Origin of the sequence: Porphyrobacter sp. AAP82, assembly GCF_000331285.1 — a bacterium.
Lineage (GTDB): Bacteria > Pseudomonadota > Alphaproteobacteria > Sphingomonadales > Sphingomonadaceae > Erythrobacter.
The window spans coordinates 1-50,449 of sequence record NZ_ANFX01000033.1; the positions used below are offsets into that span (position 1 = coordinate 1).

Genomic DNA, 50,449 nt, shown 5'->3' on the forward strand with positions numbered 1-50,449 from the left:
AAAAAAGTGGTGACGCCCGCCGCGAAGCGGGAAGCTGCCGCTCATCTCCAGGCGTGCCATGGGATGTCGTTGCCGCCCTGCCTCGGATCGTCGGGGAAGTGCTCGTAGCCCGACCGCGCGACGACCGCGTCCTCCTCGACGATGGCGAAGGCCCATTCCATGGCGAACTCCACCGTCTCGCCGGGCGCCAAAGCCTTGGGCAGGTCGATGCGCATCAGCGTGCCGACGATGGTGTGCGGCAGGGCTGCGCCGTTCAGCGTCACCGCGGTGATGTCATAGCCGTAGTCGTTGTCGGCCATGGCCTGCTGGCGGCGCAGCTCGTCCGTCGACAGCTTGCTCGGCTCGCCCCCCGTGCCCGCCGTGACCTTGGGCCCGCGCCGCCCGGGGCCGCCGAACACGTCGGTCAGCTCGGCCATCGAATCCCGGCGGAAAATGTTCTGGTCGAGCTGCATCCACAGCCACGGCAGGCTGTCGGGCGAGTTGTTGGTATAGCGCACCGTTCCGCGCGCGCTCAGCCGCCGCCGGGGTTCGTCGAGCGTCGCCTTGATGTCGTAATCGACCTTCTGCTGCCAGTATTCATGCCCGGGCGCGCCGCTCGCGTTGCGGTAGGTGTTGGGAGCGGGCAGCACTTCGTCGAGCTGGCGGAACTTGTCCTGATAGTCGCCCTTGGTCTGCTGGATGCCCTGAGCGCTGAGCGGGGCGGCGAGGAACAGGGCGGCAAAAAGCAGAACGAAACGCAAGGGCGGGGTCTCCGGCGCGAATGGCAGGCCGGCGAGAAAGCGCAAATCGCAGGGCGGTGCAAGCGGCCAGGGGAGGCATTGCGACAAAACGATGTCGCGCATGGCGTTGCGGAGCCTTGTGATCTATCGCTGCCCAGCGATGACCGAGCCCGACTGGCAAGCCCTGCACGAAGCCGCCTGCGCGCGCGGCGAGAGCACCTATCGCGATCCGGCGACCGGCTACACCGTCTTCACCCGCATCGCCCATCTGGCGCGCGGCAAGTGCTGCGGCTCGGCGTGCCGCCATTGCCCTTACGGCCATGAAGCAGTACCGACGCGCCGCTGACTATCCGGAGACCACGCCCCATGAAAACCCGCGCCGCCGTTGCCTTTGCCGCCAAGCAGCCGCTCGAAATCGTCGAGCTCGATCTCGAGGGGCCCAAAGCCGGCGAAGTGCTGGTCGAGATCATGGCGACCGGCATCTGCCACACCGATGCCTATACCCTGGACGGGTTCGACAGCGAGGGCATCTTTCCGAGCGTTCTGGGCCATGAAGGCGCCGGCATCGTGCGCGAGGTCGGCGCGGGCGTCACCAGCGTGAAGCCGGGCGATCACGTGATCCCGCTCTACACCCCCGAATGCCGCCAGTGTAAGTCGTGCCTCAGCGGCAAGACCAACCTGTGCACCGCGATCCGCGCCACCCAGGGCAAGGGCCTGATGCCCGACGGCACCACGCGCTTCAGCTACAAGGGGCAGCCGATCTACCACTACATGGGCTGCTCGACCTTCTCGAACTTCACGGTGCTGCCCGAGATTGCCGTCGCCAAGATCCGCGAGGACGCACCGTTCCAGAGCGCCTGCTACATCGGCTGCGGGGTCACCACCGGGGTCGGCGCGGTGACCAACACCGCCAAGGTGCAGGTCGGCGACAATGTCGTGGTGTTCGGCCTCGGAGGCATCGGTTTGAACGTCATCCAGGGCGCGCGGCTGGCCGGGGCGAACCTGATCGTGGGCGTCGACATCAACCCGGCGCGCGAGGAATGGGGCAAGCGCTTCGGCATGACCCACTTCCTCAATTCCAAGGGCATGAGCCGCGAGGAGATCGTCGCCAGGATCGTCGAGCTGACCGACGGCGGGGCGGATTACACCTTCGATGCCACCGGCAACACCGAAGTGATGCGCACCGCATTGGAAGCCTGCCACCGCGGCTGGGGCACCAGCATCATCATCGGGGTCGCCGAAGCGGGCAAGGAAATCGCCACCCGCCCGTTCCAGCTGGTCACGGGGCGCAACTGGCGCGGCACGGCGTTCGGCGGGGCCAAGGGCCGCACCGACGTGCCCAAGATCGTCGACATGTACATGACCGGCAAGATCGCAATCGACCCGATGATCACCCACGTCATGGGCCTCGAAGAGATCAACACCGCCTTCGATCTGATGCACGAAGGCAAGTCGATCCGCAGCGTCGTGGTGTTCTGACAAAGCCGCTTCCCTTTGCCTTCAACCTTCTGAATATTTGAAGAAATCACGTTTCTTGCGGTGAATGGGGCGGTTGGTTAACCCGGTGGTTACGCGCACGGCGTAAGGCGGGTTCTGGCGCTCCGCGACAGGCAGGCAACGAGATGTACGAAACCAGGATTGCAGCCGGCCACCTGACGGTCGCGGCAAGGACGGGCGCCGCGCCCGCGCTTGACGTGCTGGCCCGGCGCAATCTGGCAGGTCACGGTTTCCTGCGCAGCGCATGGTTTGCCGAGGGCGCCGTGACCGGCCTGCGCACGCTGGTGGTCGAAGACGCAGCCGGCACGCCGCTCGCCGCGATCCCGACAGCGCCCTTCGGCCCCGCGATTGCAGGCCTGCGCAAGGTGCCGGGCAGCTACTGGCCGCTGCGCGCTGCGCTGGTCGCGCCCGAATGCACCAGCTTCGAACTCGCCCAGGCGCTCGGCGATCCGGCCGCTGCCGCCAGCCTTGGCGCGGTGTGGCGCTTGGGCCCCGCCCGCGCCGATGATCCCGCCACCTTGCGCCTTGTCGAGGCCGCACAGGCCGCGCGCTGGAGCATTCTTTCGCGCCCTGCGGGGACCGGCTGGGTGATCGACCTTAATGCCGCGCGCAGGCAGGGCGGCTGGCCGCGCGGATCGACCGCGGCGCGCCTCGCCCGCATCGAGCGCCGCCTTGCCAGCCATGGCCGCGTCGCATGGCGGGTCGTGCGCGGTGCCGACTGGGATGACGGCGTGCTCGAAACCCTCGCCGACATCGAGGCCGCCAGCTGGATCGCGGCGAAGACCGATGCCAGCGGCGCGAAGTTCATGACCTCCCACCGCCGCGCCGCCTGGCGCGCGGTGCTCGCCGATCCGGTGCTGGCCGGGATGCTGAGCGCCACGATCCTCACCGTCGCCGGCCGCGCGGCCGCGTTCAGCTTCGATCTCGACGACGGGCCGGTGCGCTACGGCATCGCCGGCAGTTTCCGCAGCGATTTCGCGAGGAGCGAGGTCGGCAAGCTCGCCAACCACCGCGCGGTTACCGACGCGCTGGAGGCAGGGCAATCGCGCGTCGATCTGGGTGCGGGCGACAGCGGCTACAAGCGCGCGATGGGGGCCGAGGCGGGCTATGAGCTCGCCGACCTGCTGTTCGTCCGAAACGCCGCCCCCGCCCGCCTGCTGGCACGGGTCTGGGGCGCGCCGCTCGCACCGCCGCAAAGCCGTGCCCATGGGTGAGCGCCGTGCCCCCTCCCTCGCCGCGCAGGTGCGCAGCGCGGTGATCTGGCGCTCGGGCAGCCAGATCGGGACGCAGATCGTGTCCTGGGCCTCGACCCTCGTTGTCATCCGCCTGCTTGCCCCGCAGGACTATGGCCTGTTCGCCATGGCGCAGGTCATGCTGGTGCTGCTCAACACCATGAACGGCTATGGCCTCGCCTCGGCGCTGATCCGCGAGGAGGAGGTCACCGAGGAACGCCTGCGCCAGACGCTGGGCATGCTGATGCTCTTGAACGGCGGCCTCGCGCTGGTGCAGTTCCTCGCCGCGCCGCTGGTTGCCTTGTGGTTCGAACAGCCGCTGGTCGCGAACCTTTTGCGGGTGCAGTCGCTGCTCTATCTCGCGATCCCCTTCACCGCGCTGCCGCACGCGATCATGTCGCGGAGGATGGATTTCCGCCGCCCGGCACAGGTGCGCCTCGTTGCCGCGATCGCGGGCGCGGCGACCGCGCTGACCGGCGCGCTGTCGGGCTGGGGGGTGTGGACGCTGGTGAGCGCCCCGCTGGTGATGATCGTCACCGAGGCGATCGGCATGACCCGCGCCGCGCGCGCGCCGATCCGCCCCTCGTTCCGCTTTGCCGGCGCGGGCCATATCGCCGGCTTCGGCGGGGTGATGACCGCGACGCAGCTGTTCTGGTTCGTCCAGAGCCAGGCCGACGTGATGATCGCCGGGCGCGTGCTCGATCCGCACTCCCTGGGCGTCTACAGCACCGGGCTGTTCCTCGCGCAGCTGCTCGCCGCCAAGTTCGTGCCGCCGATCAACGAGGTCGCCTACGCCGCCTATGCCCGCCAGCCCGAATTGGGCGCGACCGCGCTGCTGGCGACGATCCGTCTCGTCATGCTGGTAGCGCTCCCGGCCTATGCGGGGCTTGCGGTGGTCTCCCCCGTGCTGGTGCCGGTGCTGCTGGGCCGGCAATGGCTCGAGATCGTGCCGCTGCTGCCGATCCTTGCGGGCGCGATGGCGATGATGACGCTCCAGATCCTGTTCGCGCCCGCCACCAACGCGCGCGGCGTGCCGCTCGCGGCGCTGCGCATCACGATGATCGGCAGCGTGGTGATGCCGGTCGCCTACTACATCGGTTCCCATTGGGGAGTGATGGGCTTTGCATGGGGCTGGGTCGGCGGGATGGCGGTGCTGACCACGGCCACGGTGACGCTTTCGGGCCCGATCATCGGGCTGCGCGCCGATGGCCTGCTGCGCGCGCTGCTCCCGCCGCTGGCCGCGTCGCTGGCGATGGCGGGCGGGGTGTGGCTGGGCTTGCGCAGCCTGCCCGCCATGGCCGACTGGCTGGCACTCGGGATCGCGGTGCCGATCGGCGTCGCGCTCTATCTGGGCGCGCTCAACATCATCGCGCCCGAGCGCCTCGCCGAAGCGCTGAAATTCGCCCGCAACCGCAGCGGGAGCGAGCCCGCGCCCGCGCCCGCGCCCGCACCCGCCGAGTGAGGCGAAGGTCGACATTGGCAAAAGCGTCCAATTGACTTGGGGGCGGCGATGCTCTTGGGCGGGAGGCATGACCATGCCGCGACCCGCTCCGAAGACCCGCTACTACCCCGTCAATGGCATCGACCTTGCCGTCCACGAATGGACCTCCGAAGGTGGCGGCGCGCCGCTGGTCTTCGCCCATGCGACCGGCTTTCATGGCCGGGTGTGGGACGCGATTGCCGAGCGGTTTCCCGCGCATCCCGTCCACGCCATCGACCTGCGCGGCCACGGATTGTCGCGCGCGGCGCCGATTGACGACTGGCGGTTGCTCTCCAGCGATGTATCTGAATTTCTTGACCAATCCGGCATAAGGGGCGCCGTCGGCATCGGCCATTCGATGGGGGCGCACACGCTGCTCCAGGCTGCTGCCGATGCGCCGGGGCGCTTTGCACGGCTGGTGCTGTTCGACCCCGTGATCCTCGCCCCCGAATTCTATGCGCCGGCAGAGGCGCTCTATACCGCGGACAACCCCCACCCCGCGATCCGCCGCAAGCGCGACTTCGCGAGCGCCGAGGCGATGATCGAGCGCTTCGGCGCGCGGGACCCCTATGATCTCTTCGATGCGAGGGTGTTCGTGGATTACTGCCGCCACGGCCTCGTCCCCGCCGCGGACGGAGAGGGCATGGAACTCGCCTGCGCGCCCGAGGTCGAAGCGAGCATCTATGCCTCGAGCCGCAGCAATCCCGGTATCCTTGATGCGGCCCGCAAGGTCGACATTCCGGTGCTGGTGGTGCGCGCGCAATACACCACATTGAACGACTTCAAGAGCTCGCCGACCTGGCCCGAACTGGCGGCTATCCTGCCGCAGGGGACCGATCTCCACCGCCCCGACATGACCCACTTCCACCCCTTCCAGGACCCGGCCGATGCGGCGCGGATCATTGCGGAGTTTATCGGGCAGGCGTGATGTTCTGCAAATGTTCCACGTGAAACATTTGCACCAGCCTAACCCGCAGCCTCCAGCACATCGCTGATATCCTTGCGGATTGCCTCCAGCTCCCGCGCGTCCGCCTGTAGGATTTGCGCGGCCAGCTGACGACGCTGCCGGCCTCGCGATCGTCAACTCGATGACCTCGCAGATCAAGGGCATGCAGCAGGGCATCCGCAACGCCAACGACGGCATCAGCCTCGCCCAGACGGCGGAAGGCGCGCTGAACGAAGTGACCAAAATGCTCCAGCGCATCCGCGAGCTGGCCGTGCAGGCCGGTTCGGACACCTACGCCGACACCGACCGCGACAACATCCAGGTCGAAGTCGACGAACTGACCGCACAGATCGGCCAGGTCGTCAGCAACACCGAGTTCAACGGCGTCCAGCTGTTCGACGGTTCGGTTGCCACCGTCACCGTGCTGGCCGGTGCCAATGATGCCGACACCGTCGACATCACGCTCGATGACCTCGCCACCGGCCTGACCTCGGGCGGCGGTGCGGCCGGTTCGTTCGACGTCACCGGCACCGACGGCACCGCGGCCCGCGCGGCGCTGGTCGACATCGACGCCGACGTCGAGTTCGTTTCGACCACCCGTGCGACGCTCGGTGCCAGCCAGAACCGGTTGCAGTCGGCGGTGAACAACCTCACCAACGTCTCGACCAACCTGACCGACGCGCGTTCGCGGATCCAGGACACCGACTACTCGGCTGAAACCACCGCGCTCGCCAAGGCCCAGATCCTCGGCCAGGCCTCGACCGCGATGCTCGCCCAGGCGAACCAGTCGCAGCAGAACGTGCTGTCGCTGCTGCGCTAATCGCACCTCCCCCGCGCGCCGCCTGCTTTTCCCCTGAGGGGCGGCGCACGAGAGCCCGGAGCCGCATGGCTCCGGGCTTTTTCGTCGCTCAGGGCCTTGCGCACATCGCAAATCATTCGCAGCGAATATTTGCAATGCGTTCTCATTAGCAGTAGGGCCGGCAGCCAACAGACCCTGCCAAAGGCCCCCCCGATGAAAAGAATGTTGCTCCTGTCCGTCGCCGTCTTCGCCGTCCCCGGCGTGGCGCACGCGTCGGAGGCCGAGAGCGTGGACGGCGGCACGATCATCGTCACCGGCAAGGCCGACGGCTACCTCGCCAGCGATTCGGTGACCGCCACCAAGACCGATACGCCCCTGATCGACGTGCCGCAGACTGTCACCGTGGTCACCCGCGAGCAGCTTGACGACCAGGCCTCGCGCAGCATCGCCGACGTGCTGCGCTACGTGCCGGGCACCACCATCGGGCAGGGCGAAGGCAACCGCGACCAGATCACCCTGCGCGGCCAGAACACCACCGCCGACTTCTTCCTCGATGGCGTGCGCGACGACGTCCAGTATTTCCGCAGCCTCTACAACATCGAACGGGTAGAGGTGCTCAAGGGGCCCTTCGCGCTGATCTTCGGCCGCGGCGGCAGCGGCGGGATCATCAACCGGGTGCAAAAGACACCCTCGGCCGGGGATCTGGCGTTCGGTGCCACCGGCAGCGTCAACACCTTCGGGTCCTGGGACATCTCCGCCGACATCAACGCGCCGCTTTCAGAAACGGCCGCCTTCCGGCTCAACGCCTATTACGAAAGCCTCGACAACCACCGCGACGTCTTCGGGGGCGAGCGCTACGCGGTTAATCCCTATCTCGCGGTCGAGTTCGGCAGCGGCTGGCAGGCCGGGCTGTCCTATGAATATGTCAGCGACAAGCGCGTCACCGATCGCGGCGTGCCCTCGATTGCCACGGCCCCGGGGCAGCCCAACCGCCCGATCGCAGGCTACCGCGACACCTTTTTCGGCGCGCCGGACGTGAACCGCGCCGGCCTTGAAGCGCATATCGTCAAGGCGCGGCTCGACGGGGAGCTGGCCGAAAACCTGCAATGGTCGACCACGCTGCTCTACGGCGATTACGACAAGTTCTACACCAACGTTTTCGCCAATGGCGCGGCAACGGGCCAGACCGGCACGGTGGTGCTATCGGACTATACCGATCCCACCGCCCGCCAGAACTTCATCGTCCAGTCCAATCTCGTGTGGGATGTCGATCTGGGCAATGTCACCAACAAGGTCCTGGTGGGCCTCGAGTATGCCGATCAGAATTCGACCAACCAGCGCCGCGACCTGATCCTTTCGCGCACCACGCTCGATCTGGCCAACATCGTCTATCCGACCGCAACGTCTGGTGCGCTGCTGCGCGATACCCTGTCAGAAGTGAAGGTGTTCTCGGCCTATGCGCAGGACCAGATCGGCTTTGGCGAGCATGTCGATCTAGTCGTGGGCCTGCGTTACGATCGCTTCGAAATCGACGGGACCGACCGGATCGGCACCCCGCGTCCCTTTGCCCGGACCGACGACAGGGTCTCCCCGCGCATCGGCGTGATCGTCAAGCCGCAGGACAACATCTCGCTCTACACCAGCTACAGCCAGTCGTTCTTGCCGCGTTCGGGCGACCAGTTCCTGACCCTCAGCGCCGCCCAGGAAAACCTCGCACCGGAACGTTTCACCAATTACGAGATCGGCGCCAAGTGGGACATCCGCCCCGATCTCAACGCGACGCTGGCCGTGTTCCGGCTTGACCGGACCAACGCGACCACGCCCGATCCCAACAATGTCGCAGCGACGATCAATATCGGCGCGACGCGCACCGAAGGGGTGGAGCTGGCGCTGACCGGGCGGATCACGCCCGATTGGCAGGTGAGCGCGGGCTATACCTATCAGGATGCGCGGCTGGACGGGAACGAAGCGGTGCGCCTTGCGCAGGTGCCCGAGCACCAGTTCGCGCTGTGGAACCGCTACCAGGCGACGCGCCGGATCGGGCTTGGCCTTGGCGTGATCCACCAGTCGAGCCAATTCGCCGCGATCCGCACCGCGCCGACCACCACGCGCCTTGCGGCCTTCACCCGGCTCGATGCGGCGGTGTTCTTCAAGGCCACCGACAGGCTCGAGTTCCAGCTCAACGTCGAGAACCTTCTGGACGAGCGCTATTTCTCGGACGCGCACAACAACAACAACATCTCGACTGGCGCTCCGATCAACGCGCGCTTGACCGCAAGGGTGGCGTTCTAGCGGCACAAAGGCGCTACTTGGCGCCCTTGTCCTTCACGGCAGGCGGAGCCGGTCGCTGCGGCCCGCCCGAGGCCGCGCCGCGGCCCTCGAGCAGCAGCAGCGAGATGCGGCGGTTCCGCGGGTCGGCGGGGTCGTCGGTGACGAGCGGTTCGGTCTCGGCCACGCCCTCGATCCGCGCGAAGCGGTTCTGCGGCACACCGCCCAGCACCAGCGCCTGACGGGTCGCCTCGGCGCGGCCGGCGGAAAGCGACCAGTTGTTGGTCTTCACCCCGCCGCGCCACGGCAGCGAATCGGTGTGGCCGCGCACGATCAGCGGGGCCATCTCGTCCTTCAAGGTCTCGCTCATCACCGCGAGCAGCGCGCGCGCGGGCTTGGTGAGTATGGTCGTGCCCAGCTCGAACATCGAGAAGTTGGCGTCGTCCATCAGACCGATGCGGATGCCTTCGGGCGCGCGCATCACCCTGATCTGCCGCGCAAGCTGCCTCGTCTGGCGGCGCTGGGCGAGCTTCTTCTGGATCTTCTCCTGAATTTCCTGAAGTTTGCGCGCTTCCGAATCGCTGCCCTTGCCGGTCGAGGTCGGCCCGCCGGTGGCATCGCGCGGGATGGTGATGGTGCGCGATCCGGTCTGGCCCTGGCGGTTGGGGTAGTTGTCGGGATCGGTCAGCGAGGAACCGCCCAAGAGGCCGTTTGACCCGGCGCTTTCCTTGCGCAGCTTGACCAGCGTCGGGGTGAAATAGTCGGCGATCCCCTTGCGTTGCTTTTCTTCCGTTGCGCCAAGCAGCCACAGCAGCAGGAAAAAGGCCATCATCGCGGTCACGAAGTCGGCATAGGCAACCTTCCACGCGCCGCCGTGGTGACCGCCTTCGATGATGGTCACCTTCTTGACGATGATGGGTGCCGGAATGGCGCCGCCTGCGTCTGCCATCTCAGCGCCCGCGCATCATGTCGAGCAGATCGGTGAGCTTCGGGCGATGCGCCGGCGGCAGGCCCGAGCGCGCCGCTTCGAGCACCAGCGGCTGCGGATAGCCGTGCAGGCTGGCGATGATCACCTGCTTGATCGAATGGAAGATCTGCTGGTCGTGGGTGTTGATCTGCTTGAGCCGCGCGCCCAGCGGCCCGGCAAGGCCATAAGCGAGCAGCACGCCGAGGAACGTCCCCACCAGCGCCGAGCCGATCATCTTGCCGAGCACCGCCGGGGGCTGGTCGATCGCGCCCATGGTCTTGATGATCCCGAGCACCGCCGCGACGATCCCCAGGGCGGGCAGCGCGTCGGCAAGCGACTGGATCATGTGCTGCGGCTCGTCCATCTCGTGCAGCTGGGTCTTGATCGCGCTGTCAATGATGTCCTCGACCGCGTGGGTATCGAGCGTGCCCGAGGAGACCACCATCAGCGTCAACGGATCGCAGATCATCGCGGTCACCACCGGATCGGCCTGGAGGCGCGGATATTCGGAAAACAGGGTCGAGGAACCGGGTTCGGTGACATGGCTTTCGAGCGCCACCGCGCCTTCGGAACGCAGCAGCTTCATCAGCTTGGATGTCAGCGCGATCGCATCGATATGGTCCTGGTCGTTGTATTTGGGGCCCTTGAACACCCGCCCGAACCCGCCGCCCAGGAGCTTGATCTCGTGCATCGAGTTGCCGATCAGGGTCGCGCCGGTGGCAGCGCCGCCGATCATCATGAATTCGAGCGGGAGCGCGGCGAGCACCGGGCCCATGGCGCCCCCGGCGAGCATGAACCCGCCAAACACCATGGCCAGCAGAACGACGATGCCGATGGCAGCAAACACGGGCCGGTCTCCTCAGCGCAGCGCGTCGAACAGGGTCAGCGAACTGACGCGGGCAAAGGCGGACTGGCTCGCCTCCAGCGCGGTCAGCGATTGCTGGAGCCGGGCGATGGCATCAGCGATGTCGGTATCGCCGACACGGCTGCGGCGCTCGGCCAGCGCGACGCGGCGGTCAGCCTGCTGGGTCTCGACCTGCTCAACCCACGCCATGCGCGTGCCGAGGATCGTCGTGGCGCGGTTGGTGCTGTCGAGCGCAGCGTCGATCCCGGCAAGGCTCGCATTGGCCGCCGCGACCGGATCGCCCGTCCCGCTCTGGAGCGCGGTGGTGCGCGGCGCGATGCTCGACGAGGTGCGCCGCCTCGCCCACGACAGCCGGACCGCGCGTGCCAGGAGGGGCGTTTACAAGCGGGCGCTCGCTTCGCTTCGCGGGTCACTGGGGCGCGAGCCGAGCCGTGCGGAACTGGCCCGCGCAATGGAAGTGAGCGATTCCGAACTGCTCGCCATCGAGGCCTCGGGCGTGAAGCTGACCCCGATCGAGGACGCCTATGACGAGACCAGCCTCGCTTTCGCCTCGGACGATCCCGACCCCTTCGAAGCCCTGTGCGCAATCGAGGACCGCGAGCGACTGATCGCCGCGATGGGCAAGCTGCCCGACCGGCTGAAACTGGTGCTCCAGCTGTTTTTCGTCGAGGAGCTGAACCTCACCGAAATCGCCGCCGTGCTCGAAGTCAGCGTGCCGCGCGTCCACCAGCTGCGCGCCAAGGCGCTGAAGGATCTGCGCGGGCTGCTGGAGGGGGATTGAGCCCTCCAGCGCATTCCCGCCAGCTTCAGCCCGCATCCCCGTCAGAATGGCCGCGCCCTTCATTGGTCGTGCGCTGCGAGCCGGGCGCGCCGCCCTCGCCTTCGCCTTCCCACCAGTAGGGGCGGCGTCTGACATCGCCGGTGCCGACCTCGTTCATGGTCCTGGCATCATAAAGCCGCCCGCCGATCATCACCTGTTCGATATTGTCGGAATTGGCGATGTCCTGCGACGGGTCGTCGGACAGGATCACGAGGTCGGCAAGCTTGCCGGGCTCGATGCTGCCGATGTCCTTGGCCATGCCGAGCGACTGGGCCGGCACGATGGTGCCCGCCTTCAACGCCTCGACTGGGCTCATCCCGCCGCGCACGAAGCTCCACAGCTCCCAATGCGCGCCGACACCGGCCTGCTGGCCGTGGGCGCCGATGCTGACCTTCACCCCGCGCCGGGCGAGCTTCCTCGCCTCGCGGGCGTTGTTGTCGTCGACGAAGGCCCATTCGGGCGCCTTGGTGCGGCGCGCGGTTTCGGCAAGCAGCATCTTGGGCGGCGTGTGAACCATCAGCGGGTTCTCCCACACGTTGGTGGCCTGCCGCCAATAGGGATCGCCCGCAAGGCCGCCATAGGTGACGACGAGCGTCGGGGTGTAATTGGTCGCCGACTGGCTGTAGAATTGCAGCACGTCTTCATAGAACACATCGACGGGCACATTGTGCTCGAGCGTCGAGTTGCCATCGGCCGCGATGTTCATGTCCATGCCGAACAGCGAACCGCCCTCGGCGACCACCAGCAGGTTCTCGGCAGCAGCCGCGCGCACCACCATCTGGCGCTGTTCGCGGCGGGGCTGGTTGTAGTTCTTGACCGAGATCCCGCCCTGCGCCTTGATCCGCCGCACATGGGCGAGCGCGTCCTCGTAGCTGTCGATCCGCGCATAGACGTCCGCCGCCTTGGCGCCGTAGATGATCTCGCCGGTCGAGAAGATGCGCGGGCCGAGCGTGAGGCCGGCGCGCTGGCGTTCAGCGGCAGCGAAGACGGTGCTCGCCTGCGAAGAGGGGTTGTGGACCGTGGTCACCCCCATGGCGAGATCCTGGAGCAGCGCCCAGTTCTGCTGCGGGATGAGGTCGCCGACCCCGTAGGCGCCGTGGGCGTGGGCATCGACGAGGCCGGGCATGATGGTCTTGCCGGTGGCGTCGATCATCCTTGCATCGCCGGGCAGTTTGATCTTCACCACGGTCGCATCATAGACCCCGGTGATGCGGTCACCCTCGATCACGATGAGGCCGTTTGCGATCACCCCGGCATCGTCAGTGCCAAGGCCGGGCCGCATCGTCAGCACCCGCGCGCCGGTGATGACCGTGGTGCCTGAGGGCTTGGCTTTCTGCACGCTCACCTGAAGCGGGATGCCGGTGGTGGGCGGGGTGAAGGCCGGCGTCCTGTCGCCTTCCGCCTTGGGCGCGGCGGCGAACAGAGCGGGGATGCTGGCGCTCTCCAGCACCGGCCCGATCGACCAGAACAGCGTCTCGCCGCCATTCGCCCAGCCGAGATAGTCCGCGCCCCCGGTGCTGACCTTGGTCACGGGGAGCGATCCGCCCTTCTCGCTGACATCGACCGGCTTGCCGCCGGGCACCAGCGGCATGGCGAAGACTTCGTAGTTCTGGCGGAAGGCGATCGTGCGGCCATCAGGCGCGATGCGCAGGTCGTTGGCAAGGTCGCCCTTGGCGTGGGTGCGCTTGGCTTCGCCGGCAAGGTCGGTCGAGACCAGCGCGAGGTTGCCGCCATCGCGCGCGACCATGAACAGGCGGTCATTGGCCGCGCCCCATTGCGGGTTCGCCCCGTCACGGGTGACGAGCTTCGCCTCCCCTCCGGCGACCGGCATGACATAGATGCCCAGGCTTTCGGAGAAATCGGGCGAAGTCAGATAGCCGCCCTCGCGCTTTTCGAAGGCGATCATGCTGCCATCGGGCGAAAAGGCGATGTTGCCGTAATGGCCCGGGCCGGCAAGAACGCGGCGGTTCTGGCCCTGCGCGTCGGCGACGATGATCTCGCCCAGCTTGGCATCGCTCCAGCGCACATAGGCGAGCCGGCTCCCGTCGCGGCTGAAGGCGGGGAAGGCTTCGAGCACATCGGCAGGATCGCCGGTCAGCGGCGCGGGCGCGTCCTTGCCCTTGGCGGACTTGGAATAAAGCCGCCCGAGGCTCTCGAACACCACGCGGCTGCCATCGGGCGAGAGCGTGGCGAAGCGCGGCATGGTGGTGGCAAAGCTGTCGGGCGCGACGGCGATCACCGGATGCGGCGCATCGGCGACGCCGCGCGTGTCGTTGACGCGGAAGGGGATCACGGCATGGCCGCTGCCGTCACGGGTCACGCGGTTCAATTTCCCGCCCGCCCAGAACACGATGGCCGAACTATCGGGCAGCCAGTCGATGTTGGGATAGACGCCGGTCACCGCCCAAGTCTCCTGCACGTCCATGTCGAGCTTGCCGTAGACCATCCGCTCCCGGCCGCTGGCAAGGTCCTTCACCCACAGCTGCGTCTGGTCCTTGTCGCGGCGGACGAAGGCGAGCTCCTTGCCGTCAGGCGAGGGCGCGGGGCGCACCGCGCCGCCATAGCCGCCGGCCACCTGGGTGACCTCGCCCGTCGCCAGATCATGGCGCTCGATGGCGAAGATGCCGCTCTGGCTGTCCTGCGCATATTCGAAGATCGGGCCGGGCGTGGTGTTGCGGGTATAGTAGATCGCGGTGCCATCGGGCGCGAAGGTCGGCTCGCCGAGCTCCTTCTGGAGGCGTTCGCTGGCGCGCTCGACGACCTGCACCCCGCCGCCGCCGCTGACGTGATAGAGCCACACCTCGCCCGTCCCGGCGCTGCGTTCGGTGGTGTAGTGCTTCTTGGCTGCGATGAACCGCCCGTCCGGCGACCAGCTGGGCTGGTTCAGGAGGCGGAAGTCCTCCTTGGTCACCTGCCGCTTGTCGCTGCCGTCGGCGTTCATCACCCAGATATTGTCCCCGCCGCCGCGATCCGAAGTGAAGGCGATGCGCGCGCCATCGGGCGAGAAGCGCGGCTGCACGTCCCACGAGAGGCCTTCCGAAATGCGCTTGGGCGTGCCGCCCTCGATCGGCAGGGTGTAGATATCGCCGAGCAGCGTGAAGGCGAGTGTCTTTCCGTCGGGCGCGACGTCGACATCCATCCAGGTGCCTTCATCGGTATTGATTGCGACCTGCTTGATGGTCGCGCCCTTGGGCGCATCGACGCTCCACTTCTCCTCGGCCTTGGCGTCCTTCTTGGCGGGGGCGGCGGCGAGCGGCGTGGCGATAAATGCGGCGCCTGCAAGCAGGGCGGCGGCGAAAATGCGCATGGAAAGTCTCCCTCTGTCGGCGCGGAAGACTAGCGGGGCGCAAGGATATTGCTAGGGGCAGCAATGCCGTTGGTCGATTACAGTCGGCGGCTCAGGGGGACACGCGGATGCTGCAACGGATCACCAACAATTTCGCCGCGCTGACGATTGCGGGCGTGGCGCTCGCGTGGTTCTACCCGCCGGCCTTCACCTGGATGACCGACGGGCGGATGACCTTCGCGGGCCAGCCACTGCTGAGCCTCGCGCTCGGCCTGATCATGCTGGCGATGGGTCTGACGCTGACCTTCAAGGATTATCGCGGCCTCCTCAACATGCCGCGCGCCTTCGTTGCCGGCGTGGCGCTGCAATATACGATCATGCCGCTGTCGGGCCTTGCGGTGGCGAAGGCACTGGGGCTCGAGCCGGGGCTGGCGGTAGGCCTGATCCTCGTCGCCTGCTGCCCCGGAGGCACGGCATCCAACATCGTTACCTACATCGCGCGCGGGCACGTGGCGCTGTCGGTGGCGATGACCATGGCCTCGACGCTGGCCGCAGTCGTGCTGACCCCGCTGCTGACGGGCTGGCTGGCTGGGGCCTATGTGGAGATCGACCGGCTCAACCTGCTCCTCAACATGATCGCGGTGGTGCTGGTGCCGGTAGTGCTCGGCACCCTGCTCAACCGCCTGTTCCCGCGTGCGGCCGAGGCGGTGAACGGGGTGCTGCCGCTGGTCGCCATCGTGCTGGTGGTGCTGATCGTGGGCGGGATCGTCGGCGGGTCGAAGGCGCAGATCATGGAGCATGCGGGCGTGCTTTTGCTGGCGACCTTCTTGCTCCATGCGCTGGGTTTCGGGCTGGGCTACCTGCTGGCCCGCATGCTGGGGCTGGGCGAGATCGAAGCGCGCACGATCTCCATCGAGGTGGGGATGCAGAATTCAGGGCTCGGCTCGGGCCTCGCCAAAACCCCCGCCTTTGCCGCGCAATTCGCCAATGCCACACAGGCCGCCCTCGCCCCGGTGCCCGCGGCGATCTCGGCGGTGTGGCACGTGCTGATCGGGAGCCTTCTGGCGGGCTGCTGGCGGCGGGGTTAAGCGAACATCCCCCGCTTCGGCCCCAGATATCCGAACAGGTAGGCCCCCACCTTGCGCATCTGGATCTCCTCGCTGCCTTCGGTGATCCGGTAGCGGCGGTGGTGGCGATAGATGTGCTCGAAGGGCTTGTGGCGCGAATAGCCGATCCCGCCGTGGACCTGCATGGCGCGGTCGGCCGCCTCGCACACCAGCCGGTTCGCCCAGTAATTGCACATCGAGACCTTGTCGCTGATGGTCTTCTCGATCGCCTCGTGGGGCAGATGATCCATCTCCCACGCGGTCTTGAAGATCAGGAGGCGCAGCATTTCCGCCTGCGTCGCCAGTTCCACCAAGGGGAACTGGATCGCCTGATTGCGCGCCAGTTCCTCGCCGAAAGGTTTGCGTTCCCGCGCGTATTTCACGCTCTCGTCAATGCAATAGAGCGCCGCGCCACAGGAACTCGCCGCCTGCCGGATACGGTTCTGGTGGACGAAGCTCTGCGCCAGCGCGAGCCCGCGGCCTTCGACGCCGAGGATCGCGCTGTCGGGCACCCATACGTCGGTAACGCTGAGGCGCGGGTGGTCGGTGGGCATGTTGAAGGTCCACATCCACTCCTCGATTGCGAGGCCGGGGGTGGGGTTGGGGACGAGGAAGCAGGTGATCCCGCTCGCGTCGCCCGCCTTGCCCGACGTGCGCGCGAACATCGCGCAGTGGGTGGCAACGTGCATGCCCGTAATCCACATCTTCTCGCCGTTGATCAGCCAGCCGTCGACCCCGTCGCGGGCCTCTCGGACGGCGTGGGTTTCCATGTGGGTGGCGTCCGAGCCGTGATGCGGTTCGGTCAGGCCAAAGGCCACGCGCCGCGTGCGCTCAAACCCGCCGAAGATGAATTCTTGGCGTTGCTCTTCCGTCCCCCACTGGTCGAACATGGCGACGAAGGGGAAGTTGCCGACGATGGAGTGCTCGTTCTGCAAGTCGTTGTGGAGGCCGAGGCCCATTCGGGCAAAATGCTCGCGGATCACCGCCATCCACAGGTTGCTGCCGTCCTTGCCGCCATAGCGCTTGGGCGCGGAGAAGCGCCAATGACCGGCCTTGTCGGCGCGGGCAGTGGCTTCCTTGAGCAGTTCCTCCCACTCGTGCCGGGGGAGGCCGCCCGCCTCGAAGTCCGTGCGCGCATATTCGCGGCGGTGGTCGAAGAAGCGGATGTTGTCGTCCTGCTGCTCCAAGGGCTTGATCTCGGCGGCGATAAAGGCGTCGAGTTCACCCAGATAGGCCTGAAGGTCGGCGGGAATGGCGAAATCCATGCGGGTCAGTCCTCTCCGGTCCATTTTTTCCGTGCATATCCAAGCGCGGGATATCTGGGCGAATCCACTGCCACTTTGCCCAAGACCGCGTGGCGCAGCAGCGCAAGGAGGCCCGGCGATGCCAAGGTGCTGCGTCCCTTCAGAACATCCTCGGCGAGGAAAGGGTGGACAAGGCGCGGCAGCACCGTGGCATTGCGGGCGATGATGCCGAGCGCATTGCGCGCCACCGCCAGCTGGAAGCGGTCATGGCCCTCCATCCGCTCCTTGACCGCGCCAAGCCACTCGCTGATCGCTTCGGCGACTTCGGCCATGCTCGCCTCGCCGGCCTGCTGATCGAGAGCGGCGGGGGCGTGGACGGGGGCGGCGCGTTCGGCCTCGGGCGCGTCTTCCTCGAGGAGCAGCAAGAGGTCCAGTTCCTGCTCGCTGGTCCGGCGCGAGATCACCACGCGTTCGAGCATCCGGTCCGCGCCCGAACGCCACTGCGCTGCCATCTTGAGGCAGCCCATCGCCCACCACACCGTCCGGTAAATCGTCCAGAAGCGGAAGCGCGCGGCGTCGATGGTCACCCCCGCTTCGGCCTCGTAGGCGGCGATGTAGTCTTCGATGCTCCCCAGCCCCAGCGCCGGACGGTCGTAGCAGGCGAAGCGCCACACCGCCATGCAGCCGAAGGCGAGGTCTTCGTGGGCATCGCCGAAATGGGCGATCTCCCAGTCGAGCACGCCGGTCAGGTGCGAGCCTTCGACCAGCAGATTGCCCATCCGGTAATCGCCATGGTTGAGCACGGGCACCACCTCGGGCGGGCAATTGTCTTCCAGCCACTTCAGGCCCAGCGCGATGATCGGGCGATCCCCGCCCGCGTCCATGAACTGCTGTTTCAAGTCCGCGATCGCGGCGCGGTAATCCATCACCGGCACGCCTGCGGGCACATCGGACTGCCGCAGCGAATGAATGCGCGCGAGGTCGCGGGCGGCCTGCCGCAGCAGCCCGGCAGGATCATCGCATGCCAGAATGACCTTGGGATCGGCCGTGCCTGGCAGTGCGCGCATGACGAAGCCGGAGCCCAGTCCGTCCGCCTCCTCCAGCACCGCCACGACGTCGGGCGCGGTCACACCCTTCGCACGTGCCGCCTCGATCAGCGCCGCCTCGACCGCGTGCCCGTAAGGCCGCCCCTCCATGAAGGCGGGGCTTGGCGCGCGGCGCAGAACGTAATCGCAGCCGCCGGACGAAAACCGCCAGCTTTCCATCACCGCTCCGCCCGTCAGGCGCTGCGGCTCCGGGGACAGGGCGCCGAGGCCGGCGCGGGCACAGACCCGCGCCAGCCCGGCATTCAGGTCACTTGCGGCAATCCCCACTGGCGCTTCACGCGGGCACGTTGTCCTTCTTGACGGTGATCACCTGCGCGTAGGTGAACTCCTTCAGGCCTTCCTTGCCGTATTCGGCGCCGAAGCCCGACTGCTTGTGCCCGCCGAACGGCGCGAAGGGCGAGAGGTGGAGGTATTCGTTGACCCACACCGTGCCGGTTTCGAGCTGCTCGGCGATCTCGACACCCTTCTCGGGGTTGCCTGTCCACACCGCACCCGCAAGGCCGTAGTCGGAGTTGTTGGCACGGCTGATGACCTCTTCCTCGGTCGAGAACTTCATCAGCGGCATCACCGGGCCGAACTGCTCCTCGGCGACGATGCGCGCATCTTCGGGGGGGTTGTCGAGGATGGTCAGCGGCACGAAGTAGCCGGTGCCCGAGGGATCGACATTGCCGCCGAGCAGGAACTTGTAGCCGTTGTCCTTGGCGTCCTCGATCAGCTCGATCACGCGCTCGTACTGCTTCTTGTTCTGGATCGGCCCGACGCCGGTGCCCTGCTGTGCGCCGTCACCCACGGTGACGGTCTTGGCATATTCGACGATCGCCGCCGACAGCTCGTCATAGATATCCTCGTGGATATAGACGCGCTTGGCCGCCACGCAGATCTGGCCCGCGTTCGAGAAGCTCGACCAGAACAGCTGTTCGGCGACCTTCTTGGGATCGGCATCGGGGAGCACGATCGAAGCATCGTTGCCGCCAAGCTCCAGCGTGATGCGCTTGAGGTCGGCCGAGGCGCCTTCCATGATCTTCTTGCCCGTCGCGGTCGAACCGGTGAAGGTGATCTTGTCGATATCGGGGTGGCTGGTCATCAGCGGGCCGAGATCGTCCTCGCCGGTGATGATGTTGACGACACCGGCCGGCACCTTGTCGGCGATCAGCTCGGCGATGCGCAGGGTGGTGAGCGGGGTGAAGGGCGAGGGCTTCAACACGATGGTGCAGCCCGAAAGCATCGCGGGCGCGATCTTCTGGATCGCCATCATCACCGGGAAGTTCCACGGCACGATCCCCGCGACCACGCCCACCGGCACGCGGCGGGTGCGGCTGAGGCGGGTGTCGGTGTCCTCGTTGATCTCGTCATCGAGGCTTAGGGTCGATTGCGCCGCGCTCATCCCGGCCGCGCCGTAGATTTCACCGCGCGCCTGATCGTGGGGCTTGCCCTGTTCGCTGGTCAGCAGACGGTAGAGCTCCTCGGCGTTGGCCTTGATCGCGCCCGAGATCGCCATGATCGCGGCGCGGCGTTCTTCGATGGGAGTGTTCTTCCAGGTCTTGAACGCGGCGCGCGCCGCGGCGACAGCCCGGTCGAGCTCGGCCTTGCCGCAGGCGGGGACCTGGCCGATCACCTGCTCGTTCGCCGGGTTGACGACGTCGAGCCAGCGGTCGGTCGCGACCATCTCTCCGCCGATCAGGTTCTTGTACTGGGTGACCATGTGTGTGTCCTCTCTTCGCGAATGGGGAGTCGTCTCTCTCTGGGCCCAAGGTTGGCGCGTTGCATCCGAAAACGCAATCCTTGCTTGCGAGGCAAGGCTAGCGCGGCAGGGGGCCGCGATCACCTGACGATTGCGCTACGCCCGCGCGCGGCTATGTGGGGCCTGCCGACCCGACAACGACAGGAGAGAGATGATGACCGAGCCCCGCCCCGATCTGGTGATCTATGGCAGTCCGGTCTCGCCCTTCGTGCGCAAGGTGGCGAGCCTGTGCCTGCTGAAAGGCGTCCCCCACGAGGTCGAGGCGGTCAATGTCTTCGCGCCCCCGCAATGGTTCACCGACATCTCGCCGATGAAGCGCATTCCGGTGCTGCGCGACCGCTCGGTCGCAGAACAGGGAACGGCCGGGACGATCCCGGATTCCTCGGCGATCTGCGGCTATATCGAGAAGAAGCACCCCGCGCCCGCGCTCTACCCCGCCGAACCGGCGGCTTACGGTGAGGCGCTGTTCATCGAGGAATTCGCCGACACCTCGCTGGCCGTGGCAGGAGGCCTCGGCATCTTCCGCCCGATCTTCTTCGCGGTGACCAAGGGTGAGGCGCCCGATCTCGCCAAGGCGCGCGATGCCTGGGCAAACCAGCTTCCGCCGATCTTCGACGTGCTCGAGGCGCGGCTTTCGGGCGCCGAATTCTTCGCGGGCGATGCGCTGTCGATCGCCGACATCACGGTGGCGCAGGTCATGCTCCAGATCGCGCTGGTGGCGGAAATGCCGCTGGACGGATGGCCCGCGCTCGCAAGGCACTTTGCCGCGATGTTCGCGCGTCCCGAAATCGCCGGACCGTACAGCGCCGCCGACGCAATCATCCGCAAGGCCTTGCCCAGCCGCTTCGACCTGACCTAAGGCCGTCCACCCAGATAAGGAGATGGCAGGCAGCATGGCCAGCGAATGGTGCATCGGGATCATCGGCGGATCGGGCCTCTATGCCATCGACGGGCTGGAGGACGCGCAGTGGATCGCGATCGAGACCCCGTGGGGCGATCCCTCGGACGAGATCCTGTGCGGCACCATTGCGGGCGTGAAGGTGCGCTTTCTCCCCCGCCACGGCCGCGGGCACCCGGTCAGCCCGAGCGAACTCAACGCCCGCGCCAATATCGATGCGCTGAAGCGCGCTGGCTGCACCGATATCCTCGCGATCAGCGCGGTGGGTTCCCTGCGCGAGGAATTGGAGCCCGGGCGCTTTGCCGTGGTCGAGCAGTTCATCGACCGCACCGTCCACCGCCCCAGCACCTTCTTCACCAGCGGCTTCGTGACCCACGTGTCGATGGCTGATCCGGTGTGCCCGCGCCTCTCCGAGATGGCCGCGCAGGCTGTCGCCGCAGCCAAGGGCAAGGTTGCGGTGGGGGCGACCTATCTCGCCATGGAAGGTCCGCAATTCTCGACCCGCGCGGAAAGCCGGATGTATCGCCAATGGGGCGCGGACGTGATCGGGATGACCGCCATGCCCGAAGCCAAACTGGCGCGCGAGGCCGAGCTGCCCTATGCCCTTGTCGGCATGGTCACCGACTATGATTGCTGGCGCGATGGCGAGGCCGTGGACGTCGCCGAGGTCGTCCAGCAGATGCAGGCCAACGGCGCACTCGCCCGCGCAATGGTGATGAACTTCATCGCCGCCCTGCCCGAAACCCGCGAGCCTTCGCCGATCGATACCGCATTGGACGATGCCGTCATCACCGCGCCCGACGAACACGACCCCGCGCTGATGGCCAGGCTCGACGCGGTCGCCGGGCGGCTGTTTGGTTAGCGTCCGGAGCCCTTTGCCGCACCCTAGCGATTTTACGCAGTCCGCGAAAAACGCTTGTTTGGTGGGTTAGCCCACAAAGGGACCGGATGTCTGCAATGTCCCGGGAGTGTCCAAAAGATGGCGCATCGCCTGCTGAGCGAACGGCTCGAGTTCTACAGGGTCGCCCCACGCCACTCCGATCATGCGGCCATCGCGCGGGCCATCAGGCGGCGCATGGATCGCGCGCTCGACGGCTTTTACACCGAGCTCAAATCGCGCGACAGCCTTTCGGGCATGTTCACCGATGCCGCCGCCATGGACCGCGCACGCCGGGCGCAAGCCCGCCACTGGCAAGACGCCTTCGACAACGGGATCGATGACCGCTTTTACAGCCGTTCCGCCCATATCGGCGAGGTTCATGCCAAGATCGGTCTGGAGCCAAAGTGGTATCTGGGCAGCTATGCCCTGATCCTGGACGACCTGATTGACGAGCTGGTATGTCCGGGCTGGAAACGCTGGCTTCCTTGGAAGCGGGCCGAAGCGCGGCGCCTGGCCGCCCTGGTCAAGGTGTCCTTGCTCGACATTGACATTGCCCTGTCGTCCTATTTCAACGGGATCAGCAGCAACATCAACCAGCTCAACGAGGTGCTGGGCGGCGCGCTTGCGCAGCTTGCCGACGGCAGGCTCAACATCCCGCCGGTCACCCTCGCGGCCGATTATGCCACGGTGGAGCAGGACTTCAATTCGTCGATCGGGTCGCTGCACACCACGATCAGTGCGGTCATTTCCGGGGTCAGCACGATCTCGGCCGGTTCGACCGAGATCCGTTCGGCTTCCGACGACCTTGCCCGGCGGACCGAGGAGCAGGCGGCCAGCCTCGAGGAAACCGCGCTCGCGATTGCCCAGGCCAGCCAGCGGGTCAGCCAGACCAGCCAGACCGCCAGTGCCGCGCGCACTGCCATCCAGGCCGCCAACGTCACGGCCAGCGAAGGCAGCAAGATCGTCTCCGAGGCCGTGATCGCGATGGACCAGATCGAGGCATCGAGCAGCACCATCACCAACATCATTTCGGTGATCGATTCGATCGCCTTCCAGACCAACCTGCTCGCGCTCAACGCCGGGGTCGAAGCCGCGCGGGCCGGCGAAGCGGGTAAGGGTTTCGCGTTGGTCGCCAGCGAGGTGCGCGCGCTCGCACAGCGCTGCGCCGAAGCCGCCGACGAGGTGAAGGGGCTGATCACGACAAGCAACGGGCAGATTGCGCGCGGGGTCGATCTGGTGAAGCGCAGCGGCGATTCCTTTGCCGCGATCAACCACGGCGTGGCCGAATTGTCCGAGGCCATCCGGGCAATTGCCGAGGCGACCGACGAGCAGGCGAGCGGTCTGGTGCAGATCAACCAGACCGTCTCCGACCTCGACCGCACCACGCAGCAGAACGCGGCCATGGCCGAAGAATGCAATGCGGCTGCGAGTTCGCTCGCGCGTGAGGCGGACAATCTGCGCGCAACGGTGTCGTCCTTCAAGGTGAGCGGGCAGCAGACCATGCTGCCGGGCCCGGGCGAGAGCTATGCGCGCGCCGCCTGAGCGGTGAGTTTGGCCAGCCATGACACGAAAAGGGCGGGCGCCGAATGATCCGGCGCCCGCCCCGTCATGCGCCAGGCGACCGGCTCAGAACCCGAGGCGGTCGGTGGTGATGCGGATCCCGGCGTAGAAATAGCGGCCGAGCCAACCCACGCCTTGCTGGCTGGCAATCCCGCGGATCGGCAGTTCGTTGGTGACGTTGTTCACCCCGAGATAGAAGCTCGCCTTCTCATCATCCGTGCTGATTTCGGCGCGGATATCGTGGATGAAGCGGTCGTTGATCGTCAGGAACTCGGGCGCGGCCACATCGGGGTCGCCCGCGATCACGTCACGCTCGAAGCGCAGCTGGTCGCCGACATATTGGACCCCGTAGTTGAACGCGAAATTGCCGATCGACCAGGTGATGTCGCCCGTCGCGACCCATTCGGGCGCGCCGTTCTCGCCCTGGTTGTCATCGACGATCCCGCCATTGGCCGGCAGCACCAGCAGCTTGTCGAGATAGCCCAGCGTGCCGCGCAGGTTGAGCCGCCCGAAATCGCCGTCGCCCGGAGTGAAGGCGTAATTCACCGTCACGTCCGCGCCCGCCGTCTCGATGAATGCCACGTTCTGCGGCGAGAGCAGGTAGTTGGTCACAAAGCCCGTGGTGCTCGAACGGGTCAGCGAATTGCAGAACACGTTGTCGAGCGTGGCGGAATCGACGCAGAACTGCGCAGTCTCGTTCAAGGAGGCGGTGCGCACCGCATTGGTCAGCCGGATATCGAACCAGTCGGCGGTGATGGTCAGTCCGCGCACGAATTGCGGTTGCAGGATCACCCCGGCCGTCCAGGTCCGCGCGTCTTCCTCGGTGAGGTTGCGGTTGCCCGAGAACACCCCTTCGCGGCTGGCACTCGAATTGATGTCGCTGGCCGGGTCGAAGGTGTCGAAATCGACCCCCAGCCCCTCGATCAGCGCACGGCAATTGGCGGCGCGGAACGCGGTGCCCTGGTTGAGGTTCTCCGGCCCGCACGGATCGTCGATGAAGGCAAAGGTTCCGCTGCGCGGCGCAAACAGCTCGGTGATGTTCGGCGCGCGCACCGACTTCGAATAGCTGCCCCGAAAACGGATGTCGCGGATCGGTGCCCACTGGCCGTTGACCGACCAGCTTTCGGTGCTGCCGACGGTCGAGTAGTCGGAATAGCGGCCCGCGACAGTGAATTCGAGCAGGTCGAAGAACGGCCGGTCGGCAAGGATCGGCACGTTGATTTCGCCGAACACTTCCCACACATCGAACCGGCCGGTTTCGGGCGCGAGCAGCGCAAGATCGGCCAGCACGCCGCTGTCGGGATCGAAATCGGTCACCTGGGTGGAGATCGCATCGGGCTGGAAGTTGCTCTTTTCCTTGCGGTATTCCCCGCCAAACGCGAAATTCACAGCCCCGCCGGGCAGCTCGAAGACATTGCCGAAATCACCCGCGATGAAGGCGTTGGCGACGTGCTGTTCGATGCGGTAGCGGTTGCGGGTGTCGGTGAGGATGAAGTCGAGCGCGGCCTGGCTGGGCGCGCCTTCACCGAAGATGTTGAGCGGCACGCACGACCCCGGCGTGAAGGTCTGCGGCGCCTGCCCGTAGTTGCCGTTCCCCGCATCCGCGATCGCTCCGCCATCGACATTGACCCGGCAATCGAACACCCCGTTGGGCGTGCCGGTGCGGAAGCTGCCCACATCGACCACATCGAGCGCCGCGAAGTAGCGGTCCTCGATGCGCTGGTTGGTCGAGATATAGGTGGTGTCGTTGCGGCCATAGACGTAGCTCGCCTCGAACTTCACCCGCTCCGAGATGTTGCCGTCAAGCCCGATCACGGTGCGATAGAGGTCGCGCTCGAAATTCTCGTTGCGCGTGCCGAAATCGAAATTGTCGCGGTTGAACAGCAACCCGCCAAATTCGTCGAGGCCCGCGGCACGGACGTTGGCGGGGATGAAGGGATTGTCTTGGGAAATGAAGGTGAAGAAATCGAACGAGGGCTGGGCGACCGAAAAATTCTCGGTGCGCACATACTTGCCCTCGGCGAACAGGCGGACGTCGGGGGTCAGCTCGAAGCTCAGCAGCGCATTGAAGCTGTGGTGTTCGGTGCCGGCCTGGAGATCGCCCTGGTAATCGTTCACCGGCGTGTTGTCGCCGCCCTGCGCGAGGAAGCCGGACTGCGGCAGGAACGTGCCCGGATCATAGGGCCGGCCATCGCCGTTGAAGACCGGGCTGAAGCTGCCGTCGATCACCAGCGCGCCGCCCGGCGAGCTGTCGGCATAGCCGATCCGAGAGAGGAAGATGTTGTCCGGAACGTTCGGATCATCGGGAATGTCGTTCGGGTTGCGCACCAGGGTATCGGCCTCGTAGCGCCCGTTCGGCCGGTCACCGAAGCCGACCCGGCCATCCTTGCGGAACTCGTAGTTGAGCGCGATGTTGCCGCGGTTGTCGGCGAAGTTCTTGCCGGCGGTGACCGAGACAAAGTTGCTCTCGGCATCGCCGAAGTCGGAAATGCCGTTCTGGGCGCGGATGTCGAGGCCTTCGAAATCGCGCTTCATGATGAAGTTGACCACGCCCGACACGCCGTCCGCGCCATAGACCGACGAGACGCCGCCGGTCAGCACGTCGACCCGCTCGATCAGGCTGACGGGAATCGCGTTGGTATCGACCGCAGCCTCGCCCGAAACCCCCGCGACATGGCGGCGGCCGTTGACCAGCACCAGCGTGCGGTTGGCGCCGAGGTTGCGCAGGTTGAGCAGGTTCACGCCCGCCGCGCCGGTGCGCGCCTGCGAGCCGGCGGCATCGAAATTGGTTTCCGAACCGAACAGCGCCGGGGTCTGCGAGAGCAGCTCGGTGACGTTGTTGATCCCGGACTGGACGATGTTCTCCGCGGTGATCGCGACAACGGGGGTGGCGGTGGCGGCCTCGGGGCGCTGGATGCGGGTGCCGGTGACGACGATCGGCGCGCCGCTGTCCTCTTCGGCGGCGCTATCGTCCTGGGCGGTGGCGGCGACATCTTCGCCGTCGACGACCGCTTCCTGCGCCATGAGCGCGGGCGACATGCCGAAGCTCAGAGCGACGCTGCCGGCGGTGAAAAGCCACTGCGCGCGCCGCATACCATTGGTAATCATGTCTATTTCCCTGTTCTGATGATCGCTTGAACGTCACGGTGATCGCGGCGGGCCGGTGGGCGTTGGGCGCCTTCGACCTCATCGCATCTGCAAAGACCGGTCGCTTAGGATGCGATCAGACCGCGCCGTACAACCTGTGCGCGGCGCTTGTTCGACGAAACGACATATTTATGTGATTAGTAACATTAATGTGCCGATGGCCATCGACAGGCGCATTCGCGCTCCAAGCTATTGCAGCGTCACGATGTCCTCGCCGCCATCGTGACGGCCGTAGAACTGCATCAGCTGGACCAGCAGCTCGCAGCGATCGGTGAGCGTCAGGGCCTCGAGCAGCGCCTGCTTGCTGGCGGGATCGAAGGGCGCGATCTGGGAGACGCCGTTGATGAGCGAGCGGTCATCGAGCCGCTCGACCGAATCCCAATCCACGCTGTAGCCTTGGTGATCCGCAAAGTGCCGCGCCTCGCGCTCGAACCCGCCGCGCTGGGCGTGGGTGAGGGTCTCGTCCTCGTCCTCGGCGAAGATATCCGCCTCGACCTGCCGGTAGGCGGTGGTGACGTCGAGCTCGCGCACCACCCGGAAGCGCGCGGTGCCTTCGAGGATGAGGTTGTAGCGCCCGTCGTCCATCGCCTGGATCTCGCCGATCCGCCCGACACAGCCGATCTCGTAGAGCGCCGCGCCCTCGACAGGGCGCTGGGGCTGGATCATCGCGATCAGCCGGTCACGGATCAGCGCGTCGCCGACCATCGCGCGGTAGCGCGGTTCAAAGATGTGGAGCGGCAGCTGCATGCCGGGAAACAGCACCGCGCCCGTCAGCGGGAAGATGGGGAGCCTCTTGGTCATCCGAACAATACGCGCGACAGGCGGCGGCGGACGCCGACCACCCATTCGTCTTCCAGCCCCGTCGCCTCGAAGATCTTGAGCAGCTTGGCGCGCGCGGCGCCCTCGTTCCATTCGCGGTCGGCCGCGATCATGGCGAGGAGCGTGTCGGCGGCCGCATCGCGGTGCCCGGCGGCAAAGGCGGCCTCGGCATAGGCGAGCCCTGCATCCATGTTGGCCGGATCGGCTTCCGCCGCGGCGCGCAGGGACGCCAGTTCGCTGTCATCGACCCGCTCCCCCGCCAGTTCGAGCGCGCTCCTTGCCGGCGCAATCGCGGCATCGCTGGCAAGACGCGGATCGCTGTCGATCACGTCCATCACCTGCCGCGCCTGATCGATCTCGCCAAGCTGCACCAGCGCGCGCACGAGACCGGCATGGGCCGGGGCATTGCCTTCGGCGAACTCAGTGATCTGGGCAAAGATGCTCGCCGCACGCTGGGCATCGCCTGCCGACAGCGCCTCCTCGCCGATCTTCACGAACTGCGCGAGCTCCTCGGGCGAGGGGCCCTGCGGCGCACCCGCACCATCGGCCGCGCCGCCCTCGACGGGCAGCTGGGCGAGCAGCTGGTCGAGGATCGCCTTGAGCTGCGATTCGCTGCGCGCATTGGTGAGGTCGGCGATCGGCTGGCCCTGAAACATCGCATAGACCGTCGGGATCGAGCGCACCTGGAACTGCGCAGCGATGAACTGTTCCTCGTCGACATTGATCTTGGCGAGCACCACGCCCTTGCCGGCATATTCGCCCGCGACCTTCTCGAGCACGGGGGTGAGCGCCTTGCACGGCCCGCACCACTCGGCCCAGAAGTCGAGGATCACCAGCCTGGTCTGCGAGGGTTCCACCACGTCCTTGCGGAAGCGGTCGACCGCCTTCTGTTCCTCGATGCTCAGTCCCATGCTGGCCAAGATATCTGCTCCTGCTGTCCGGCGGCGCGTTTTGCGTCTGTCCGGTCCCCATGTGGGATGCCTTGTCGCGCTTGTGAAGCGCCCGCCTGTGCTGGCCGCTTGCCCTGCGCCGATCAAGCCCCAATCAGCGCCCGCAAGATGTGTGCGGCATGCGGAAATTTTGCGCTTGCAGCGGTTGAAGCTCGCTGCTAATCGCGCCGCCTCTCCGGCAGGAAGGGCGCAGATCAGCGCTTTCTGTCAGCGCCAGTGAGCGGGCGTAGCTCAGGGGTAGAGCACAACCTTGCCAAGGTTGGGGTCGAGGGTTCGAATCCCTTCGCCCGCTCCATTGTTCCAGCCTCACCGCAGGGATTTGACGCCGCGGCAGCAGGCTCGCGGCGGGGCGGTGCTGCGCGCTTGCGTGCCGCCGCAGAATCGCATTCGCGCCCCGCCGACGAGTGCTGCAAAATGGCAACACGACCCCCGAAATGTTAATCTGCATCATGCTGCAGATTAGCAATATTCCGGTCATTTTTCGGCAAAAATCGCCTAGAATCAAAGGTTAGTCGGTGATGCCCCGCGGCGGGGGAAAATGTTGCAATTCAGTGACATACGCTCATCCCCCGCACTGTCAGCAAACTGTCATCCACCCCCCATAGCGCGCGGCCCAATCCACCAAGCCATAAGGGGGCTACCAATGCTGAAGACCAACCCGATGGGCCTGCGCCTCTCCCGCAAGGCTCTCATGCTCGCCGCCGTCGCCGCCATCCCGCACGCCGCCTTCGCCCAGGCGCAGGACGCCGAGGAAACCCCGGCCGACGAAGCGGTCGACGAAATCGTGGTCGACGGGACCCGCCCGATCGCCGAATCCGAAGCCGCAGCGCTGCGCACCCAGCGCCTTTCGGACAACCTTGTCTCCGTGCTTTCGGCGGACTCGGTCGGCCGTCTGCCTGACCAGAACATCGCCCAGGCCACCGGCCGCCTGCCCGGCCTCGCGGTCGAGCGCGACCAGGGCCAGGCCCGCTACATCTCGGTCCGCGGCGCGCCCAACTACTGGACCACGCTGAGCTTCGACGGGATCAACATCGTCAGCCCCGAGGGCCGCGATGCGCGCTTCGATTCGATCCCCTCGGCGATCGCCTCGCAGATCATCGTCTCCAAGGCGATCACCCCCGACATGCCGGGCGAAACCGTTGCCGGTAACGTCAACATCATCACCCGTTCGGCCTTCGACTATGCCGGCCTGCGCGTCTTCGGCAAGGCCGGCGGCGGTCTGGTCGAATATGGCGACCGCAAGGAATACGAAGGCAACCTCGTGGTCTCGGACCGCTTCGAGGTCGGCGGCCTCGGCGAAATCGGCGTGGTGCTCTCGGGCAGCTACTACCAGCGCGACATGATCACCGACAACTTCGAGATCGATTGGGAGCGCGTCTCGCAGGACACCAGCCAGGGCAACCAGAGCCGCTTCTGGGCGCGCGAGACCGAGAACAAGCTCTACCGCCTGACCCGCAAGAACTGGTCGGCCTCGGGCCGCGTCGACTGGCGCCCGAATGATGACAACCAGATCTCGCTGCGTTCGGTCTACACCATCTTCACCGACGACGAAGCGCGCGACAACTACATCTTCGACTTCGATGACCGCCAGACCGAAACCCGCGCGGTGAGCGGCAACTGCACGATCACGCCGACCGCCACCCCCACCACCAGCGGCTATGCCGACATCTGCATCGGCAACACCCCGCTGATCGGGACCGTCTACGGCATCGACATCAACCAGCGTTCGACCCTGCGCGCCTTCGAACAATCGATCTGGACCAGCACCATCGAAGGCAAGCACACCTTCGGCGACAGCGGCCTGCGCCTCGAATGGCTCGGCAACTACTCGCGTTCGCGCGACGACCGTTCGGTCACCGGCGAGGCACGCTGGAACAGCCCCTCGACCCGCACCGACCGCCCGACCGTGGCCTATGACTTCACCAATCCGCAGCGCAACACGCCGCGGCTGTTCCGCACCATCCAGCTGGCGAGCCCGACCCGCTTCCAGCGCGGCGACGCGGTGACGGCGATCGACACCTTCTCAAAGCCGCTCGCCGAACTGCGCGTGAGCGACCTTGTCGATGACACCGACGCCTATACCGGCCGCGCGATCCTCGCCTACGAAAGGGGCTTCCTGGGCGCCGATGCGACCTTCAAGGTCGGCTTCCAGTACGACCAGCGCACCAAGGAATCGGTCAACAACCAGATCCTGCTCAACACCACCGCGCAGTTCACCACGGTCGGCATCCCGGTCGATTACACCGCCTTCTCGCTCGACCAGGCGTTCCTCGGCAAGCTGCCGATGGGCTACACCTTCCGCTACTTCGATACCGCGCAGATGGAAACCGTATCGGCCGCCGCCCGCGCCAACTTCGCCTTCACCCGACTGACCGACGAAGACTACAACGTGCGCGAGACCATCCTCGCCGGCTTTGTGATGGGCACGCTGAAGTACGACTGGGGCAGCATCCTGGGCGGCGTGCGCGTCGAGCGGGTCGAGAACCGCGGGATCGCCAACATCCCCGGCACCACCACCGCGCTGACCGCCGAAGCCGAGAACACGCTCTACTTCCCCAGCCTCCACGTGAACTACAACGTCTCGGAGAACGGGAAATTCCGCGTCGGCTTCACCACCGGTGCGGCCCGCGCGGACTATGACCTGCTGCGTCCCAACGTGCAGATCAACGATGCCAACCTCACCATTTCGGGCGGCAACCCGGCGGTGAAGCCGGAACGTTCGTGGGGCCTCGACAGCTACCTTGAATGGTACATCGCGCCGCAGGGCTTCCTGTCGATCGGTGCCTATTACCGCAACGTGCGCGACGTGCTCTACACCGACCGCCGCACCTTCGGTTCGGATGCACTGAACTTCGGCGGGATCGACCGTTCGGACTACATCTTCAGCGGCATCGCCAACGCCGGGGAAGGCCGCATCATCGGCGTCGAAATGGCCGCCCAGTTGCAGCTCGAGCCGTGGGTCGATGACCTTGGCCTGCCCGAATTCATGGGCGGCTTCGGGATCACCGCCAACCTGACGCTCAACGACAGCGAGGCGACCAAGCCCGCGTTCCTGAGCGGCGCCGGCGCGGTGATCGTGCCCGAGCGCACCGTGCGCCTGCCCGGCACTTCGGACGTGGTCTACAACATCGGCGGCTACTACGAAAAGTACGGCTTCTCGGCCCTTCTCCAGTACCAGTATCGCAGCACCTGGCTCGATGGCATCGCCAACGACCTCACCGATGCGGGCGACACCTACTGGGCGGCGGACGACGAGATGGACTTCTCGATGCGCTACGCCATCACCAACAACTTCGAAGTCTACTTCGATGCCTCGAACCTGCTGAACCAGTCGGGCCGTCGCTATTCGGAGCCGGGCAACATCCTGACGGCGACCGGCACGCCGACCGCGTTCACCGACAACCTGACCACCGAATGGGAACGCTTCGGCCGCCGCTACACCGGCGGGGTGCGCGTCACCTTCTGATCGCCCGGTCAGCCTGACGGCATCAGGAATGGCCCGGTCGCACCCCGCGACCGGGCCATTTGCCTTTGCGGGCATGCGGTTCGTCGACGGTCTGGCCCGCCTGTCCGATTTTGCGCTTGCATCGGGCGCGCATCGCGCTAGGCGCGTGATACGTTATCACATCATAATGCGGGACCCGCCCATGACCATGCGCAAGCTCTCCCTTGCCCCATCGCGCCTGGCGCTCGCCTGTGCGCTCGGCCTTGCCGCCCCGGCGCTCGCCGACGACACCGCCGCCGCCGCCCCGCCCGCTGCCGATCCCGGGCCGGAGGACGACGTCCACAACCGCCAGACCGGCAGCGCGGGCGAGATCATCGTCACCACCGCCGGCCTCAAGGAGCTCGACCTGCTCGCCGGGACCAGCGTGCTCGACATCGCCGATGTCCAGCGCGACGCGGCAAGCGGCCAGATCGGCGACCTCCTCGCCAAGCTCCCCGGCGTCTCGGCGACCAGCTTCGCCCCCGGCTCCTCGCGCCCGGTGCTGCGCGGCCAGCAGGGCGAGCGCGTGCGCGTGCTGGTCGACGGGGTCGGCACCGCCGACGTCTCCAACACCTCGGTCGACCACGCCACCACCATCGAGCCGATCACCATCGAACGCATCGAGGTGCTGCGCGGCCCCGCGGTGCTGCTCTACGGCAGCCAGGCGATCGGCGGCGCGGTCAACGTGATCGACAAGCGCATCCCGGTCCGCATGCCCGACCATGACCTCCACCTCGACGCCTTCGCCGGGGCCGACAGTGCCAGCAACCTGCGCACCGGCGCGGCGAGCCTCGATGTCGGGGTCGGGCCCAGCCTTGTCGCCCACATCGACGGATCGTGGCGCAAGACCGGCGACATCGACATCGGCGGCTTCCAGCTCACCCCCAATCTGCGCGCCGACCTCCTCGCCGATGCCGCCCAGGAAGAGGCCGATGGCGAGCTCGCGGAAGCCGCCGAATTGCGCGAGGCGGCAAACCAAAGCGGCACCGTGCCCGGCACCGCGATGGAGAGCTGGACCGTCAACGCCGGCCTCGGGCTGATCCTCGGCGAGAGCACCTTCGGCGCCGCGATCGGCTGGTACGACACCAGCTACGGCGTCCCCACAAGGCCGGGTGCGGGCCACCACGCCCACGGCGCCCCCGCTCCCGCCCCCGCTCCCGGCGCCCCGGCAGAGGAGGAAGAAGCCCCCGTCACCATCGGCCTCCGGCAATTCCGCGCCGACTTCAAGGGCGACATCGCGCTGGGCGAAGGCGCCTTGGAGCGGTTGAAGCTGCGCGTCGGCTATTCCGACTACACCCACACCGAATTCGAAGGCGACGAGGTCGGCACGGTCTTCGATTCGACCAGCCTCGAAGCCCGCGCCGAGCTCGTCCAGAACACCGGCGGCACCTTGCGCGGCTCGACCGGCATCCAGTACCAGCACCGCGATTTCCTCGCGGTCGGGGCCGAGGCCTATGTCCCGCCCAACCTCACCGACCAGTTCGCCATCTTCACGCTCCAGGAATACGGCACCGGCCCGTTCCAGATCGAAGCCGCCGCGCGCGCCGAATTCACCAAGGTCAAGGCCCCGACCCTCGGCATCGAGAACGACTACGATACCGTCTCGGCCGCCCTCGGCCTGGTCTACGAGGGCGTGCCCGGGGTCCGCTTCGGCATCAACGGCTCGCGCGCCGAGCGTGCCCCTTCTGCCGAAGAGCTGTTCTCCAATGGCCCGCACATCGCCACCCAGGCCTTCGAGATCGGCGACCCCGGCCTTGCCACCGAACGCGCATGGGGCCTCGAAGCCTTTGCCCGCGGCGCGATCGGCAAGGGCACCTTCAGTCTCACCGCCTATCGCCAGTGGTTCTCTGACTACATCTTCCTCGAGGACACCGGCCTTGAGGACGACGATCTCCCGGTCTTCCAGTACCTTCAGGGCGATGCCGGTTTCTGGGGCGTGGAGGCCGAGCTTGCCTACCCCGTCATCGACACCGGCAGCTTGCGCCTCGTCACCGATCTCGGCGCCTCCTATATCGAGGCCGAGCTTGAAGATGGCACCGCCATCCCGCGCATCCCGCCGCTCTCGTTCCTCGGCGCGCTCGAGGCCCAGACCGAGGCGATCGACCTGCGCGGCGAGGTCCAGTGGTTCGACAGCCAGAACCGCACCGCACCCTTCGAGACCGCGACCGGCAGCTTCACGCTGGTCAATGCCGTGGCCGCGTGGCGTCCGCTCAGGGACAACCGCAATGTCACCGTCCAGTTCGCCGCCGACAACATCTTCGACGTGGTCGGGCGGCGCCATGCGAGCTTCACCAAGGACTATGTCCCGCTGATGGGCCGCAATTTCCGCGCCAGCGTGCGCCTGAGCTTCTAGTCTCCGCTCGGGATCACGAAAGGGTCCCAATCAGGGGCAGTCGGTGGCGCGCACCGCGCTGCCCCTTTTTCCTTACTCTTCCACCGCAAAAGTCAGTTTGGCGTGTTCTTCAAGGCGCTTCACCAATGCCTCGCCAAGGAACGCGCCCGGGGTGCCGATCCCGCCGGGCTTCTCGCACGAAAGCAGCGCGATCCCGGTCTCGCTCAGCATCCGGCTGGTCGAGCCATAGCCCGGATCATAGCGGCCCTTGACCCCGTATTGCAGGCGCCCCCCGTCATCCATGTCGGCGACGAACACCACGTCATAAAAGCCGTTCTCACGCTCTTCCTTGGTGGGCCCCTCGCCCGGCTTGGGGGGCTTGGCGCCGAAGGGGTTCTTCATGAACTCCACCGCCGCATTGGCCGCCGCCTTGCCGACATCGCCGGGGCTGGTCAGCATCATCTCGTCATACTGGAAGTCGGTGCCGTAGGGGTGGCCGAGCAGGAAATTGGTGCGGTGCACGTTCTTGGTGTTGATCGGCGCCATCACGAAGGGCGCGGACCACTTGCCGAGGTCCTCCTCGTAGCTCGGGATCATGCCCGAGGGCTGGTCCGGCCCGTCGAAGCCCGGCGTCAGCGCGAAGGGGTTGCGCAGCACGCCGATCACCGAGACGTCCCTGGCTGCCGCCTTCATCGTCGCCCCGAGGCTCGCCGCGGTCCCCCCCGAAAAGGTGCCCTGCATCGCCCGCACGCGCCCGCGGATGCGCGGGGCGGGCTTGCCGAATTTCTCCACACACGCCTTCTGGGTCATCATCACCCCGAGATCGAAGGGGATCGAATCGAAGCCGGAGGAAAAGCAGATGCGCGCGCCGCTGGCTTCGGCCGCCGCCTGATGCTCGGCGATCTTGGCCGCCATCCATGCAGGCTCGCCGCACAGGTCGGCATAGTCGGTGCCGGTCTTGACGCAGGCCGCAACCAGCTTGTCGCCATAGAGCTGGTAGGGGCCGACCGTGGTGAGCACGACGCGGGTGCGCGCGCACATCGCTTCGAGGTCGGCATCGTCATCGGCATTGGCGACCACCAGCGGGGTGGAGGCAGGCGCGCCGATCAGGTCCCGCACCTCTTCCAGCTTGGCAAGGCTGCGCCCGGCCATCGCCCACTTCGGGCCATCTGCGCGCGCGCCGTAATGGCTGGCGAGATATTCCGCCACCAGCCGCCCGGTGTAACCCGTGGCGCCGTAGACGATGATGTCGAATTCGCGGGTGCTCATGCTCGTTCTCCCTGTGCCGGCCGACCGCCGGCTTGGCCCCCGTTCAACAGCAAAAACGCATCCGCGACAATGGCGCGTTTGCCATCCAACACGCCCCGCCCGGAAAGCCCCCGCCGGTGCGCGCGCCGCCCGGTCCGAAGTTCACGAAGTTCACATTGCAAAACACGCAATCCTACAGGATTTCCGCTGCAATCGCAGGAGTTTGCTCCCGGAATCCGAAGTTCACACATGTTGCGCGATTGCCGGGGCTGGAAGGACTTGCGGGGCATGACGCAGGTCTATGCCGATGGCCGCGTGTAGGAAAGCGATCCGGTCACCGAAAGGGCGAGGGGCGGCGGCCCCTAAAGCCGGGGCAGCGTCACCCCGCGCTGGCCCATATATTTGCCCGCGCGGTCCTTGTAGCTGGTCTCGCAGCGCTCGTTGCCCTTGAGGAACAGAAACTGGCACGCGCCTTCATTGGCGTAGATTTTCGCAGGGAGCGGCGTGGTGTTGCTGAATTCGAGCGTCACGTGCCCCTCCCAGCCCGGCTCCAGCGGGGTCACGTTGACGATGATCCCGCAGCGCGCATAGGTGCTCTTGCCGAGGCAGATCACCAGCACGTCCTCGGGCACGCGGAAATATTCGACCGTGCGGGCGAGCGCGAAGGAATTGGGCGGGATGATGCAGACATCGGTCTCGCGGTCGACGAAGCTCTTCGGATCGAACTGCTTGGGATCGACCACCGAGCTGTCGACATTGGTGAAGATCTTGAACTCGGGCGCGACGCGCGCGTCATAGCCGTAGGACGACAGCCCATAGGAGATCACCCCGTCGCGCCGCTGCGCCTCGACGAAGGGCTCGATCATGCCATGGTCGCGCGCCTGGATGCGGATCCATTTGTCGGAGAGAATCGCCATGGCGAAGGGATTCCCGATGCGGCGCGGCGGGGCAAGGGGCGGGGCGGATTAATCCCCCTCACATCATCGTCACCCCGGCGCAGGCCGGGGCCCAGAGCGGCAAGGTGCGGCGCTTACCCCAATGGGTCCCGGCCTGCGCCGGGATGACGGGGAGCTAGAGGGCAAATTCCGCCCACACCGGCAGGTGATCGGACGCGCTCGCGGCCAGCGCGCTGCGGTGGACTCCGCTCTCCTTGGCTGTCAGCCTCTCGCAATGCATGATCCGGTCGAGCCGCCCCAAGGGACGGCGGCTCGGAAAGCTCGGGCCGGGGTCAAGCAGGGTGAAGTGGCGGCCGAACTCGCGGAAAGCACCCGCAGCGCTGCGCCATTCGTTGAGGTCGCCCATCAGCACGACGGGGCCGTGTGTGCGCGCCGCCTCGCCCAGCGCGGCGATGGCCCGCGCCTGCCGCACCCGCCACAGGCCCGAAAGGTCGAGGTGCATGCCGAACACCGTGAGGCTTGTCCCGCGCACCTTGAGCCGCGCCGTCACCACGCCCCTCGGCTCGAGGCAGGGGATGTGGAGGATGTCGTGGCTCTCCACCGCGATCCCCCGCCGCACGAGGATCGCGTTGCCGTGCCAGCCGAGCGAATCCCCCTGCACATCGAGCGGCACGGGGAGGTAATCGGTGTGCCCCTCGATCAGGAAGCGCGGGAGCACGCTGGCGCGGGTGCCGAACCTGAGGTCCGCCTCCTGCAGGCACACGATGTCCGCGCCCACTTCGTTCAGCACATTGAGGATACGCGCCGGATCGCGGCGGCGGTCGGTGCCGATCCCCTTGTGGATGTTGTAGCTTGCGACCTTGAAGCTGCCCGGCACGCCCGCCCCTAACCCGCCGCCAGCAGGCTCGCGTTGCCGCCCGCCGCGGTGGTGTCGATGCAGGTCACCCGCTCGGTGGCGAAGCGGGCGAGGTAGTGCGGGCCGCCCGCCTTGGGGCCGGTGCCGCTGAGGCCCTCGCCGCCGAAGGGCTGGCTCTCGACCACCGCGCCGATCTGGTTGCGGTTGACGTAGAAATTGCCGACCCGCGCGCGCCCTTGCACGAAGCGCCGCGTCTCGGCGATGCGGCTGTGGAGGCCGAGGGTGAGGCCGAAACCGGTGGCGTTGATCGCGTCCACCACCGCGCCAAGCTCCCCCGCCTTGAAGCGCACCACGTGGAGCACGGGGCCGAAATTCTCGCGCGCGAGGGCGGCGATGGAGGGGATTGCGATGATCGTCGGGGCGACGAAATGGCCGGCGGCGGGGATGCCGGGCAGGCGCTCCACCGTGAGGCCCCTGGCGATGCAATCCGCGATGTGGCTCTCAAGCAGCGCCTTCGCCTCGGCGTCGATCACCGGGCCGACATCGGTGGCGAGGTCGGCGGGGTCGCCTACCTTGAGCGCCGCAAAGCCGCCGCGGATCATCTCCAGCAGCCCGTCGGCAATGTCCTCCTGCACATAGAGCACCCGCAGCGCCGAACAGCGCTGGCCCGCGCTCTGGAAGCTGCTGGCGAGCACATCGCGCACCACCTGTTCGGGGAGGGCGGAGGAATCCACGATCATCGCGTTCTGCCCGCCGGTCTCGGCGATCAGCGTGGCGATCGGCCCGTCGCGCATCGCCAGCGCGCGGTTGATGGCGCGGGCGGTGTCGGTCGATCCGGTGAAGGCGACCCCGCCAAGGCGCGGATCGGCGGTGATCAGCTGCCCGACCTCGCCTGCGCCGGGGAGCAGTTGCAGCGCCTCGGGCGGGATGCCTGCCTCGTGGCACAGCTTGACCGCCAGCGCGGCGACGAGCGGGGTCTGCTCGGCGGGCTTGGCGATCACGCTGTTGCCCGCCGCCAGCGCCGCGCTCGCCATGCCGATGAAGATCGCGAGCGGGAAGTTCCACGGGGAAATCGTGGCGAACACCCCGCGCCCGTGGAGGGTGAGGCTGTTCTCCTCCCCCGTCGGCCCCGGCAGCATCACCGGCGCGGCAAACTGCCGCCGCGCCTCGGCGGCGTAGTAGCGCAGGAAATCGACCGCCTCGCGCAGTTCGAGCACCGAATCGAGCAGCGTCTTGCCCGCCTCGCGCTGGCACAGGCTGAGGAATTCTGCGGTGTGCGCCTCGAACAGATCGGCGGCGTTTTCGAGCAGCAGCGCGCGGGCCTCGCCGCCCAGCGCGTCCCAGCCGGGCTGGATTTGGGCGGCGCGGGTGAAGGCGGCCTCGACCTCCTGCGGCGTCGCATCGCGGCGGGTGCCGACCGTGTGCGAGGGATCATGCGGCGAGGTGACGTTCACCACCGCGCCCGCGCCCCCGAAGGTCGGCTCGGCGGACCACTGGCGGGCCTCCAGCGCCTTCAGTTCCGCAAGCAGCGGCCCCAGCACCAAAGGATCGCTGAGATCGACTCCCGCGCTGTTCTTGCGCTTCCCGAAGATCGCGCCGGGCAACGGGATCGCGGGATTGCGGCGCGGGCTCAGCGCCGCAAGCTCAGCCACCGGATCGACGACCAGTTCTTCCGCCGGAATACCGGCATCGCCCATGCGGTTCACAAAGCTGGTGTTGGCCCCGTTCTCGAGCAGGCGGCGCACCAGATAGGCGAGCAGTTCCTTGTGCCCGCCCACGGGAGCATAAATCCTGACGGGCGTCCGCTGGTTGCCCTCGATCGCGTGGAGCGCGTCATAAACCTCCTCGCCCATGCCATGCAGGCGCTGGAATTCGAAGAGTCTTTGTCGGCCTACCGCTTCGCTACTTGAGGCCGAATAGCCTACCGCTTCGCTACTTGAGGCCGAATAGCCTGCCGCCAGATGCTTGATCGCCGCGATGGTGTAGGCGTTGTGCGTCGCAAAGGCGGGGCGGATCACGTCCGCATGCTCGAACAATCGCGCAGCGCAGGCGAGGTAGCTCACGTCGGTCGCCACCTTGCGGGTGAACACCGGATAGTCGGCATAGCCGCCCACCTGCGACAGCTTCACCTCGCTGTCCCAATAGGCGCCCTTGACCAGCCGCACGAACAGCTTGCGCCCGTGCCGCCGCGCGAGCTTGCCCGCCCAGTCGCACACCCAGATCCCGCGCTTGGAATAGGCCTGGATGGCAAGGCCGAAGCCCTCCCACCGGCTGCCATCGGGGCGGCGGAACAGGTCGTCGTCGGCGGCCAGTTCCTCGATGATGTCCATGCTGAGTTCGAGCCGCTCGGCTTCCTCGGCATCGATGGTGAAGTGGATATCGGCATCGCGCGCTTTCACCGCAAGGTCGCGGATCACCGGCACCATCGCCGCCTTGGCTTCGGCGGCATGAAAGACATTATACTTGGGATGCAGCGCCGAGAGTTTTACGGAGATTCCCGGCGAACCCGCCACGCCCGCGCCTGCTTCGAGCGCCAGCCGCGCCAGCGCCGCCTCATAGCTCAGCCGGTATTTCTCGGCATCGGCGAAGGTCATCGCCGCCTCGCCGAGCATGTCGAAGGAGTGGGTGATCCCCCGCGCGCGTTCGGGCGCAGCGCGCTTCAATGCCTCGTCGATGGTGCGGCCGAACACGAACTGGCCGCCGAGGATCTTCATCGCCTGGCCTGTTGCCGTGCGGATCACCGGCTCGCCCAGCCGGTTCATCGCGCGGCGCAAGGCGCTGCCCAGCCCCTTCTGGCGCGCGTCGGGCGGATCGAGCACTTCGCCGGTCAGCATCAGCGAGAAGGTCGCGGCGTTGACGAAGGTGGAATTGCTCTCGCCCAGATGCTCGCCCCAGTCGATCTGGCCGATCTTGTCCTTGATCAGCGCATCCGCCGTCGCCGCATCGGGCACGCGCAGCAGCGCTTCGGCAAGGCACATCAGCGCGATGCCCTCCTCGGTATCGAGGCCGTATTGCTGAAGGAACGCGTCGATCCCGGAGGCCTTCTTGCCGCGCGCACCTTCGATCAGCTGCACCGCGAGGCCCGCCGCCGCCGCGTGGACCTTCGCTGCCGGAGCGGCCTGTTCGAGCCGCTCGGCAATGCAGGCTTCCTCGTCCTGACGATAGGCGCGGCGCAGGTCGGTGCGGTCGATTGCTGGAGCGGGGGCGTAGTCGGCCATCTGGTTTCACCTGAAACGATTCGCGGTGGCAAAGCGGCCCTCTGGACGCCGCGAGGCTGCGCTTCAAGCGCGCTCTTTGCAACGCCTCTGCTTGCCCCGCGCGCGGCCAGCGGGTAGCCTCGGCCCGAGCCGCGTCGGGGCGCGATCAACAGGGGTCTCAAACGATCATGCGGATGTTCTGCTTCCACTGCCGCGACGGAGAAGACGGCGGGCGGCTGCGCGCGATCCACCGGCCTGCGCATCTCGAATTCGTCCACGCCAACGCCGATCATTTCGTGATCGTCGGGCCGCTGAAACGCGCCGATGGTCTGATCATCGGCTCGCTGCTGATCGTGAAGGCCGAGGACGAGGCCGCCGCGCGCGCGATCCTCGCGGGCGATCCCTATCTCACCGGCGGTGTGTGGCAGCTGATCCGGGTGGACGAATTCACGCCGCTACTGGGCGACTGGGCCTGAGGCCTTAGCGGAACGGATCGCCGTCGCTGTAGCGGCGGCTGATGAAGGCGGCGTTGCTCGAAAAGGCGTCCAAGTCGTGCTGCGCGAGGTTGCGGGCGATCTCGTCGATCCGGCCCTTCATCGCCTCGAGACTCTCTTCAAGGATGAAGCTTGCCGACTTGCCGGTCTTGCGGAAGATCTCGGCGCGGTGGGCGGCGGGAATGTCGATGTAGCTCTTGACCAGCTTGGGCAGGTGTTCCTCGCGCATCAGCTCGATTTCGGTGCGGCTGACGGCCTGCACCGCCTCGCGGTCCATCATCGCGTCGACTTCGCCAAGCGCGGCGAGGATCGCGGCGATCTTCTTGCGCGCCGGCCCGGGGACGCGTTCGTCGTCATAGTCGATGCCGTGCGCGCGCCCTTGCGAGGGCGGCGGCGCGGGGGGCGCCTCCGGCTCGGGCGCGGCAAACATCTTCCTGAGCGAATCGAACAGACCCACGAACTTCCCGTTTCGACTTTCCGGTCATCACGACCGAGGGAACGCTTTAGACCCTGTTTCAGCGCTGTGGAAGCGGGGCAATGCCTGCCCGCTCGCTCTCCAGCCGGTCGAGCGCGTCGTAGAGCCGGGCGAAGGCGGCCTGGAGCGCCTCGGCCTTGTCGGCGGCGGGCGGGCCTTCGTCGGCGATGAGGTTGCTGGCGGCGCGGCCCAGCCCCGCGATCCGGTCGAGCACCAGCTCGTGCCGGGCGATCATCCGCGCCGCCTCCATCGCGGTGCGCAGGACCATCAGCATGGTCGCGGTGGCCTGTTCGATCGCCGCGATCAGCTGGGCGTTTGTGCTGCTGATGACCTCGCGCGCGGCCAGCGCCTGCGCGGTGAGCGCCCGCGCCTCGGCAATGTCGCGCGCGCGGGTGCGCACGGTGTGGAGCGCATCGGCGGTGAGGCGGCGGGCTTTCATCGGCTCTTTCGCTGCGATCATCGCCGCGCGCGCTGCGATCGTGAGCGCGACCTCCTCGGCAAACAGCGCGTGTTCCCCGAGCGCTTCGACCAGCGGGCGCAGCGCGGCTTCCCCCGCTTCGAGGGCGATATTGGCGCGCAGCAAGGCGTCACGCTCGCGGGTCAGCGATGTCAGCGCGGCCGCGATCTCGCCTTGTGCGGCGCTGTAGCGGCGGAAGTAGGCGGCGGGATCGTTGTTCGTGGCAAACAGCCCGAAGCGCTTGGCCTCGGCCGCAAGATTGCCAGGCCGCAGCGGTTCGAGCGCCCCGGCGATGCTGCGCAAGGCGGCAATCGCCTGCGCGATCCCCCCGGTCGGCGGCGGGGCGACATGGGCAAGGCTCCCGGAATGGCGCGCCGAGGCGGCCGCAATGGCATCGCGCCCGAGCGCCTCGATGCTCTCCAGCTTGTGGTCGAAGGCCGGGCTCAGCGGCTCGATCAGCATCAGCTCGGCGACGAACTTCATCGCCTGTCCGGCGAGTTCGGCGTGGCGGCGTTTGGTGATCGCGGACACGGCCAGCCTAGGCGACCCGCGTCGGCGCCTGCGGGCGGCGCGGGGCGACGGGGGCGGGCGCATGGACCCGCGCGCGGTCGAGCACGCCTTGCGCCCAGCGGGCGTGGGTGGTGGGCTCGAGCATCGAACCCCCGTGGCCGAACACCGCCCGCGCCTCGGCGGCGAGGATCGCGCGGGCTTCCTCGACCTCGGCGGGGCGAGGGCGCAGCACATCGTGGATGATCGGCACCTGGCTGGGGTGGATCGCGGTCTTGGTGAGGAGGCCATGCTCGACATCGCGCGCCACTTCCTCGCGCAGCACATCGGTGAGGGCATAGTGCTCGAACACCGGGGCCGAAAGCGCGAGGCCTTCGGGCAGGAACACGGATGCCATGGTGCTTATCGCCAGCCCCAGCGGGGTGTCATAGGCGGTGCGCACCCGCGAGCGGCGCACGCCGAGCAGGTTGAGGATATCGTTCCCGCCGATCCGCACCGCATGGACCCGCTCGCGCAAGGGTGCCAGCGCCCGCGCCATCTGCACCATCGCCGCGCGGTCGAAGGCCTCGGCGCTCTCGATGGTGGGCATGATCCCGTGCGCCGCGCTGTCCAGCCGCTCCAGCCAGCCGGCGATATTGGCGGTGGTGACCTTCGGCAGGACGAACCCCGCCAGCCGCTCGATCCCGGGCTGGGCGAGCATCCAGCCGAGCATCTGCGGCCCGCGCGGGCGGGCATAGGCGACAAGTCTGGGCGGATTGGCCGCCATCATCCGCAAGGTGGCGCAAAACACCTCCTGCGCCGCGCCCACCTCGGTCTCGTGCAGCGAATCCTCAAGGCAGATCACCACCGAGCGCAGATCGGGATTGGCCCCCGCCAGCAGCTCGGCAAGGCGCGGGTGTTGCACGGGAATGTAGAGCGTTGCCCCCAGTTCGACCGCCTGCGTCATCCCGCTTCTCCTGCCTTCGCAATCAATGTTACGGCGCGGTAGTTGCCAAGTTCCCGCTGATCGACACGAACCCCAGCTTGTGCGGCGAGGTGCAGCAGATGGGCGACCTCCGCATCCTCGCGGTCGCGCACGAAGACCGCCTCCGGCACGCGGCGCAGGACGGCGCGGGTCGCCTCGGCGATGCCGGGCTTGATGCGGTTGGCATTGCCGACGGCGAATTCGGCCATCAGCCCCTCGACCAGCGCAGTGCAGGCGGAGCGGCTTGCCGCGGCGCTGGCGGGGCTCCAGCCGGGGTGTCCGGCCTCGGGCGCGGCGGCCGCGATGGCGGCAATGAAGGCGCAGGTCCGGTCGTGGGGGGCATGTTCGGCGAGGTAGCGGCAGGCGTGGAATTCGCCTTCGCCCACAAGGCTCCCGCTCAGCACCGAACGGCTCACCAGCCCCGAGGCGATCGCCCCGAGGATGCCGGAAGGAATGAGGTAGTCCTCCCCCGTGGCGGCCAGGCTGGCGCAGCCCGCCGGATCGGCGATGACCGCAAGGAAGGGGGCAAAGCCGGTGCTGCCGTCCGCAAGGCTCGCCACGAGCTCCCGGGTGATCGCGCCCTTGCCGGTCCACCCGTCGACGAACACCGCGTCCGCCGTGCCGCGCACCGCCGCGATATGGGCAAGCGCGACGCGGTCGATCCCCCGCCCGCGGATGATGCTGACCGAATAGTGCGCCACATCGACCCCGCGCGCCGCCAGCGTCCGGCGCAGCAGCACGCCGATGGGCGTGCCCGCGCGGGCGAGCGAGATGATGGTGCAGCTGCGCGCGGTCTGGGCCCGCGCTGTGATCGCCTCGGCCAGCACCGCCACATCGTGCTGCAATCGCCCGGCATTGCGCGCCAGCGCCGCTTCGTACAGCGCAAGGTAGCGGGCATCGGGCAGGCGTTCTTCCGAGAGCATTTCCGAATAGTGCCGCGCGCCCGACTGGATCAGCGCCTCCTTCTCGGCAACATCGGTCAGCGCCATTTGCGCAGGCCTCAGCAGAAAGGTCACATCCTCGGGGGCGTAGGAGCCGTGAAAGCCGGTCATCGCCTCAGTCGATCCACTCGTGCCCGCGCGCGATGTGCTGCCACAGCTGCGCTTGCGTCGGGATCATCGCCATGTCGGCAAGGTCGAGAAAGCCCGCGTCCGACCAGCTGTCGCCGATCGCGATGACCAGCCGCCCGGGGGTCAGGGCGCGGACCGCTTCGAGGTAGTAGCGCACCGCCGCGCGCTTGCTCAGCCAGGGCGGCAGGAAGGCGAGGTTGTTGCCGTTGGCGTGGATGCGCCAGCCTTGGGGGAGCCGCGGCGTCAGGCTTTCGGCGAGCGCGGTCAGGGCGGGGACGTCGCCCGTGTTGCTCTTGATGACGAGGTAGAGATCGAGCCCGTCCTCGCTGACCATCCAGTGGCGGTATTCCGCGCCGAGGCCGCAGGTCAGCGCGGGATAGAGCGCGGCGGGCGCCTCGGCACGCTGCGCCTCGGCGGCAAGGCGCGCGTGCCACACCGGATCGGGGGAGCCGCCCGCCATCAGGATGCAGCCGCCATTGGCGCAGATCGCGGGGGCCTGGGCAATATCGACCCGGGCGAGCACGTCGCGCGCGCGGGCGGTGACGGGGACCAGCTCGCCATGCGCCAGCCAGCCGAGCAGCGCCTGCTGCGGCGGGGTGGCAAAGCCGCTGGGGGTGCCATCGGCGAGGCGGCTCATCAGCCTCAGATCGCCCTCGGCCCAGTCGCCGCATTTGGGGCGGGTCTGGAACAGGCTGTCGTCGAGGTCGGCGAGAATGAGGGGGCGCGCGGTCATGCGGGCCCGCCATAGCGGCACAGCAGCGTCTCGACCATGACAGGAGAACCCGCTTCGGCGAGCCAGCCGCGCAGTTCATCGGCCTGCCCGCCCGCGATCTCGGCGGCGATCACGATGCGGTCGGGGCGGTGGGCGAGGAGGTTGTAGACATGGCACGTCGCGCCCGAGCCATAGGCGTCGCCGAGCGTGGTGACGCTTTGCATGGCATGGCCGGGCATGGCGGGGGTGCGGGTGATCGACTGGATGGCGGCGATCCCGCCTTGCGCGGCGATCTCCTCGGCGATCAGCAGGGCTTCGTAGGCGTGCTCGCCATCGCCGAGCACCGTGATGCGCTCGCCCGGGCGGGCGGTGACGGGGGCGCGGGTGGCGGCTTCGGGCGCGAGGAGGCCGGTGCGGCTGCGCATGCCGGCGGCAGGCGCGGTGCCGTGGCGGTTGGCGGTGGCAGCGAGGCTGGCGGCGGCCTGGCCTGCGCCGGGGGTCCATTCCAGCGCCCCGGCGATCAGGCAATGGGAGCTCGCGGGGCGGGGCATGCGGGGGATAAATGCACCCCCGCTCCAGTCGGTGAGACTGGCGCAGGCGATCGCCCCGATCTGCGGCAGGGCGCGGGTCAGCGCTCCGGCGGCCTCGAGGAAGGTCGAACCGGTGCTGCATTCATCGTCGATGATGACAAGGCTGCGCACCTCGCCGAGCAGCGCCGCGATGTCGCCTGCAACCTGCACCATGTGGCTCGCCGCATGGCTGTGGCCTTCCTCGAAGCGGCACAGCACGGCCGCGCCCGGCACCGTCTGGCGGCTCGACTGGAAATAGGCGCTCGCGCTGCCCGGATGCGCCAAGCGCCATGCTGCCCAGACGCTCTGGGCAAGGCCCGTGGCGGTCTCGGCCATGCCGCAGAACAGGACGGGGCCGGGCAGCGCGGGGATTTGCGCCGCGAGCGCATCGGCGGCGGCGCGGAGAGCCTCAGGCGGCGTGGGCAGGTGGCGGCCGAGCACCTTCGAGACGATCAGGAAGCCGCGCTTCGGGTTCGCCCGCGCGGCAAAATCGCACAGCTGGGCGATCCGTCCGGGTAAAGGGCCCGACAGCACCAGCGTGCCCGTGGGCAGGTGGACCGTGATCCGCTCCCCGTCCGCACCGGGGCCGCGCGCAGGTTCAGGCATGGACGAGGATGCTGACCACCGCACTGCGCGCCCGCGCGACGACATTGCGGCGCAGATTGTCAGTCGAGATCGCGAGCGCCGGCAATTCCGCACCCGCCGCAGCGGCGATTTCCTGGATCAGCGCGGCGCGGATGCCGAAATTGACGTTCTCCGAGATCGAGCCGCGTTCGCGCATGTTCTGGTGCGCAAGGCTCGCCGAGGTGACGCCGACCAGATTGCCGAACTCGTCGATGATCGCGCCGCCCGATGACCCCGAGCCGATCGGGGCGGAGAACTGGAAGCGCGACACGTCCCCGCCGCCCCCCGTCAACCCCGAGACATTGCCGGTGGTGACCTTGAGGTCCGCGCCGAGCACGTCGATCAGCGGGAAGCCGGCGGCCATGATATCCTCGCCGAGGAACAGCGGCGATCCGATGCGCAGCGGCAGCGGCTCGCCCCGGGTCTCACAGCGCAGCAGCGCAAGATCGTGGACATGATCGACCGCCAGCGTCACCGCGATATCGCGCGCCGGGCCGATTTCGAGCTTCTGCCCGTCTTCGATCACATGAGCGTTGGTGATGACCAGATCGCGCCCGATCAGCACCCCGCTGCCCGATCCGAGCAACTGGCCGGGCACCGGCGCGGGCCGCCCCTGCCCCTCGGCGAACCCGCGCCCGTCGGGGTGGGGAATGGGGCCGCTTCCCCCGAAACCTCCGGGCAGCGGCACGCCGGGCGCATTGCGGTAGGGCACATCGACGCCTGCCATGTTGCGCGCGCGCACATAGGCGTCGATGCCGAAAGTGAAGCCCTCGTTCGAAAGCTTCATCCGCCGCTCGCCGTTCTTCGAATAGACCTCGGCAAGGATCACTGCGGCGAGCTGTTCGGTCGGCTGCGGCATCTGCCAGACGGTGCCGTCCACCTCGAAGGCGATCGGATAGGCGTGGTTGGCAAAGCCGCCGTGGCGATCATCCATGACATAGGCGACGATCTCGAAATCGCCTTCGAGCTCGGCCATCCCAGCCATGAACCACTGCGCAGGGTCGATCCGCTCGAAGGCGAGCACCCGCCCGCCCGATCCGCCATCCTTCCCGAGCGCGGCCAGCGCGATGCGCGGTGCCTCTGCCCCGCGCAGATGGATACGGCAGTCGGCCCCGGGGCTGATCTTCACCCGCTGACCGGGCTGGGCGGGCTGCATCGCGGTGCCGCCCTACCCGATATTGACGCCCATCGCGCCCGCGAGCCCGGCAAGGCCGCTGCGCCAGCCTTCGCCGATCGCCTTGACCTTGATGTCGCCCGCGCTGCCGCGATAGAGTTCGACGAACACCATCGCGACATTCATCGAGGCGTCCTCGGACAGGTCGTAGCGCGCCAGTTCCTTGCCGTCGGCCTGGTTGACCACGCGCGCGAAGGCGTTGGAGACAGAACCGAAATTCTGCCCGTTGATCTCGCCCTCGTGGATGGTGACCGCGATCACCACCTTCTTGGCGGCCGGGGTGAGCTTGCCGAAATCGATCAGGATCGTCTCGTCATCGCCCGCGCCCTCGCCGGTGCGGTTGTCGCCGCTGTAGACCACCGCGCCATCGGGCGAGGTCTTGTTGTTGTAGAACACGAAATTGGCGTCGGAGAGGACCTTGTCGTTCTCCCCCAGCACGAAGGCCGAGGCGTCGAGATCGAAGGCGGCGCCATCGGTCCTGCGCACGTCCCAGCCGAGCCCGACCACCACCGCGTTGAGGCCCGGCGCCTCCTTCGAGAGCGACACATTGCCGCCCTTGCTGAGCGAAACCGCCATTATCCGTATTCCCTGCTTGCAGAAGCGCGCGGCCGGCGGGCATGCCCCCTCCCGGCCGCGCCCCTTGCCCCTTAACCGATGTTGACGCCGTAGTGGCCGGCGAGCGGGCCGAGGCCGCCCTTGAAGCCCTGGCCGACCGCGCGGAACTTCCATTCGCCCCCGTGGCGATAGACTTCGCCCAGGATCATCGCGGTCTCGACCGAGGCGTCTTCCGACAGGTCGTAGCGCACCACTTCGGCATTGGTGTTGGCATCGACGAGGCGGATGAAGGCGTTGGAGACCTGGCCGAAGGTCTGGCCTTTGGTGTCGCCTTCGTGGATGGTCACGACCACCGCGACCTTGTCGACATCGGCGGGGAGCTTGGAGAGCGTGATCTCGATCTGCTCGTCATCGCCGTCACCCTCGCCGGTGCGGTTGTCGCCCTGGTGGACGACCGCGCCGCCGGCGACGTTCTTGTTGTTGTAGAAGCAGAAATCGAGGTCGCTGCGGACCTTGCCGCCCGCATTGCAGACGAAGGCCGAGGCGTCGAGGTCGAAATCCTGACCATCGGTCGCGCGCACGTCCCAGCCCATGCCGACCATGATGCGATCAAGCCCGGGCGCTTCCTTCGAGAGGCTGAGATTACCACCCTTCGACAGTGAGATAGCCATAATTCGTCTCCTTTACCCAAGTCTGGCGGCGCGGGGTGGCCGCCGGTGATGAAAGCCCTAAGCCAGCGCATCCTCCGGCTCGCCGTCCGGGTTCGCCTTGTTCCAGGCCACCGAGGACCAGAAGGCGAGCCCGATCAGCACCGCGCCGATCAGGCCGGTGATGACTTCGGAGATGTGCATGAAGGTGTTGAGGTACATGATCACCGCCAGCACGAGGATGGCGTAGAACGCCCCATGCTCGAGATAGCGGTACTCGCTCAAGGTGCCGGCGCGCACGAGGTAGATCGTCATCGACCGCACGAACATCGCGCCGATGCCAAGGCCGATGGCGATGATGATGAGGTTGTTGGTGAGCGCGAAGGCGCCGATCACGCCGTCGAAGCTGAAGCTCGCATCGAGCACTTCAAGGTACAGGAACGCGCCGAAGCCCGCCTTGGCGACGTCACCCGTCGAGGGCGTCGGCGGTTCGAGCACGTGGTTGATGACCTCGACGCCGAGATAGGTGAGGAGCCCTGCGATGGCGGCGGTGATGAAGGTCAGCGCCTCCTCGCCCGGCAGCACGGTCGAGACCGCCCATGTGCCCGCCAGCACGAGACCGATCGAGACCGCCTCGATATCGGCGACCTTGGCGAGCGGGCGTTCGATCGCGGCGATCCAGTCGACTTCCTTGTCGCTGTCGAAGAAGTAGTTGAGGCCGACCATCCCGAGGAACGCGCCGCCAAAGCCCATCAGGCCGATATGCGCGCCTTCGACGATGGTCTGGTATTCGCGCGGCGAGTTCAGCGCGAGGTTGATCGCCTCGACAGGGCCGATCTGCGCTGCGATCATCACAATCACCAGCGGGAAGACGATCCGCATCCCGAACACCGCGATGGCGATACCCCATGTCAGGAAGCGCTGCTGCCAGACCGGGTCCATGTCCTTGAGCACGCTCGCGTTCACGGCCGCATTGTCGAAGGACAGCGAGACTTCCAGCACGGCGAGGACCGCGCAGATCCACACCATCGCCAGCACGCCGTCGATCGTGCCTGCCTGCACCCAGCCGTAATAGCCGCCGAGCGCAAGCCCGGCGACAGTGAACAGCAGCGAGCCGCCAAAATGCTTGAACATCGAAAAGATCCCCTTGGGCCGCGTGATACGGCCGGATAATGACTTAGTCCTTACTGCCGCGCTGCCATTGCAGATAGACGCCAATGTCCTCGGCGAACGGCTTCTGGCTCTGGTAGAACCGCATCAGGCGGCTCATCTTCAATTCCCCGCCGACATTGTCGATCACCGCGATGCCGCACAGGCGCTCGCGGCTGCCCACCTCGTCCATCCTGACTTCGATCTCGGGCTGGCCGGGGATGTTGAGGCGCACGACGCCATCGGTCGATGCCCAGTCGGGCGCACCTTCATAGATCAGCGCGAACACCCCGATGCGGCGGATGTAATCGAAATACTGGCCGTTGACGCGGATCGTCTCTCCGGCAGCGATGGCGCCGGTGCGGTCATCGCCCGACAGCTCGATGAAGGGCGGCTGGTTATAGGCACCGAAGCTGCGGCCCAGCGCCTGGATGCAGCCAGCGCCCATGCCGTCGGCCATCTCGAAGATGACGCCAAGATCAAGGTCGAGCTGCTGGCTGCCGCCGAAGAAGCCCTTCTTCTGGGTGCGCGCGGTCCAGTTGAGGTTGAGCACGATCTCGCCGAAGCTGCTGCCCTGCTTCTTGAGGCTGACCGAGGAATTGCCCTTGTCGAGGCTGATCTTCTTGAGGCTGACCGGCGCGGCAGGCGGCGGGGGCGGAGGAGGGGGCGGCGGGGCGGGCGCAGGAGCAGGCTCGTCCACCTCGCCGCC

General features: G+C 67.2%; 39 protein-coding genes, 1 tRNA gene and 2 pseudogenes. 16 read left to right on the forward strand and 26 right to left on the reverse strand.

The window, feature by feature from the left end; all coding sequences use genetic code 11:
* Positions 1-41 precede the first annotated feature (41 nt).
* Positions 42-740, reverse strand: a complete 699-nt coding sequence (locus tag D620_RS0111015) for a hypothetical protein (protein ID WP_155800117.1) — start codon at positions 738-740, stop codon at positions 42-44.
* A 139-nt stretch (positions 741-879) separates the two neighbouring features.
* Between D620_RS0111015 and D620_RS0111020 the strand changes: the two genes are divergently transcribed.
* The 7 genes and pseudogenes from D620_RS0111020 (at position 880) to D620_RS0111050 (ending at position 8,965) form a co-directional block, all read left to right on the forward strand.
* Positions 880-1,065: a DUF5522 domain-containing protein gene (locus tag D620_RS0111020; RefSeq protein WP_033376709.1), complete on the forward strand. Its 186-nt coding sequence runs from the start codon at positions 880-882 to the stop codon at positions 1,063-1,065.
* Positions 1,066-1,085: 20 nt separating this feature from the next.
* The gene (locus D620_RS0111025; RefSeq protein ID WP_017665869.1) at positions 1,086-2,198 is read left to right on the forward strand and encodes an S-(hydroxymethyl)glutathione dehydrogenase/class III alcohol dehydrogenase; all 1,113 of its coding nucleotides are present in this window, start codon (positions 1,086-1,088) and stop codon (positions 2,196-2,198) included.
* Positions 2,199-2,341: 143 nt separating this feature from the next.
* Positions 2,342-3,430 (forward strand): GNAT family N-acetyltransferase, encoded by a 1,089-nt coding sequence (locus D620_RS15245; RefSeq protein ID WP_017665870.1) that lies wholly within the window; start codon positions 2,342-2,344, stop codon positions 3,428-3,430.
* Positions 3,423-4,910, forward strand: coding sequence for a lipopolysaccharide biosynthesis protein (locus D620_RS0111035; protein ID WP_017665871.1), 1,488 nt, complete (start codon positions 3,423-3,425; stop codon positions 4,908-4,910). Before D620_RS15245 ends, D620_RS0111035 begins: the two co-directional genes overlap by 8 nt.
* Positions 4,911-4,977: 67 nt before the next feature.
* Complete coding sequence (locus D620_RS0111040; RefSeq protein WP_017665872.1) at positions 4,978-5,856, forward strand: alpha/beta fold hydrolase; 879 nt, start codon at positions 4,978-4,980, stop codon at positions 5,854-5,856.
* 127 nt (positions 5,857-5,983) lie between these two features.
* Positions 5,984-6,694, forward strand: a pseudogene (locus tag D620_RS0111045) (flagellin); the annotation flags it as partial.
* Positions 6,695-6,886: 192 nt separating this feature from the next.
* Positions 6,887-8,965: a TonB-dependent receptor gene (locus tag D620_RS0111050; protein WP_155800118.1), complete on the forward strand. Its 2,079-nt coding sequence runs from the start codon at positions 6,887-6,889 to the stop codon at positions 8,963-8,965.
* Positions 8,966-8,978: 13 nt separating this feature from the next.
* On the opposite strand, the gene D620_RS0111055 is transcribed toward D620_RS0111050, so the two are convergent.
* From D620_RS0111055 to D620_RS16825, 3 genes are read right to left on the reverse strand one after another with little or no spacing between them, the layout of a single operon-like run.
* Entirely contained in the window at positions 8,979-9,890 is a 912-nt protein-coding gene (locus D620_RS0111055) for a flagellar motor protein MotB (protein ID WP_017665875.1), read from the reverse strand.
* Between the two features lies 1 nt (position 9,891).
* Entirely contained in the window at positions 9,892-10,755 is an 864-nt protein-coding gene (gene motA / locus D620_RS0111060) for a flagellar motor stator protein MotA (RefSeq protein ID WP_017665876.1), read from the reverse strand.
* 12 nt (positions 10,756-10,767) lie between these two features.
* On the reverse strand, positions 10,768-10,962 hold the full coding sequence (locus D620_RS16825) for a hypothetical protein (protein WP_017665877.1): 195 nt from the start codon (positions 10,960-10,962) through the stop codon (positions 10,768-10,770).
* Between D620_RS16825 and D620_RS15255 the strand changes: the two genes are divergently transcribed.
* A complete protein-coding gene (locus D620_RS15255) occupies positions 10,961-11,554 on the forward strand; it encodes a sigma-70 family RNA polymerase sigma factor (protein WP_017665878.1) in 594 nt (197 codons plus the stop codon). The two genes, D620_RS16825 and D620_RS15255, sit on opposite strands and share 2 nt — an antisense overlap.
* Positions 11,555-11,579: 25 nt before the next feature.
* Here the strand turns inward: D620_RS15255 and D620_RS0111075 are convergent, their stop codons facing one another.
* Positions 11,580-14,900: an amidohydrolase family protein gene (locus D620_RS0111075; RefSeq protein ID WP_017665879.1), complete on the reverse strand. Its 3,321-nt coding sequence runs from the start codon at positions 14,898-14,900 to the stop codon at positions 11,580-11,582.
* Between the two features lie 107 nt (positions 14,901-15,007).
* On the opposite strand from D620_RS0111075, the gene D620_RS0111080 reads away from it, so the two are divergent.
* Positions 15,008-15,967, forward strand: a complete 960-nt coding sequence (locus D620_RS0111080) for a bile acid:sodium symporter family protein (protein WP_017665880.1) — start codon at positions 15,008-15,010, stop codon at positions 15,965-15,967.
* Here the strand turns inward: D620_RS0111080 and D620_RS0111085 are convergent.
* Genes D620_RS0111085 through D620_RS0111095 form a run of 3 tightly spaced genes read right to left on the reverse strand, consistent with a single transcriptional unit; the run spans position 15,964 to position 20,037 of the window.
* Positions 15,964-17,250, reverse strand: coding sequence for an acyl-CoA dehydrogenase family protein (locus D620_RS0111085; protein ID WP_017665881.1), 1,287 nt, complete (start codon positions 17,248-17,250; stop codon positions 15,964-15,966). The two genes, D620_RS0111080 and D620_RS0111085, sit on opposite strands and share 4 nt — an antisense overlap.
* Before the next feature lie 5 nt (positions 17,251-17,255).
* A complete protein-coding gene (locus D620_RS0111090; RefSeq protein ID WP_017665882.1) occupies positions 17,256-18,602 on the reverse strand; it encodes a phosphotransferase in 1,347 nt (448 codons plus the stop codon).
* A 7-nt stretch (positions 18,603-18,609) separates the two neighbouring features.
* Positions 18,610-20,037: an aldehyde dehydrogenase family protein gene (locus tag D620_RS0111095; protein WP_017665883.1), complete on the reverse strand. Its 1,428-nt coding sequence runs from the start codon at positions 20,035-20,037 to the stop codon at positions 18,610-18,612.
* Between the two features lie 190 nt (positions 20,038-20,227).
* Between D620_RS0111095 and D620_RS0111100 the strand changes: the two genes are divergently transcribed.
* From D620_RS0111100 to D620_RS15260, 3 genes are all read left to right on the forward strand, one after another.
* The gene (locus D620_RS0111100) at positions 20,228-20,935 is read left to right on the forward strand and encodes a glutathione S-transferase family protein (protein WP_017665884.1); all 708 of its coding nucleotides are present in this window, start codon (positions 20,228-20,230) and stop codon (positions 20,933-20,935) included.
* Between the two features lie 34 nt (positions 20,936-20,969).
* Positions 20,970-21,836, forward strand: coding sequence for an S-methyl-5'-thioadenosine phosphorylase (mtnP, locus tag D620_RS0111105; protein WP_026092150.1), 867 nt, complete (start codon positions 20,970-20,972; stop codon positions 21,834-21,836).
* 117 nt (positions 21,837-21,953) lie between these two features.
* Entirely contained in the window at positions 21,954-23,396 is a 1,443-nt protein-coding gene (locus tag D620_RS15260) for a globin-coupled sensor protein (protein ID WP_017665886.1), read from the forward strand.
* 84 nt (positions 23,397-23,480) lie between these two features.
* Here the strand turns inward: D620_RS15260 and D620_RS0111115 are convergent, their stop codons facing one another.
* The 3 genes from D620_RS0111115 to D620_RS0111125 all read right to left on the reverse strand — a co-directional run bounded on the left by D620_RS0111115 (position 23,481) and on the right by D620_RS0111125 (position 28,291).
* Positions 23,481-26,522 (reverse strand): TonB-dependent receptor plug domain-containing protein, encoded by a 3,042-nt coding sequence (locus D620_RS0111115; protein WP_026092151.1) that lies wholly within the window; start codon positions 26,520-26,522, stop codon positions 23,481-23,483.
* 228 nt (positions 26,523-26,750) lie between these two features.
* A complete protein-coding gene (locus D620_RS0111120) occupies positions 26,751-27,362 on the reverse strand; it encodes an LON peptidase substrate-binding domain-containing protein (RefSeq protein ID WP_017665888.1) in 612 nt (203 codons plus the stop codon).
* Positions 27,359-28,291: a tetratricopeptide repeat protein gene (locus D620_RS0111125; protein ID WP_017665889.1), complete on the reverse strand. Its 933-nt coding sequence runs from the start codon at positions 28,289-28,291 to the stop codon at positions 27,359-27,361. The genes D620_RS0111120 and D620_RS0111125 overlap by 4 nt, the downstream gene beginning before the upstream one ends.
* 259 nt (positions 28,292-28,550) lie before the next feature.
* Here D620_RS0111125 and D620_RS0111130 point away from each other — a divergent pair.
* The 3 genes from D620_RS0111130 (at position 28,551) to D620_RS0111140 (ending at position 34,167) form a co-directional block, all read left to right on the forward strand.
* Positions 28,551-28,625, forward strand: a tRNA-Gly gene (locus D620_RS0111130).
* A gap of 348 nt (positions 28,626-28,973) precedes the next feature.
* Complete coding sequence (locus D620_RS0111135; protein WP_017665890.1) at positions 28,974-31,796, forward strand: TonB-dependent receptor; 2,823 nt, start codon at positions 28,974-28,976, stop codon at positions 31,794-31,796.
* 181 nt (positions 31,797-31,977) lie between these two features.
* Complete coding sequence (locus D620_RS0111140) at positions 31,978-34,167, forward strand: TonB-dependent receptor (protein WP_017665891.1); 2,190 nt, start codon at positions 31,978-31,980, stop codon at positions 34,165-34,167.
* A gap of 72 nt (positions 34,168-34,239) precedes the next feature.
* Here D620_RS0111140 and D620_RS0111145 read toward each other — a convergent pair whose 3' ends face one another.
* The 4 genes from D620_RS0111145 to putA form a co-directional block, all read right to left on the reverse strand.
* Positions 34,240-35,415: a saccharopine dehydrogenase family protein gene (locus tag D620_RS0111145; RefSeq protein WP_017665892.1), complete on the reverse strand. Its 1,176-nt coding sequence runs from the start codon at positions 35,413-35,415 to the stop codon at positions 34,240-34,242.
* 341 nt (positions 35,416-35,756) lie between these two features.
* Entirely contained in the window at positions 35,757-36,311 is a 555-nt protein-coding gene (dcd, locus tag D620_RS0111150) for a dCTP deaminase (RefSeq protein WP_017665893.1), read from the reverse strand.
* Positions 36,312-36,465: 154 nt separating this feature from the next.
* The gene (locus D620_RS0111155; RefSeq protein WP_017665894.1) at positions 36,466-37,167 is read right to left on the reverse strand and encodes an endonuclease/exonuclease/phosphatase family protein; all 702 of its coding nucleotides are present in this window, start codon (positions 37,165-37,167) and stop codon (positions 36,466-36,468) included.
* 8 nt (positions 37,168-37,175) lie between these two features.
* On the reverse strand, positions 37,176-40,364 hold the full coding sequence (gene putA / locus D620_RS0111160; RefSeq protein WP_017665895.1) for a bifunctional proline dehydrogenase/L-glutamate gamma-semialdehyde dehydrogenase PutA: 3,189 nt from the start codon (positions 40,362-40,364) through the stop codon (positions 37,176-37,178).
* A gap of 167 nt (positions 40,365-40,531) precedes the next feature.
* On the opposite strand from putA, the gene D620_RS0111165 reads away from it, so the two are divergent.
* Positions 40,532-40,819, forward strand: coding sequence for a YciI family protein (locus D620_RS0111165; RefSeq protein ID WP_026092153.1), 288 nt, complete (start codon positions 40,532-40,534; stop codon positions 40,817-40,819).
* Positions 40,820-40,823: 4 nt separating this feature from the next.
* Here the strand turns inward: D620_RS0111165 and D620_RS0111170 are convergent, their stop codons facing one another.
* The 11 genes and pseudogenes from D620_RS0111170 to D620_RS16650 all read right to left on the reverse strand — a co-directional run.
* Positions 40,824-41,294 (reverse strand): hypothetical protein, encoded by a 471-nt coding sequence (locus D620_RS0111170; RefSeq protein WP_017665897.1) that lies wholly within the window; start codon positions 41,292-41,294, stop codon positions 40,824-40,826.
* Between the two features lie 58 nt (positions 41,295-41,352).
* On the reverse strand, positions 41,353-42,300 hold the full coding sequence (locus D620_RS0111175; protein ID WP_017665898.1) for a toxic anion resistance protein: 948 nt from the start codon (positions 42,298-42,300) through the stop codon (positions 41,353-41,355).
* A 7-nt stretch (positions 42,301-42,307) separates the two neighbouring features.
* A complete protein-coding gene (locus D620_RS0111180) occupies positions 42,308-43,222 on the reverse strand; it encodes an HpcH/HpaI aldolase/citrate lyase family protein (RefSeq protein ID WP_017665899.1) in 915 nt (304 codons plus the stop codon).
* The gene (locus tag D620_RS0111185; protein WP_017665900.1) at positions 43,219-44,292 is read right to left on the reverse strand and encodes a cysteine protease StiP domain-containing protein; all 1,074 of its coding nucleotides are present in this window, start codon (positions 44,290-44,292) and stop codon (positions 43,219-43,221) included. The genes D620_RS0111180 and D620_RS0111185 overlap by 4 nt, the downstream gene beginning before the upstream one ends.
* Positions 44,293-44,296: 4 nt before the next feature.
* Positions 44,297-45,043 carry a hypothetical protein gene (locus D620_RS0111190; protein ID WP_017665901.1) on the reverse strand — a complete coding sequence of 249 codons (747 nt, stop codon included), beginning with the start codon at positions 45,041-45,043 and terminating at the stop codon, positions 44,297-44,299.
* A complete protein-coding gene (locus D620_RS0111195) occupies positions 45,040-46,197 on the reverse strand; it encodes a phosphoribosyltransferase domain-containing protein (RefSeq protein ID WP_017665902.1) in 1,158 nt (385 codons plus the stop codon). The genes D620_RS0111190 and D620_RS0111195 overlap by 4 nt, the downstream gene beginning before the upstream one ends.
* The gene (locus D620_RS0111200; RefSeq protein WP_017665903.1) at positions 46,190-47,371 is read right to left on the reverse strand and encodes a S1C family serine protease; all 1,182 of its coding nucleotides are present in this window, start codon (positions 47,369-47,371) and stop codon (positions 46,190-46,192) included. The genes D620_RS0111195 and D620_RS0111200 overlap by 8 nt, the downstream gene beginning before the upstream one ends.
* A 12-nt stretch (positions 47,372-47,383) precedes the next feature.
* Positions 47,384-47,965, reverse strand: a complete 582-nt coding sequence (locus D620_RS0111205; protein ID WP_017665904.1) for a TerD family protein — start codon at positions 47,963-47,965, stop codon at positions 47,384-47,386.
* A gap of 71 nt (positions 47,966-48,036) precedes the next feature.
* Entirely contained in the window at positions 48,037-48,615 is a 579-nt protein-coding gene (locus D620_RS0111210) for a TerD family protein (protein WP_026092154.1), read from the reverse strand.
* Between the two features lie 57 nt (positions 48,616-48,672).
* Complete coding sequence (locus D620_RS0111215; protein WP_017665906.1) at positions 48,673-49,725, reverse strand: DUF475 domain-containing protein; 1,053 nt, start codon at positions 49,723-49,725, stop codon at positions 48,673-48,675.
* A 43-nt stretch (positions 49,726-49,768) separates the two neighbouring features.
* A pseudogene (locus D620_RS16650) lies at positions 49,769-50,449 on the reverse strand (Tellurium resistance); the annotation flags it as partial.

Bases quoted from the DNA above. Each gene is read 5' to 3' on its own strand.
- D620_RS15255 (WP_017665878.1), top strand. From the start codon at position 10,961: ATGCGCGTGCCGAGGATCGTCGTGGCGCGGTTGGTGCTGTCGAGCGCA.
- D620_RS0111055 (WP_017665875.1), bottom strand. From the start codon at position 9,890: ATGGCAGACGCAGGCGGCGCCATTCCGGCACCCATCATCGTCAAGAAG.
- D620_RS0111195 (WP_017665902.1), bottom strand. From the start codon at position 46,197: ATGCCTGAACCTGCGCGCGGCCCCGGTGCGGACGGGGAGCGGATCACG.
- D620_RS15245 (WP_017665870.1), top strand. From the start codon at position 2,342: ATGTACGAAACCAGGATTGCAGCCGGCCACCTGACGGTCGCGGCAAGG.
- D620_RS0111185 (WP_017665900.1), bottom strand. From the start codon at position 44,292: ATGACCGGCTTTCACGGCTCCTACGCCCCCGAGGATGTGACCTTTCTG.
- D620_RS0111200 (WP_017665903.1), bottom strand. From the start codon at position 47,371: ATGCAGCCCGCCCAGCCCGGTCAGCGGGTGAAGATCAGCCCCGGGGCC.
- D620_RS0111120 (WP_017665888.1), bottom strand. From the start codon at position 27,362: ATGACCAAGAGGCTCCCCATCTTCCCGCTGACGGGCGCGGTGCTGTTT.
- D620_RS0111020 (WP_033376709.1), top strand. From the start codon at position 880: ATGACCGAGCCCGACTGGCAAGCCCTGCACGAAGCCGCCTGCGCGCGC.
- D620_RS0111085 (WP_017665881.1), bottom strand. From the start codon at position 17,250: ATGGATTTCGCCATTCCCGCCGACCTTCAGGCCTATCTGGGTGAACTC.
- D620_RS0111180 (WP_017665899.1), bottom strand. From the start codon at position 43,222: ATGACGCAGGCGGTCGAACTGGGGGCAACGCTCTACATTCCCGTGCAA.
- D620_RS0111115 (WP_026092151.1), bottom strand. From the start codon at position 26,522: ATGATTACCAATGGTATGCGGCGCGCGCAGTGGCTTTTCACCGCCGGC.
- D620_RS0111035 (WP_017665871.1), top strand. From the start codon at position 3,423: ATGGGTGAGCGCCGTGCCCCCTCCCTCGCCGCGCAGGTGCGCAGCGCG.
- putA (WP_017665895.1), bottom strand. From the start codon at position 40,364: ATGGCCGACTACGCCCCCGCTCCAGCAATCGACCGCACCGACCTGCGC.
- D620_RS0111040 (WP_017665872.1), top strand. From the start codon at position 4,978: ATGACCATGCCGCGACCCGCTCCGAAGACCCGCTACTACCCCGTCAAT.
- D620_RS0111075 (WP_017665879.1), bottom strand. From the start codon at position 14,900: ATGCGCATTTTCGCCGCCGCCCTGCTTGCAGGCGCCGCATTTATCGCC.
- D620_RS0111025 (WP_017665869.1), top strand. From the start codon at position 1,086: ATGAAAACCCGCGCCGCCGTTGCCTTTGCCGCCAAGCAGCCGCTCGAA.
- D620_RS0111125 (WP_017665889.1), bottom strand. From the start codon at position 28,291: ATGGGACTGAGCATCGAGGAACAGAAGGCGGTCGACCGCTTCCGCAAG.
- D620_RS0111140 (WP_017665891.1), top strand. From the start codon at position 31,978: ATGACCATGCGCAAGCTCTCCCTTGCCCCATCGCGCCTGGCGCTCGCC.
- D620_RS0111050 (WP_155800118.1), top strand. From the start codon at position 6,887: ATGAAAAGAATGTTGCTCCTGTCCGTCGCCGTCTTCGCCGTCCCCGGC.
- D620_RS0111080 (WP_017665880.1), top strand. From the start codon at position 15,008: ATGCTGCAACGGATCACCAACAATTTCGCCGCGCTGACGATTGCGGGC.
- mtnP (WP_026092150.1), top strand. From the start codon at position 20,970: ATGGCCAGCGAATGGTGCATCGGGATCATCGGCGGATCGGGCCTCTAT.
- D620_RS0111190 (WP_017665901.1), bottom strand. From the start codon at position 45,043: ATGACCGCGCGCCCCCTCATTCTCGCCGACCTCGACGACAGCCTGTTC.
- D620_RS0111100 (WP_017665884.1), top strand. From the start codon at position 20,228: ATGATGACCGAGCCCCGCCCCGATCTGGTGATCTATGGCAGTCCGGTC.
- D620_RS0111095 (WP_017665883.1), bottom strand. From the start codon at position 20,037: ATGGTCACCCAGTACAAGAACCTGATCGGCGGAGAGATGGTCGCGACC.
- D620_RS15260 (WP_017665886.1), top strand. From the start codon at position 21,954: ATGGCGCATCGCCTGCTGAGCGAACGGCTCGAGTTCTACAGGGTCGCC.
- D620_RS16825 (WP_017665877.1), bottom strand. From the start codon at position 10,962: ATGGCGTGGGTTGAGCAGGTCGAGACCCAGCAGGCTGACCGCCGCGTC.
- D620_RS0111135 (WP_017665890.1), top strand. From the start codon at position 28,974: ATGCTGAAGACCAACCCGATGGGCCTGCGCCTCTCCCGCAAGGCTCTC.
- D620_RS0111145 (WP_017665892.1), bottom strand. From the start codon at position 35,415: ATGAGCACCCGCGAATTCGACATCATCGTCTACGGCGCCACGGGTTAC.
- D620_RS0111205 (WP_017665904.1), bottom strand. From the start codon at position 47,965: ATGGCGGTTTCGCTCAGCAAGGGCGGCAATGTGTCGCTCTCGAAGGAG.
- D620_RS0111215 (WP_017665906.1), bottom strand. From the start codon at position 49,725: ATGTTCAAGCATTTTGGCGGCTCGCTGCTGTTCACTGTCGCCGGGCTT.
- D620_RS0111210 (WP_026092154.1), bottom strand. From the start codon at position 48,615: ATGGCTATCTCACTGTCGAAGGGTGGTAATCTCAGCCTCTCGAAGGAA.
- dcd (WP_017665893.1), bottom strand. From the start codon at position 36,311: ATGGCGATTCTCTCCGACAAATGGATCCGCATCCAGGCGCGCGACCAT.
- D620_RS0111165 (WP_026092153.1), top strand. From the start codon at position 40,532: ATGCGGATGTTCTGCTTCCACTGCCGCGACGGAGAAGACGGCGGGCGG.